This window comes from Mesorhizobium sp. M0678, from assembly GCF_040320505.1.
GTDB lineage: Bacteria > Pseudomonadota > Alphaproteobacteria > Rhizobiales > Rhizobiaceae > Mesorhizobium.
In genome coordinates, this window is record NZ_JAMYPT010000009.1 from 1 (window position 1) to 53,879 (window position 53,879).

At 63.0% G+C, this 53,879-nt stretch carries 59 protein-coding genes and 1 pseudogene (1 of these 60 running past the window's edge); 31 read left to right on the forward strand and 29 right to left on the reverse strand.

The window, feature by feature from the left end; genetic code table 11:
* Window positions 1-127 precede the first annotated feature (127 nt).
* The gene (locus NKI29_RS17480) at window positions 128-427 is read right to left on the reverse strand and encodes a hypothetical protein (protein WP_352569174.1); all 300 of its coding nucleotides are present in this window, start codon (window positions 425-427) and stop codon (window positions 128-130) included.
* 183 nt (window positions 428-610) lie between these two features.
* Here NKI29_RS17480 and NKI29_RS17485 point away from each other — a divergent pair, with 183 nt between their 5' ends.
* Entirely contained in the window at window positions 611-973 is a 363-nt protein-coding gene (locus NKI29_RS17485) for a hypothetical protein (RefSeq protein ID WP_352569173.1), read from the forward strand.
* 27 nt (window positions 974-1,000) lie between these two features.
* Here NKI29_RS17485 and NKI29_RS17490 read toward each other — a convergent pair whose 3' ends face one another.
* Both NKI29_RS17490 and NKI29_RS17495 read right to left on the reverse strand, forming a co-directional pair.
* Window positions 1,001-1,387, reverse strand: a complete 387-nt coding sequence (locus NKI29_RS17490) for a hypothetical protein (protein ID WP_051406100.1) — start codon at window positions 1,385-1,387, stop codon at window positions 1,001-1,003.
* Window positions 1,388-1,430: 43 nt separating this feature from the next.
* On the reverse strand, window positions 1,431-1,880 hold the full coding sequence (locus tag NKI29_RS17495; protein ID WP_023675649.1) for a hypothetical protein: 450 nt from the start codon (window positions 1,878-1,880) through the stop codon (window positions 1,431-1,433).
* A gap of 119 nt (window positions 1,881-1,999) precedes the next feature.
* Between NKI29_RS17495 and NKI29_RS17500 the strand changes: the two genes are divergently transcribed.
* From NKI29_RS17500 to NKI29_RS17515, 4 genes are all read left to right on the forward strand, one after another.
* Entirely contained in the window at window positions 2,000-2,458 is a 459-nt protein-coding gene (locus NKI29_RS17500) for a GNAT family N-acetyltransferase (RefSeq protein WP_352569172.1), read from the forward strand.
* 331 nt (window positions 2,459-2,789) lie between these two features.
* A complete protein-coding gene (gene dinB, locus NKI29_RS17505; RefSeq protein WP_352569171.1) occupies window positions 2,790-4,031 on the forward strand; it encodes a DNA polymerase IV in 1,242 nt (413 codons plus the stop codon).
* Window positions 4,032-4,201: 170 nt separating this feature from the next.
* Window positions 4,202-4,846 carry a hypothetical protein gene (locus NKI29_RS17510; protein ID WP_352569170.1) on the forward strand — a complete coding sequence of 215 codons (645 nt, stop codon included), beginning with the start codon at window positions 4,202-4,204 and terminating at the stop codon, window positions 4,844-4,846.
* A gap of 654 nt (window positions 4,847-5,500) precedes the next feature.
* Window positions 5,501-6,658, forward strand: coding sequence for a sulfite oxidase (locus NKI29_RS17515; RefSeq protein WP_352569169.1), 1,158 nt, complete (start codon window positions 5,501-5,503; stop codon window positions 6,656-6,658).
* 188 nt (window positions 6,659-6,846) lie between these two features.
* Here the strand turns inward: NKI29_RS17515 and NKI29_RS17520 are convergent, their stop codons facing one another.
* Together NKI29_RS17520 and NKI29_RS17525 are read right to left on the reverse strand one after the other, a co-directional pair.
* Window positions 6,847-7,722: a sigma-70 family RNA polymerase sigma factor gene (locus NKI29_RS17520; RefSeq protein ID WP_352699785.1), complete on the reverse strand. Its 876-nt coding sequence runs from the start codon at window positions 7,720-7,722 to the stop codon at window positions 6,847-6,849.
* Window positions 7,723-7,766: 44 nt separating this feature from the next.
* Window positions 7,767-8,078 (reverse strand): hypothetical protein, encoded by a 312-nt coding sequence (locus NKI29_RS17525; RefSeq protein WP_352569167.1) that lies wholly within the window; start codon window positions 8,076-8,078, stop codon window positions 7,767-7,769.
* Between the two features lie 144 nt (window positions 8,079-8,222).
* Here NKI29_RS17525 and NKI29_RS17530 point away from each other — a divergent pair, with 144 nt between their 5' ends.
* Window positions 8,223-8,588: a VOC family protein gene (locus NKI29_RS17530; protein ID WP_352569166.1), complete on the forward strand. Its 366-nt coding sequence runs from the start codon at window positions 8,223-8,225 to the stop codon at window positions 8,586-8,588.
* 228 nt (window positions 8,589-8,816) lie between these two features.
* Entirely contained in the window at window positions 8,817-9,041 is a 225-nt protein-coding gene (locus tag NKI29_RS17535; RefSeq protein ID WP_031213090.1) for a hypothetical protein, read from the forward strand.
* A gap of 24 nt (window positions 9,042-9,065) precedes the next feature.
* On the opposite strand, the gene NKI29_RS17540 is transcribed toward NKI29_RS17535, so the two are convergent.
* From NKI29_RS17540 to NKI29_RS17570, 7 genes are all read right to left on the reverse strand, one after another.
* Window positions 9,066-10,289 carry an MFS transporter gene (locus NKI29_RS17540; protein WP_352796795.1) on the reverse strand — a complete coding sequence of 408 codons (1,224 nt, stop codon included), beginning with the start codon at window positions 10,287-10,289 and terminating at the stop codon, window positions 9,066-9,068.
* The gene (locus NKI29_RS17545) at window positions 10,286-11,662 is read right to left on the reverse strand and encodes an NAD(P)-binding domain-containing protein (RefSeq protein WP_502896712.1); all 1,377 of its coding nucleotides are present in this window, start codon (window positions 11,660-11,662) and stop codon (window positions 10,286-10,288) included. Before NKI29_RS17545 ends, NKI29_RS17540 begins: the two co-directional genes overlap by 4 nt.
* 50 nt (window positions 11,663-11,712) lie before the next feature.
* On the reverse strand, window positions 11,713-12,045 hold the full coding sequence (locus tag NKI29_RS17550; protein ID WP_023680363.1) for an ArsR/SmtB family transcription factor: 333 nt from the start codon (window positions 12,043-12,045) through the stop codon (window positions 11,713-11,715).
* 69 nt (window positions 12,046-12,114) lie between these two features.
* Window positions 12,115-12,537, reverse strand: coding sequence for an arsenate reductase (glutaredoxin) (gene arsC / locus NKI29_RS17555; RefSeq protein ID WP_352457334.1), 423 nt, complete (start codon window positions 12,535-12,537; stop codon window positions 12,115-12,117).
* The gene (locus NKI29_RS17560; RefSeq protein ID WP_352569163.1) at window positions 12,534-13,220 is read right to left on the reverse strand and encodes an aquaporin; all 687 of its coding nucleotides are present in this window, start codon (window positions 13,218-13,220) and stop codon (window positions 12,534-12,536) included. Before NKI29_RS17560 ends, arsC begins: the two co-directional genes overlap by 4 nt.
* Before the next feature lie 12 nt (window positions 13,221-13,232).
* Window positions 13,233-13,565, reverse strand: a complete 333-nt coding sequence (locus NKI29_RS17565) for an ArsR/SmtB family transcription factor (protein ID WP_352457336.1) — start codon at window positions 13,563-13,565, stop codon at window positions 13,233-13,235.
* Between the two features lie 373 nt (window positions 13,566-13,938).
* Window positions 13,939-14,562, reverse strand: a complete 624-nt coding sequence (locus NKI29_RS17570) for an NAD(P)H-dependent oxidoreductase (protein ID WP_352569161.1) — start codon at window positions 14,560-14,562, stop codon at window positions 13,939-13,941.
* A 264-nt stretch (window positions 14,563-14,826) separates the two neighbouring features.
* On the opposite strand from NKI29_RS17570, the gene NKI29_RS17575 reads away from it, so the two are divergent.
* Complete coding sequence (locus NKI29_RS17575) at window positions 14,827-15,570, forward strand: SDR family oxidoreductase (protein ID WP_352569160.1); 744 nt, start codon at window positions 14,827-14,829, stop codon at window positions 15,568-15,570.
* A gap of 46 nt (window positions 15,571-15,616) precedes the next feature.
* On the opposite strand, the gene NKI29_RS17580 is transcribed toward NKI29_RS17575, so the two are convergent.
* Window positions 15,617-16,207 (reverse strand): DUF922 domain-containing Zn-dependent protease, encoded by a 591-nt coding sequence (locus tag NKI29_RS17580; RefSeq protein ID WP_352796797.1) that lies wholly within the window; start codon window positions 16,205-16,207, stop codon window positions 15,617-15,619.
* Between the two features lie 115 nt (window positions 16,208-16,322).
* Between NKI29_RS17580 and NKI29_RS17585 the strand changes: the two genes are divergently transcribed.
* A complete protein-coding gene (locus tag NKI29_RS17585; RefSeq protein WP_352569158.1) occupies window positions 16,323-17,087 on the forward strand; it encodes a pseudouridine synthase in 765 nt (254 codons plus the stop codon).
* A gap of 154 nt (window positions 17,088-17,241) precedes the next feature.
* On the opposite strand, the gene NKI29_RS17590 is transcribed toward NKI29_RS17585, so the two are convergent.
* Genes NKI29_RS17590 through NKI29_RS17600 form a run of 3 tightly spaced genes read right to left on the reverse strand, consistent with a single transcriptional unit; the run spans window position 17,242 to window position 19,799 of the window.
* On the reverse strand, window positions 17,242-17,961 hold the full coding sequence (locus NKI29_RS17590; protein WP_156937484.1) for a hypothetical protein: 720 nt from the start codon (window positions 17,959-17,961) through the stop codon (window positions 17,242-17,244).
* A 10-nt stretch (window positions 17,962-17,971) separates the two neighbouring features.
* Window positions 17,972-19,300, reverse strand: coding sequence for a tetratricopeptide repeat protein (locus NKI29_RS17595; RefSeq protein WP_023680353.1), 1,329 nt, complete (start codon window positions 19,298-19,300; stop codon window positions 17,972-17,974).
* Window positions 19,290-19,799 carry a hypothetical protein gene (locus NKI29_RS17600; RefSeq protein WP_245274855.1) on the reverse strand — a complete coding sequence of 170 codons (510 nt, stop codon included), beginning with the start codon at window positions 19,797-19,799 and terminating at the stop codon, window positions 19,290-19,292. Before NKI29_RS17600 ends, NKI29_RS17595 begins: the two co-directional genes overlap by 11 nt.
* Window positions 19,800-19,933: 134 nt before the next feature.
* Between NKI29_RS17600 and NKI29_RS17605 the strand changes: the two are divergent.
* The 6 genes and pseudogenes from NKI29_RS17605 to NKI29_RS17635 form a co-directional block, all read left to right on the forward strand.
* Window positions 19,934-20,131, forward strand: a pseudogene (locus tag NKI29_RS17605) (pseudouridine synthase); the annotation flags it as partial.
* Window positions 20,132-20,277: 146 nt separating this feature from the next.
* A complete protein-coding gene (locus NKI29_RS17610) occupies window positions 20,278-20,625 on the forward strand; it encodes an antitoxin Xre/MbcA/ParS toxin-binding domain-containing protein (protein WP_023680350.1) in 348 nt (115 codons plus the stop codon).
* The gene (locus NKI29_RS17615) at window positions 20,626-21,216 is read left to right on the forward strand and encodes an RES family NAD+ phosphorylase (protein WP_352699780.1); all 591 of its coding nucleotides are present in this window, start codon (window positions 20,626-20,628) and stop codon (window positions 21,214-21,216) included.
* Between the two features lie 75 nt (window positions 21,217-21,291).
* Window positions 21,292-21,573 carry a hypothetical protein gene (locus NKI29_RS17620; protein WP_352579469.1) on the forward strand — a complete coding sequence of 94 codons (282 nt, stop codon included), beginning with the start codon at window positions 21,292-21,294 and terminating at the stop codon, window positions 21,571-21,573.
* A gap of 279 nt (window positions 21,574-21,852) precedes the next feature.
* Complete coding sequence (locus NKI29_RS17630) at window positions 21,853-23,244, forward strand: NfeD family protein (RefSeq protein WP_352472176.1); 1,392 nt, start codon at window positions 21,853-21,855, stop codon at window positions 23,242-23,244.
* Window positions 23,241-24,011: a slipin family protein gene (locus tag NKI29_RS17635; protein WP_023680344.1), complete on the forward strand. Its 771-nt coding sequence runs from the start codon at window positions 23,241-23,243 to the stop codon at window positions 24,009-24,011. The genes NKI29_RS17630 and NKI29_RS17635 overlap by 4 nt, the downstream gene beginning before the upstream one ends.
* 171 nt (window positions 24,012-24,182) lie before the next feature.
* Here NKI29_RS17635 and NKI29_RS17640 read toward each other — a convergent pair whose 3' ends face one another.
* Window positions 24,183-25,112, reverse strand: a complete 930-nt coding sequence (locus tag NKI29_RS17640) for a LysR family transcriptional regulator (RefSeq protein WP_352685278.1) — start codon at window positions 25,110-25,112, stop codon at window positions 24,183-24,185.
* Between the two features lie 105 nt (window positions 25,113-25,217).
* Between NKI29_RS17640 and NKI29_RS17645 the strand changes: the two genes are divergently transcribed.
* Complete coding sequence (locus tag NKI29_RS17645; protein ID WP_352796800.1) at window positions 25,218-26,228, forward strand: zinc-dependent alcohol dehydrogenase family protein; 1,011 nt, start codon at window positions 25,218-25,220, stop codon at window positions 26,226-26,228.
* Between the two features lie 347 nt (window positions 26,229-26,575).
* Here NKI29_RS17645 and NKI29_RS17650 read toward each other — a convergent pair whose 3' ends face one another.
* The 3 genes from NKI29_RS17650 to NKI29_RS17660 are packed head-to-tail and all read right to left on the reverse strand — an operon-like array spanning window position 26,576 to window position 30,359.
* Window positions 26,576-28,897, reverse strand: coding sequence for a xanthine dehydrogenase family protein molybdopterin-binding subunit (locus tag NKI29_RS17650; RefSeq protein ID WP_352796802.1), 2,322 nt, complete (start codon window positions 28,895-28,897; stop codon window positions 26,576-26,578).
* A complete protein-coding gene (locus NKI29_RS17655) occupies window positions 28,894-29,877 on the reverse strand; it encodes an FAD binding domain-containing protein (protein WP_352796804.1) in 984 nt (327 codons plus the stop codon). Before NKI29_RS17655 ends, NKI29_RS17650 begins: the two co-directional genes overlap by 4 nt.
* The gene (locus tag NKI29_RS17660; RefSeq protein WP_031211962.1) at window positions 29,874-30,359 is read right to left on the reverse strand and encodes a (2Fe-2S)-binding protein; all 486 of its coding nucleotides are present in this window, start codon (window positions 30,357-30,359) and stop codon (window positions 29,874-29,876) included. Before NKI29_RS17660 ends, NKI29_RS17655 begins: the two co-directional genes overlap by 4 nt.
* Window positions 30,360-31,080: 721 nt before the next feature.
* On the opposite strand from NKI29_RS17660, the gene NKI29_RS17665 reads away from it, so the two are divergent.
* A complete protein-coding gene (locus NKI29_RS17665; protein WP_023677324.1) occupies window positions 31,081-31,713 on the forward strand; it encodes a TetR/AcrR family transcriptional regulator in 633 nt (210 codons plus the stop codon).
* Window positions 31,714-31,731: 18 nt separating this feature from the next.
* Here NKI29_RS17665 and NKI29_RS17670 read toward each other — a convergent pair whose 3' ends face one another.
* Window positions 31,732-32,172 (reverse strand): lipid-binding SYLF domain-containing protein, encoded by a 441-nt coding sequence (locus tag NKI29_RS17670; RefSeq protein ID WP_352451439.1) that lies wholly within the window; start codon window positions 32,170-32,172, stop codon window positions 31,732-31,734.
* Window positions 32,173-32,437: 265 nt separating this feature from the next.
* On the opposite strand from NKI29_RS17670, the gene NKI29_RS17675 reads away from it, so the two are divergent.
* The gene (locus NKI29_RS17675; protein ID WP_352569151.1) at window positions 32,438-33,379 is read left to right on the forward strand and encodes a hypothetical protein; all 942 of its coding nucleotides are present in this window, start codon (window positions 32,438-32,440) and stop codon (window positions 33,377-33,379) included.
* A gap of 46 nt (window positions 33,380-33,425) precedes the next feature.
* On the opposite strand, the gene NKI29_RS17680 is transcribed toward NKI29_RS17675, so the two are convergent.
* The 3 genes from NKI29_RS17680 to NKI29_RS17690 all read right to left on the reverse strand — a co-directional run bounded on the left by NKI29_RS17680 (window position 33,426) and on the right by NKI29_RS17690 (window position 37,130).
* Window positions 33,426-33,746 carry a hypothetical protein gene (locus NKI29_RS17680; protein ID WP_352569150.1) on the reverse strand — a complete coding sequence of 107 codons (321 nt, stop codon included), beginning with the start codon at window positions 33,744-33,746 and terminating at the stop codon, window positions 33,426-33,428.
* A 255-nt stretch (window positions 33,747-34,001) separates the two neighbouring features.
* On the reverse strand, window positions 34,002-35,564 hold the full coding sequence (locus tag NKI29_RS17685; protein WP_352796806.1) for a serine hydrolase: 1,563 nt from the start codon (window positions 35,562-35,564) through the stop codon (window positions 34,002-34,004).
* A gap of 132 nt (window positions 35,565-35,696) precedes the next feature.
* A complete protein-coding gene (locus tag NKI29_RS17690) occupies window positions 35,697-37,130 on the reverse strand; it encodes a coiled-coil domain-containing protein (protein ID WP_352724561.1) in 1,434 nt (477 codons plus the stop codon).
* A gap of 443 nt (window positions 37,131-37,573) precedes the next feature.
* On the opposite strand from NKI29_RS17690, the gene NKI29_RS17695 reads away from it, so the two are divergent.
* The 6 genes from NKI29_RS17695 to NKI29_RS17720 all read left to right on the forward strand — a co-directional run bounded on the left by NKI29_RS17695 (window position 37,574) and on the right by NKI29_RS17720 (window position 43,332).
* The gene (locus NKI29_RS17695; protein WP_023677318.1) at window positions 37,574-38,314 is read left to right on the forward strand and encodes an ATP-binding cassette domain-containing protein; all 741 of its coding nucleotides are present in this window, start codon (window positions 37,574-37,576) and stop codon (window positions 38,312-38,314) included.
* 55 nt (window positions 38,315-38,369) lie between these two features.
* On the forward strand, window positions 38,370-39,431 hold the full coding sequence (locus NKI29_RS17700) for an ABC transporter permease (RefSeq protein WP_023677317.1): 1,062 nt from the start codon (window positions 38,370-38,372) through the stop codon (window positions 39,429-39,431).
* A gap of 51 nt (window positions 39,432-39,482) precedes the next feature.
* A complete protein-coding gene (locus tag NKI29_RS17705) occupies window positions 39,483-40,487 on the forward strand; it encodes a sugar-binding protein (protein WP_023677316.1) in 1,005 nt (334 codons plus the stop codon).
* Window positions 40,488-40,534: 47 nt separating this feature from the next.
* Entirely contained in the window at window positions 40,535-41,284 is a 750-nt protein-coding gene (locus NKI29_RS17710) for a glucose 1-dehydrogenase (protein ID WP_352451446.1), read from the forward strand.
* A gap of 183 nt (window positions 41,285-41,467) precedes the next feature.
* Entirely contained in the window at window positions 41,468-42,379 is a 912-nt protein-coding gene (locus NKI29_RS17715) for a DUF930 domain-containing protein (RefSeq protein ID WP_352587114.1), read from the forward strand.
* A gap of 152 nt (window positions 42,380-42,531) precedes the next feature.
* A complete protein-coding gene (locus NKI29_RS17720) occupies window positions 42,532-43,332 on the forward strand; it encodes a class I SAM-dependent methyltransferase (RefSeq protein WP_023677312.1) in 801 nt (266 codons plus the stop codon).
* Window positions 43,333-43,396: 64 nt separating this feature from the next.
* Here NKI29_RS17720 and NKI29_RS17725 read toward each other — a convergent pair whose 3' ends face one another.
* From NKI29_RS17725 to NKI29_RS17740, 4 genes are all read right to left on the reverse strand, one after another.
* Window positions 43,397-43,972 carry a dihydrofolate reductase family protein gene (locus tag NKI29_RS17725; protein ID WP_352724559.1) on the reverse strand — a complete coding sequence of 192 codons (576 nt, stop codon included), beginning with the start codon at window positions 43,970-43,972 and terminating at the stop codon, window positions 43,397-43,399.
* A 101-nt stretch (window positions 43,973-44,073) separates the two neighbouring features.
* Complete coding sequence (locus NKI29_RS17730; RefSeq protein WP_352755600.1) at window positions 44,074-44,607, reverse strand: SRPBCC family protein; 534 nt, start codon at window positions 44,605-44,607, stop codon at window positions 44,074-44,076.
* Window positions 44,604-44,993, reverse strand: a complete 390-nt coding sequence (locus tag NKI29_RS17735) for an ArsR/SmtB family transcription factor (protein ID WP_352458214.1) — start codon at window positions 44,991-44,993, stop codon at window positions 44,604-44,606. The genes NKI29_RS17730 and NKI29_RS17735 overlap by 4 nt, the downstream gene beginning before the upstream one ends.
* A gap of 145 nt (window positions 44,994-45,138) precedes the next feature.
* Complete coding sequence (locus tag NKI29_RS17740; RefSeq protein ID WP_352569141.1) at window positions 45,139-45,774, reverse strand: ankyrin repeat domain-containing protein; 636 nt, start codon at window positions 45,772-45,774, stop codon at window positions 45,139-45,141.
* A gap of 229 nt (window positions 45,775-46,003) precedes the next feature.
* On the opposite strand from NKI29_RS17740, the gene NKI29_RS17745 reads away from it, so the two are divergent.
* The gene (locus NKI29_RS17745; RefSeq protein WP_352724557.1) at window positions 46,004-46,858 is read left to right on the forward strand and encodes an aldo/keto reductase; all 855 of its coding nucleotides are present in this window, start codon (window positions 46,004-46,006) and stop codon (window positions 46,856-46,858) included.
* Window positions 46,859-46,962: 104 nt separating this feature from the next.
* Here the strand turns inward: NKI29_RS17745 and NKI29_RS17750 are convergent, their stop codons facing one another.
* Window positions 46,963-47,268, reverse strand: a complete 306-nt coding sequence (locus tag NKI29_RS17750; protein WP_023677305.1) for a hypothetical protein — start codon at window positions 47,266-47,268, stop codon at window positions 46,963-46,965.
* A 236-nt stretch (window positions 47,269-47,504) separates the two neighbouring features.
* Here NKI29_RS17750 and NKI29_RS17755 point away from each other — a divergent pair, with 236 nt between their 5' ends.
* The 6 genes from NKI29_RS17755 to NKI29_RS17780 all read left to right on the forward strand — a co-directional run.
* Entirely contained in the window at window positions 47,505-48,797 is a 1,293-nt protein-coding gene (locus NKI29_RS17755) for an Nramp family divalent metal transporter (protein WP_352706331.1), read from the forward strand.
* A gap of 575 nt (window positions 48,798-49,372) precedes the next feature.
* Window positions 49,373-49,930 (forward strand): FMN reductase, encoded by a 558-nt coding sequence (gene msuE, locus NKI29_RS17760; protein ID WP_352569138.1) that lies wholly within the window; start codon window positions 49,373-49,375, stop codon window positions 49,928-49,930.
* Between the two features lie 52 nt (window positions 49,931-49,982).
* Complete coding sequence (locus NKI29_RS17765; RefSeq protein ID WP_352569137.1) at window positions 49,983-51,347, forward strand: LLM class flavin-dependent oxidoreductase; 1,365 nt, start codon at window positions 49,983-49,985, stop codon at window positions 51,345-51,347.
* 40 nt (window positions 51,348-51,387) lie between these two features.
* Complete coding sequence (locus NKI29_RS17770) at window positions 51,388-52,236, forward strand: ABC transporter permease (protein ID WP_352569136.1); 849 nt, start codon at window positions 51,388-51,390, stop codon at window positions 52,234-52,236.
* Window positions 52,237-52,294: 58 nt separating this feature from the next.
* Window positions 52,295-53,293 carry an ABC transporter substrate-binding protein gene (locus NKI29_RS17775; protein WP_352569135.1) on the forward strand — a complete coding sequence of 333 codons (999 nt, stop codon included), beginning with the start codon at window positions 52,295-52,297 and terminating at the stop codon, window positions 53,291-53,293.
* Window positions 53,294-53,334: 41 nt separating this feature from the next.
* Window positions 53,335-53,879 carry the 5' portion of an ABC transporter ATP-binding protein gene (locus NKI29_RS17780; RefSeq protein WP_352458208.1) on the forward strand. It continues 217 nt past the right edge of the window, so the window shows 545 of its 762 coding nt (coding positions 1-545); its start codon is at window positions 53,335-53,337; its stop codon lies off the right edge, out of view.

Below are 53,879 nucleotides of genomic sequence, written 5' to 3' on the forward strand. Positions count from 1 at the left end.
TCAACTGACCCAGAACACGATCCGCCATCCCGAATCTCCCTGCTTCGACCATCATCACAGAATCACCGATCGGCTTCTGTGCAAAGGTCTCACAAGGGGAGAAGGGAAGAGCAGCACGCCCGCCCCCTCAAGCCCGCCTCGACTGCAGCTCTCGACCGTTGAGCAGGCGCGCCTCGGCGCGGGTCCGTTGCCGGTCGTCGATGAAGGCGGCCTGGATCGAGACGGCGGCGCCCGGCAGGCCGTCGGCCCGGCAGGCCTTGCAAATCAGGCGCCCCGAAAGTGCTGATAGCGGCGTCTCCGGCCTCACCCCATGCCGCTTGAGCTCGGCCGGCTTCCACCACCTGTTACGGCCGCAGTCGATGCATTCGACGGCAATCGAGACAACATCGGCGATCGTCGCTTCCTTGCCTGCCAATGCCATGGTCATCCCCATCATCGTTCCTGCTTTGTTCGCAACATTATCGGTTTTTGGAGCGGAGTCGAGTCGGTTCCGCTTACATCAACGTGAAAGTTTCACTTGTTCGATTATTTGAGTTATGCTTATACATGGTGTGGACTGGAATCGGCGCGAGCAACAGAACCGCAGCCGGCCGGCAGCAAGGGAATGACGATGGACCCAGCCCAGTTCGCCCATGCTTGCGGCTATAGCGGCGACAGCCCGGCCATGTTTGCCGCTTTCGCGGCCATCCGCCAGGACGGCATCCGCAAGGCACGCCAGGGTCATCGCCAGCGCAAGGCGGCGATCGACCGGTTGAAGCCGAGCCGCGCTCTGTTCCTGGCGGCGATCCGCCCGGCGCAGTCAGCCGAGGAGGCACTCGAGGATGCCGCCCGCTTCCTGTCGATGTTCCGCAACATGCCGTACTGGCGACAGGAAAGGCGCGCCGCCGACCTCACCCGCGCCAGGCAGCAGCGCCTGTTCGCCCGCTTCTTCCGCCGCTACGGCCACCGCCTCTGGGCGCTCGAGGCGGCGTAAGCCCGAGCGGAGCGGCCAGCCAGCCGATCAAAGCTGCTGGCTGCGAGCGAAAATGCGGCCGTAGCTGGCATCGTCGATCTCTGCGAAGTGATGGGAGCGCAGGAAACGCTGCAGCCGGGGATTCGGTGTGGCGCAGGTGGCGGCATGGACATTCCAACGGATCAGCTTGAATTGCCGATCGATGGCATAGGCCCGGACAAGCCTCCACAAGACGAGCAGGACGCCTTCGCCACCGCCGTCGATATGGGCAAAATTGACCAGAAGCGTGCCGCCATTGCGATTGAATTCGGCCAGGACGGTGGCGCTGCCCATGGCGAAGGAGATCGGCCGGCCGAAGGCCAGCAACGCATCCTGGTCCGCGCGCGACAGCGCCCTCAACGTCTCCAGGGAGACACCCTCGATTTCGATCCGCATTGAAGGGTTGACCCTCGCTAAGTTGCTCGCCTCGCCCATTGCCCTAGTCTGCTTGCCAGAAAGACAGCTGATAATCCTCCAGGTCTCTGGAGTCTGAAGCGAAAAACTCGACGACAAACCTTCGGTTCGCAAACTGCCATTGCAGTTTTGCCTCATAAATCTCCTTGAGAACCGAGCCGAGAAACACGAGTTTGTCGCGAGAGATGTCGGCGGCGCCCAAGGCGTGAATGTCGGCAATGTGCAGGTGGTTCATAACCGCTTCCACGGACTGTCGTGTGGCGTTGGGGTCTCGTTCAAAGCTTCGCAGGCCTTCCTCGCTAAACCCTTCCATCAAAACGTAGCGTTCGAACGTCACGAATTTCGGCCAGAAAATGGTGCTGTATCCCACAGCAAGCGCAAATCGGCCCTCGCACCCGACCCAGCTTTGTAGATCGATGCCGGACCCATTGTTCCAGGCTGCCAATTCAGCCTTCATGCTGGCTGGAACATCCATATCGTAGCCTCCCGATCTCGCCTGTCATAGGTCTTTCAACGGCTGCTTTCCAGTAGACCGGCAAAGTTGCATCCCTTCACGCTTGTCGTCCCCAAATCCGCGCCGTATGTCTCCACGCGATGAGCGAGATCGAATTCCGTCGCGCGCAGGCGCCCGACCTGCCGGCGATCGTTGCAATGCTTGCCGACGATGTGCTCGGCGCAGACCGGGAAGACCCGTCCACGCCGCTTGCGCCGTCCTATCTCGATGCCTTCAGCGCAATCGATACCGATCCCAACCAGTTGCTGGCCGTCGCCGTCAACGCCGGGCAAGTGGTCGGAACGCTGCAGCTCAGCTTCCTTCCAGGCATTTCGAGAAAAGGCGCCTGGCGCGGCCAGATCGAAGGCGTTCGCGTCGCCCGGCAATGGCGCTCGCGCGGCCTCGGCAAGCTGATGATCGAATGGGCGATTGAAACATGCCGTTCGCGCAATTGCAGCTTCGTCCAGCTCACCACGGACAAAGGTCGACGGGAGGCGCACGCTTTTTACGAGCGCCTCGGCTTCACCGCCAGTCATCTCGGCTACAAGATGGCGCTGTAGCGCTCGGCTGATTGCCGAAGTCGGCGCTGCCCCTCATCCGCCTGCCGGCACCTTCTCCCCGTATAGCGACGGGGAGAAGGGGCTGTCCGCAAACTCGGCACTTTCCTGCAACGTTAGTGATTGGCGAAGCCATCGACGAAAGCGTCCTTCTCCCCGTCACTATACGGGGAGAAGTGCCCGGCAGGGCGATGAGGGGCGGCGCCAACCTGAAGCGATTGCCCCTTCACCTGTCGTCCGCGCTGCTTGACAATTCACCCACAATGTTCTCTTTATGTTCTCATCACAACTCGAGACAATGCGGCGTTCGAACCGCCGCGGGCGAACGGGCCGGATGGAAGCCAACATCCTCCACGCGGATCTGGATGCCTTCTATGCCTCGGTCGAACAGTTGCTCGACCCGGCCTTGCGCGGCAAGCCGATTGCCGTCGGCGGCGGGGTAGTGCTTGCCGCATCCTATGAAGCCAAGGCGTTCGGCGTGCGCGGCGGTATGCCGGGACGGCGCGCGCGGGAACTCTGCCCGCAACTCATCTTCGTCGGCGGCCATTTCAAGGACTATCAGCGGCTGGGCGATGCGGCAATCAAGGTGCTCGGCGATTTCACGCCGGTGGTCGAGCGGATTTCGATCGACGAGGCCTTTGCCGACGTCGCCGGCTGCACCCATTTGTTCGGCTCGCCGGCCGAGATCGCCGGCAAGATCCGCGGCCGCGTGCGGGCCGAGCTCGGCCTGCCGATCTCGGTCGGCGTAGCCCGCACCAAGCATCTGGCCAAGATCGCCTCACAGGTCGCAAAACCGGACGGGCTGGTGGTGGTCGATCCGCGCCACGAGCTGGAGTTCCTGCACCACCTGCCGGTCGAGTTGATGTGGGGCGTCGGCCCGGTCACCAGGCAGCGGCTGGCCGGCATCGGCGTCAACACCATCGGCGAGCTGGCGAAGACCAATGGTGGGGCGCTTGAGCGCCTGCTCGGGCCGGCGGCGGGAGAGAAACTCAACGCGCTGGCGTGGAACCGCGATCCGCGCAAGCTCGAGACGCAGCGCCGGGCGCGCTCGGCGGGTGCGCAGTCGGCGCTTGGCCGAAAACCGGCCGAGGAGCAGGTCTTCGTGCCCGCTTTGCTGCATCTGGCCGACAGGGTCGCCACAAGATTGCGGGCGAAATCCCGGCCCGGCCGCACGGTGACGGTTCGCGTCCGCTTTGCCGATTTGCGCTCGGTGACGCGCTCGATCACGCTCGACCAGCCGATTTCGGCAACCGCCATGCTGGCCGAGATCGCCGAGGCGCTGGTGCGCAAGGTGCTCATCGACCATCCGCACGAAAAGACAATCTCGCTGCTGGCGATCGCCGTATCGCATCTGGAGCAGCATGCCGGCCTGCAACTGGAACTGCCGCTCGGGCTCGACGACGACCGCCGCCGCCCCGGCACCAGCAAGGGCGCGGCGCGCTGGACCGCGGATCGCGCCGTCGACAAGATCCGCGACCGCTTCGGCTGGGAGGCGGTCGGCTACGCCTCGGTCGCGCTCGGACTGCGGCGATCGGTTCCCGACGCATTTCGGGAGCTGGCCGAGAAGGAATTGTGAGCCTCGATTACACTTTGGTTGCCAAGTCGCCGGAATGACGTTGAAGGCTGCGGACTTGTGAATTTATCTTCGGTCCAGTTGGTCGTGCACCGGTTTGGGTATCGGCCAGACAGGGTAGCACCCGCCCGCAAATCCTTCCGCACCTTCATTTCGAACGACAGGAGATCGGCATGGGACAGAACGCCGGATATTTCGCACTCATCGTTGCCGGACTGGTGACCAATGCAACGACGCTGGCCAAGCCGCTCAACCCGGACCGGGCGATTCCATCCCTGGGCGATATCAACTCGCCGCTGGCCAGCCCGCTATTCAAGCAGGTCAAGGCTGGGCCGCTGGAGATAAAGCTTGAGGAAACCACGCTTGCCGATGTCGAAAAAGCCTTCGGCGGAGCCATGCACGATGAAGGTGACGCCGGAGATTCACGCCACTGGCTTTGCTATGCCGGCCCCGACGCCGGCGGATCGCCGTCGATCTTCTGGTTCGTATCCGGCGAGATGGGCGGCTCCGACCACGGTGTCCTGTCCGTCGCCCTGCAGCCGAACCCGGAAGGTAAGGTGCCGGAAGGATGCGCCGGCGCGCCTGCCAGCCTGACAGCTGTTGAACTCGATACGCCCGGCGTCGGAGCGCCGCTGAGCGACGTGGCCGCGAAATTTGGCGCCGCCAAGCCCGATCGTTACGGCCATTTCGGCTTCGCCGCCTCTTATCCTCCTTCGTCTCCCGACCAGAAGGACGCCACGGTCACGCAGACGCTCACCTACACAGCCGGGAACGGCAGGATAACCGGCGTGGCGGTGACGCAAGTCACCACCAATTAGGGTGTCCCCGCTCGGTTGGCGAATGGTTCACGTGTGAATGATCTGCCGCGCCCAAGCCAGGCGGCCTGGTTGCTGGCCACCTCGTAATGCAGACTGGTTCTGATGTGCCGCCCGGGCCCGCCCTCCACCTGCAAATTCCTGATCTTGAAATATTAGACCGCCATCATACACCTGCGCCGGCCGCACCGCCATCCTGTCGCGCCCACAGACGGCAGGCCAACGCAGTTTCTCGTCGAAATGGGTGAACATCCGCCCTGGAGTTGGCAAGGCCGATATCGGAACGGCAGAAATTGGGTCGGAACGGCCCTTCCGATCGCACCCGCGAAGGTCCCGAAATGACCCAGAAGCGGGCGTTCGGCAGCGATCCGAGCAGCAACCATTTTGGCAGGACAGGAAATCGGCATGGAATGCTGCAATCATCATCATGTCCCGTCCAAGTTGTGGACAGTTCCTTCTCAAAGGCGCACTCTTAGCGTGCGAAACGCGAGCTGGCGTTTCGTGCAATGCTTCACATGCTTGACTTGCGTCGGTGATTATCTGACCTACCCGGATACTTCCGGGTGGGCAGACCTCACATTGTGTCGCCTATCCGTGATCAGGCTACGGCCTAAGGCACGTTGCAGCCCGTTCCGGATCAACTGGGAGGTAAACAACATGCCTGATTTTCAGCGCAGAGAACTTCTTGTTCAAGGAAGCGCGGCTCTTGCCGCAATTGCTGCTCTCTATACCTCGCGCCGGGCTTACGCTTTTCCAACACGGCCGAACGAGGAAGTTATTCCATGGCTGGATCAGCCGACCGAAAATCCCGATCCGGCGGGTATCCAGAAGCAGCTTGTTTGGGAGGATTTGGATAGCTGGATAACGCCAAACGACAAGTTCTTCAGCATCTCGCATTTCAACCGACCAACGATCGACGAGAAGACATGGTCGATGGAGATCGGAGGCCTGGTTAAGAAGCCCCTGGAGTTAACGCTCGCCGACATCAGGGCGCGACCGCGGCAGGAGGTCGTTTTCACAGTGGAATGCTCGGGCAACCATGGGTTTCCCTTTTTCACCGGCGGCATCGGCAATGCTCGCTGGGCAGGGACGCCGCTCGCCCCGATCCTCGAGGAAGCCGGCGTTCTGGAGAAGGGCATCGAGGTCGTCTTTTTCGGTACCGACACAGGCGAGATCCCGATACGCGACGTCAAGATGCGGCAGAACTTCGCTCGCAGCATGTCGCTCGCCGACGCGATGAACCCGGACAATCTCCTCTGCTATGAAATGAACGGGGCCGCCTTGCCGGCGCCCAATGGCTTCCCGGTACGGCTCATTGCGCCAGGCTGGTACGGGATCGCCAACGTCAAGTGGCTAAAGCGCATCGAGGTTCGCGATACGCGGTTCATGAGCCTTCTGATGGCCCGCGACTATGTCACCATCCGGGAGGAGGACCACAACGGCGAGACCGTATGGGCCGAGACGTCAGTCGGGCGAGCGCTGATAAAGTCCGCGCCTGCGAAGGTTACCCGGAAAGACTCGGATTACCGCATCGTTGGGGCAGCCTGGGGGGCGCCGATCGACCGGGTCGAAGTGCAAATCGATCAAGGGCCTTGGACACCAGCGACCATTGACCACAGTGAGGAGGCAGAACACGCTTGGAAAATCTGGTCCCTGGCTTGGGCAAATCCCTCTCCTGGAGAACACACGGTGACCTCGCGCGCGGTCAGCACCACAGGACAAATTCAACCGGCGATGGACGATCCCTTGATTGCCAAGAAGCACACATACTGGGAAAGCAATGGCCAGGTGACGCGCCGCGTGCGTATCGGCTAGAGCATTTTGCAGCCAAAAGGAAGCATTTGGCGTCCGCATAGATGCGGGAAAGCAGATAGTTAGAGCGAGTTACCGGTTCCAAGAGAACCGGAACCGCTCTAAGAACGTGCTGCCATGTGGCAATTGCGTTTGGGTCACCCAGGAGGAGGCTGCCTGATCGCCATCTCCGTACCATTCCAGCCTTCTACTCACCCGTCCACCGTTTCAATCTCCGCGTCGACCAGACACCAGGGCGCATAGCGGAAATCGCGGATCTGGATGACCTGATCGTCCCTCCATTCGACCAGCATGAAGCCGCGCACAGCGCCGTCGGCCGCCTGCGGGTCGCGGATGAGGATCGCCGGCCGGCCGTCGACCACGCCGAGCGACAATGTCCAGTCGCGCAAACGATCGTAATTGCCGAAATAGGTCGAAACCTCGGCCTTGCCGCGCAGGCGGACGCGGTTGACGACGTCGAGCCGGACGTCCTCGGCGATCAGTGCCCGCACGGCGTCGAAGTCGCGCGCGTTGAACAGGTCGACATAGCGCCGCAGCCGGCGCTCGTCATCGGCGTCGAGCCTCGGCGCGAGCGCCTGCTCGGGCTGCAGCGCCAGCAGCTTGAGCTGCGCCCGCCCGCGATGCAGCGCGGCCTTGGTGGCGGCGAGCGTCGCGCCGGTCACTTCGCAGGTCTCATGCAGGCTGAGGCCGAGCACGTCGACCAGGATCACAGCGCTGCGCTGCGGCACCGAAAGCTGCATGAAGGAGCGCAGGCTGGTCTGGGCGGCGAGCCGGCTGTCGGCGCTGCCGGAGGGATCCTCGATGACGCTCATGTCGGCCTCGGTCATGCGCGACCTTTCCCGATTGCGCCGCCGCAGATGATCCTGCGCGGCATTGTGGGCGATGCGAAACAGCCATTGCTCGGGACGTTCGACGATCGCACCGCCGTCGATCGCCTGCAGCGCCTTGATCAGCACCTCCTGGACGATGTCCTCGCCGTCGATCACCGAGCCGGCCATACGCGCGCAGTAGCGATGCAGCCTTGGCCGCAACCCGACGAGCATCACCTCCAAAGTCGCCCTGTTCATTTTCGGCGTAGCGTCCCATTTCTGCGCGAGCGGCATGGCAGGCGCTACCCGGCTTTCTGATCCGCCAGCATACGGTAATTGCCGATGACTTTGACAGGCGATCGCAATGCCGGGGTCGAACGGCGCTCGGCGTGGTTTTCCGTAAACGCCTTGAAGGCCGCAAGCCCGGTCAGCGCCGACGAATCGCCGTCCTGGCCGACGATGTGGACGAACGAGCCGTCGTCCAGCTCGAGCACGAGATAACACACCGTCGGCGGTGCCGCCTCGCCCAGCGCTTCAAATACTTTTTCGACCAGCACGCGGTTATCTTCCAGGTCGGCTTGCTTCACACCGTATCGAATGAGCGCGTAGTTCATCGTCGTCTCCTGACTGGTTGGTATGAACGAAGGACGACCGGCTGCGCTGAAAAGATTCTCCTTGCCGAAGAATCTTTTCGGTTGCCCGCATCGTCTTTCCCGCGTGGGCGGCTGCGCGGCAGCCGTCAAGCAGGAGAGACGATCATGCATATCCAGTTTGCCGAGCTTCCGGTGTTCGAGCAGGACCGCGCCAAGGCGTTCTACACCAGGCATCTCGCCTGCCAGGTCATGGCCGACCAGAAAATGGGTGATGGCGGCTGGCGCTGGATCGAGCTGGCATTTCCGCATGCCGTGACGAACCTGCATTTTGTCAGGCGCGCCGACGACGCACCCGGCGCGGAGCCGGTATTGGTGCTGGTCGACGAAAATGTCGGGGCAATGATCGCAGCCATGAAAGCGGGCGGCGTCGAGATCGTCACCGAAGCGCATGAGGCGCCGTGGCAGCCGGGGCGCACGGTGGCGGAGTTTCGCGACAGCGAAGGCAACCGCATGGTCCTCGCCAGCCGATAAGGCACCGGAGCCCTCTGTCCGGCGGGGCGTCGTACCTAAGTCCTACCTCCGGCCGGACCATCGGCCGTACTTCCTTCGTATTATTATTTCGTGACCTCTGCGCGCCGGAACCTTCCCTTGCATCGGGCGTTCGGGCGCTGTATCGCGATGCCTCATATTAGGCAGGCGGAGGAAATACGAATAGGGCGGGTGGCAAAACAAACATGGGCCGGGGAGGAGCATCTTACCATGTCGAACCGTAAAATCGGAATGTCCCACAGTTTGGGGCTGCGCGTCGCTGACCTCAAATCCAGAATGCAAAGTGCCCAGATTACCGAGCATGAGATCAAGACATTTCAAAAGGTTGCGGCCATTATGGGCGGCGCCAAAGGCTCACTGCGCCTCGATGCGGACGATCTGATCGCCGCGTCCTTCCTTGTCGATCCCTTGGAAGATCTCCCGCTCTCCAGTTGAAGGCGCTGAACGCAGGTCGAAATCCTATCGGGTTTGAACCTGCGATTGCCGCCGGCGGAGCATCCGCCAGCCCAAACCGCATGCGAGGATGACGTTGGCCAGCGCCAGACCGGAAAGCGCGGCCAACGTCCCGTGCGGGCCGAAGCGCTCCAGCAGCAATGCGCCGGCCGAGGGTGCCGCCGCCTGGGCGATCAGGCTCGGCATGGCGAGGCGGCCCATCAGCTTCGCATAGCCGTTCGAGCCGAACAGCGCGAGCGGCAGCGTTCCCCGGGCGATGGATTCGAGGCCGATGCCCGCGCCGTAGAAGCCGAGCGCCAGCGGGATGATCGGCATGCCGGCCCAGAGCGTCGAAACGCCGATCGCCACAAACGTAACCGAGGCAAACTTGGTGAAAATCGGATGGTGGTAGCGCGCGATCATCATCTCGATCGCGCGGGCCGCCACCTGGGACGGGCCAACCAGCACGCCGAGCCCGACGGCTGCGGCAAGCGCCATGCCGCTGCCTTGCAGGATGGTGAGCAGATGCACCGACAGCGTCGAGGAGATCACAGCCGCAAGTGTCAGGGTCGCGGCCAGAACGATCACGATCGACGGATCGGCTTGGTTGTCGAGAATGGGTGCCGCCTCCTTCAATCCTGGTTTGACTGCCGGTTGCGGCGGCTCCCGGGGCAGGATCACCAGATAGAGCGGAAGCGCAATTGCCAGCTGAAAGGCGGCGTAGACCAGGCAGGTGCCGCGCCAGCCGACCTCCCCCAGCAGCAAGGCTGAGATCGGCCAGCAGATGGTGCTCGCAAGGCCGCCGAACAGCGTCAGCATGGTGATGGCGGAGCGCGCGCCTTGGCCATAGTGGCGGCCAAGCGTTGCGAAAGCGGCATCGTAGAGCCCCGCCCCCATGCCCAGGCCGACGATCAGCCAGGCAGCGATATAGGCCACAAGGTTGGGGGCAACGGCCAGCCCAACCTGGCCGACCCCGATGCATCCAGCGCTGAACGCCAGGACATTGCGGCCGCCACGCCGCTCGATCGACGACCCGACGCGCGGAGAGATCAATCCGGCCACAAGCAAGCCAAGGGACAGGCCGCCGACAACCCATGCCAGCGGCCAGCCGGTATCGGAGGAGACTGCCGGCGCGATGACCGCGGGAAGATAGTAGGAAGAACCCCACGCCATGATCTGCGTCAGGCCAAGCGCGGTGATGATCGCGCCGCGGCTGCGCAGGATGGCCGGCGAAGGCGGCGAAAGACTCATGCCGCGACGCTGCAGCCACAGCCGCCTTTGCCGACCGCCTTCGCCTTGGCGTCGGCGACACAGCACGCATCCACCGCTGCCGGCGCCGGACCGCCGCAGCACCCCTTGTCGGCCACGCCGATCCGCGGCACGGTGCAGACGCCGGTCTCGGGCAGCACGAGCTGGACATTGTCGGCCGCCACCATGTCGCCGGCGATCGCCGCCGCGACCGAGCGGACCTGCTCATAACCGGTCAGCAGCAGGAAGGTCGGCGCGCGGCCATAACTCTTGATGCCGACTGTGTAGAACCCGTGCTCGGGATGGCTGAGCTCACGGTGGCCGTGCGGCGGCACGTCGCCGCAGGAGTGCTCGTTGGGATCGATCAACGGTCCCAGTGCCTTGACGCTTTCCAGCCATGGATCGAGCTCGAGCCGAAGCTCACGGGTCAGCGACAGATCCGGGCGTTGTCCGGTCGCGGCGATGATGCGGTCGACCGGGCCAAGCGCCTGCAAACCGTCCCTGGTCTGGCCTTCGACGACCAGCCGGCCGTTGGCATCGCGGATCGAAACAGCCGCAAAGCCCGTCACCAGCCTGACGCCGCCGCTCTCGGCGAGTTCGCGCACTTCGGCGCCGAGTTCGCCGCGTGCCGGCAATTGGTCGGCATCACCGCCACCATAGATGCGCACCAGGTCGGTGCCGCGCGTCGTCCAGATGAAAGCCGTGCCGGGCTCCACCTCCGCCAGCCTGGCGAGATCCAGCAAGGCATTGGCGGCCGAATGGCCGGAGCCGGCGACCAGCGTCGTCTTCCCCGCATAAAGGCTGCGGTCGCGGCCGAGAATATCGGGGATGCCGTAGGCTATGCGGTCGGCAAATTGCGCTTCGCCTACGGCATGAATTCCGCCGGCGCCGAGCGGGTTCGGCATCTGCCAGGTTCCCGACGCATCTATGACGGCGCGGGCGCTGTCGCGCCGCGTGCCGCTGGCGGTTTCGACCACCAGCATGAACGGCCGGGTTTCGCGTTCCTTGCTCGAGACCTTGTCGGCGCCCCAGCGCGAAATGCCAACGACGCGGGCGCCGGTTTCGATCGACGGCGACAATTGCGGAAGCTTTGCCAGCGGCTCGAGATAATCCGCGACGAGGTCGTTTGCGGTCGGGAATGCCTCGGGCTCCGGCATCCGCCAGCCATGCACCTCGAGCAGGTTTCTAGCCACCTGATCGACGCAATAGCGCCAGGGCGTGAACACCCGGACATGGCCCCAATCCCTGAGATTGGATGCAACCGCATTGCCGGCTTCGTAGACTTTGACAGGAATGCCCCGCGCGATGAGGTGGACCGCTGCCGCCAGGCCGACCGGCCCGGCGCCGATCACCGCAACGGGGAGCTTTTCGATCATCTCCATATCTTCTATCCTTCCGGTAGTTTCGAATTATACTGCCAAAAAAATCACGCCGCCGTCTTTGCCGTCGCTTCCGCCGATGCCGGCGCACAGGTGGCGTCGGCGCAGCATTCGTCTGCGAGGTATCCGATGAGCCCGTTCATGGCGGGATAGTTGGCCCGGCAGATCAGCGTCGTCGCCTGGCGCTCCTGTGTCACCAGGCCGGTGTCGACCAGCCGCTTTAGGTGATGCGACAGCGTCGAGGCGGCGATGCCGAGCCTGTCCTGGACGCGTCCGACCGGCAGCCCCTCATCGCCCGCCCGCACCAGCGTCCGATAGAGCTGCAACCGCGTCGGGCTGCCGAGGGCTTCAAGTTGCGAGGCTGCTTTTTCGAGTTTCATGGAAATAAGCTATTTCCAGAATCGCTGCACGTCAAGAGAATTTCGACAAAGATCGAAATAAGGCGATATCTAGACGACGCGCTTGCCGCTGGCGTCGATGACCACCTCGCCGTCCTCCTTGGTGAACGGGCCGATATCCGGATTGGGCAGGATATCGAGCACGGCTTCGGATGGTCGGGCGAGCATGGTGCCGAGCGGCGTCACCACGATCGGCCGGTTGATCAGGATCGGATGCGCCAGCATGAAATCGAGGATCTCGTCGTCGCTCCACTGCGGCTCGCCCAGGCCAGGTTCGGCATAGGGCGTGCCCTTTTCGCGCAGCAATTGGCGCGGCGTCATGCCCATCGCTGCGATCAGCTCGACGAGCTTTTCGCGCGACGGCGGATTTTTCAGATATTCGACCACCTCAGGCTCCTCGCCGGACTGCCTGATCATGGCCAGCGTGTTGCGCGAGGTGCCGCAATCGGGGTTGTGATAGATGGTGATGGTCATTGCGCAGCTTTCATCTGTCCGGCTGGTTTCGGTTGGGCGAGCAGCCACCCTGCCAATGTCATGGCGAGCAACGCGCCCAAAAGTTCGGCGCCGATGAAGCCCGGCAGATCGGCGGGGCGGATCCCGGCAAAAGTGTTGGAGAACGCACGGGCGATGGCGACGGCCGGATTGGCGAAGGATGTCGATGCGGTGAACCAGTAGGCGGCGGTGATATAGAGCCCGACCAGCCAGGGGATCGAATCCGGACGGGAACGCAGGCCGGCAAGGATGGTGAAGACCAGCCCGAATGCGGCGACCAGCTCCGCAATCCATTGCCCGCTTCCGGTCCGCACCGTCGCCGACACTTGCAGGATCGGCAGTTCGAACATCGCATGCGCGAGCAACGTTCCAGCGATGCCGCCGGCAATCTGGGCGGCGACGTAAGCCAGCGCTGCGTTCGTTTCGATCTCGCGTCGAAGCGCGAATACCAGCGTCACCGCCGGGTTGAAGTGCGCTCCGGATATCGGTCCGAATATGGTGATGAGCACGACCAGGATCGCCCCGGTCGGCAAGGTGTTGCCGAGCAAGGTGAGTGCGACCTCGTCGGTCAGCTTATCGGCCATGATACCGGAACCGACCACGGTGGCGACCAGAAGAGCCGTGCCGAGGGCTTCGGCAACAAGGCGGCGGGAGAGGTTGGCCAAGACGAACCTCCCCTAGCAGTTGCAGGTCACAGCCTGGATGACAGGCTGGCAAAGTTCCGGCGCGCCATTGCAGCAATCCTCCATGAGGTAGGCCAGCAGATCGCGAAACCTGGTCATGTCGGCGAAGTAGCGCACGCTGCGGCCCTCTCGTTCGGTCCGCACCAGGCCGGCATGCGACAGGATCTTGAGATGGGCCGACATCGTATTCGGGAACGCGGCGAGCCGTGAGGCGATCTCGCCCGCAGCCACGCCCTCGGCGCCGGCCCGCACCAAAAGGCGAAAAACGTCCAGCCGGGTCTCCTGGCCGAGCGCGGCAAGTGCCGAAAGGGCGAGCGTCTTATCCATGTTTCCAGATTTCCAGAAATGGGGAATAGAGTCAACGCGCGGTGTCGGTGGCGCAATGCAATCGCTCGAGGTTTGAAGTCGCCCTCTGCTCTGAGCGTTGGCGCTGCCCCTCACCTGCCTGCCGGCACCCTCTCCCCGTATAGTGACGGGGAGAGGGGTGCTCTCGTCGCTGCTTTCGCCAATCGCCAGCATTGCGAGAAGGGCGCCGAGGCCGCGGTCAGCCCCTTCTCCCCGTCCCTATACGGGGAGAAGTGCCCGGCAGGGCGATGAGGGGCGGCGCCGACTTCGATAATTGGCCGTCTCCAACACCAACCTGGCGCAATCGCCTGTCCAAAGCGATTGCCCCGCGCCGGCGACGGCCCACCCCGGCTGATCAGCCAGGCACTGTGGCGGCGACCGCATCAGCGCGACCAAGGCCGGCAACCGCTTTTCTGACCCGCTGCAAATGCGCCTGGCGTCCTGCGGCCGAGACGCTGTCCATCCGGTAGAGCGCCAGGAATTTGGTCCGGCACAGCGGATGGCAGACGGAGCGGAAGCCGCGCAGCAGGGTCCGCCGGCCGGGCTGTCCCATGATCCACGACATCAGCGGCGTGGCGCCACATGTGGTCATTGCGATCACCCGGCGTATGTGCCGCAATTTGGGCCGCGGGCCGCGTCGTTCCGTCGGCATCTCGAAAGCGAAGCCCGGCACCAGCACACGCTCCAGCCAGCCTTTCAGCATCGCCGGAAGGCCATACCACCAGGTCGGATAGATGAAGACGACCGCCTCCGCCCAGAGCAGCTCCTGCGCATGTTCGTGCACCGGTTGCAGGTTCGCCGCCTTGTCGTGGTAACCGCGCCATTCCCGCGTGCGCATGACTGGATCGAAGCCGGTCGCATAAAGGTCGAGCAGGTGGACCTGATGGCCGCTTTCGGCAAGCGTCTCCAGCACCGTGTCGCGCACGGCGCCGTTGAAGCTGTCGGTGCAGGGATGGCAATAAACGACGAGGACCTTCATCTTGCGCTCGGTCGCGAGAGTGCATGCAAGCGCGTCGCATGCAAACAAGCCACCCGCAGACGTAGTCGATCAGCTGTTTTCATGTGAAGCCCCGCAGCCCCGGTATCAAGACGCAACAGCTCCGGTCGCGTCAAGGCCCGTTCGTGCGCAGACGTGGGCTTGCTGGGGCCAAAACCTAACAGTGGATTCGGTTTTCGATCAGCATTGTTCCAGAAAGCCTGCGCCCTAGCTTCACGGCGTGTCCAAAGCGTCAGGAGAGAAAACATGCACGCAGGAAAACTGAGCGGCAAGATCGCCTTGGTGACGGGCGCCTCTTCCGGCATCGGCGAGGCCACCGCCTTGGCGCTGGCGGCCGAGGGCGCCACGCTGGTGATTGCCGCGCGGCGCGCCGAGCGCCTGGACGACCTGGCGAGGCGGATCCGTGAAACCGGCAGCGCGGCACTGCCGATTGCCGTCGACGTCACCGACGAAACGCAAGCCACGGCGATGGTCGAGCGGGTCCAGCAGGAGTACGGCCGGCTCGACATGCTGCTTGCGGTTGCCGGCGTCGGCGTCGCCGCGCCGTTCCGCAACACGACGCCGGAAGAATACCGCCGGATGGTCGACGTCAACATCCTGGGCCTGCTTTATCCGATCCATGCAGCACTGCCGTCGATGCAGCGGCAAGGCGCCGGCCACATCGTCGTGGTCTCGTCCGGCACCGGCCGTTACATCCACCCTTCGGTGGTCTATTCCGGCACCAAGCACGCGGTGAGCGCGATGGCGGAATCGCTGCGTCGCGAGATCGGCAAAGATGGCATCCGCGTCACCTGCATCGAGCCCGGCGCCGTCAAGACCGAGTTCACCCAGAATATGCGCGCCGATGTGCGCCAGGCGGTCGAGCAAAGGCTGGGCGACATGGAGCAGCTGGAAAGCGAGGACATCGCCGCCGCCATCCTTTATGCGGTGAGCCAGCCGCCACGGGTCAACGTCAACATCCTGACGCTCTATCCGACCGAGCAGGCGTGAGGGCCGCAAAGGTGGTACCCTGCGCCGCCCCCGCAGCCCTGCAGCATCATCCGCCGATCATCAGCGTGAACACAAGCTGCCGCAACTTGCCGCCCGGGCCGAATTCGACCCGGTCGAAATCGCGGCTCGCCTGCCGTTGTGCCTGCGAGATTCCGGCGAGCCGTCTCGTCACTTCGATCCTGATCTTGCTGCAGCCACGGTCATCGGCGACGGTCAGGCCAATGGTGGCCGCCTCGATCTTGTGCACCATGTCGACGATGCTGGCGCCGTGCACCTTCTCGTGGGCGGCGAGGCCAGCTGCGAAAACCTCCCAGTTCTTCTGGATTGCGCCCGGCAGCCGCGCGGCCGGCTTCGGCAAGGTGTAGGTGATGATCAGCTTCGGCTGCGCCGACACCAGCACGCAGGCGTCGCCTTGCGGCTGGTAGTCCCTCACCCAGGTCAGCTTGAAATTGGTATGCGCGATGACGCGGCATTCGCCGAGCAGCGGCCCGCGCCCGCCGATCGAGGCGTAGAGCTCCGGCCCGGATTGCCCTGAGATGGCATAGGTCTCGACCTTCTCGACCGCCTGCCAGCCGGCATGCGCCGGCGATGTCGGCAGGAAGGCGAGCAGCAGGCAAAGGCGAATGGCTGTTTTCATGCAAGTCCTCGCAGCCGCTGCGCACGACTCAAACGATATGCAGTTCCCTTCCGTGGACATAGCCGGCGGCCGGCTATAGTGGGATGCTCGTATACAAGAATCCACAGGCAACATCATGTCGCCGCGACCGAACATTGCCCGGCAACGCCCTGCCCCCCGGGCCCAGCCTCCCGGCGTCAGCCTCTGTCGCGCGCTGTCGAAGCTTGGCCTGTGCTCGCGCAAGCAGGCCGAGCTTCTGGTTGCCGAGGGGCGCGTGCGGGTTGCCGGCAAGATCGTGCGCAACGGCTCGATGCGCGTCGATCCCGGCCGCGACCGCATCGAGGTCGACGGCCGCCGCGTCGCCGCCGAGCGCAAGGTCTATCTGATGCTCAACAAGCCGCGCGGGCTGGTCACCACTCGCGACGACCCGCAGGACCGCGGCACCGTCTATGATTGCCTGGCAGGGCTCGACCTGCCTTTCGTCTCGCCGGTCGGCCGCCTCGACAAGGCCAGCGAAGGCCTGCTGTTGATCACTAACGACACGCGCTTCGCGCAGCGCCTGCTCGATCCCGCCTCGCATGTCGCCAAGACCTATCACGTGCAGATCGGCGCGCTGCCCGACGAGGCCATGCTGGCGCGGTTGCGCGCCGGCGCGACAGTCGACGGCGAATTGCTGACGGCCCGCTCGATCGAATTGCTGCGCGGCGGCACCAGCACCGCCTGGCTGGAGATCGTGCTCGACGAGGGCCGCAACCGCCATATCCGCCGGCTGCTCGCCGCCCACGATGTCGAGGTGCTGCGCCTGGTGCGGGTGGCGATCGGCCAATTGCAGCTCGGGGAGCTTGCCAAAGGCAAGGCACGCCATCTGAGCGCGGAAGAGCTGGCGATGCTTCAGGCCTAGCCGGCTGGCGGCGACTCGATAGTCAGGCAGCTGCCAGTCGAAGCCCACGTGACGCAGCAAGCAGCGCGGGCGGACAAGAGTCGCTTTCGACTCCTGGCGGATATTCCTGACCGACCGCTCACACGGGTTCGACCGATATCAATGTCTATCGGTATTACATTCCGTCAGCACACCACAGATCGCAGCCGGCGGCGTTGATTTCCTGCATAAAAATCTTGAGCGATTCTTGGGCAGGCATGGGAAGCTGGCCAACCAACGGGACAAACAAATCGATCAGGGCCTGGCGATGGTCTGGAGAGATGCTCTGCGCGAGATAGGGACCATCTGCTCTCAGCGATTCAACAAGAACTATCTTGTTTCCCTCCTTCAGAGCCGGGTCAGCCAGAAAAATCGAGGCGCCACGAAACATTTTCTCTATGCCTCCTCGAGCTTTGGCTCCGTTGGGGCGCAACATTTCGGCAGCGTTAGGTTGGTGCGCTAGGAAATCATTGAAAGCTATCTGCGAAGCGGCAGCAGCCCGAATCAAAAGCGCGAATGTCTGCGTAGCTTCATCCTGCAGAGGCAATGAGCTATTTTGGCTATAGAGCGCGAGTAGCGACCGACTTCTGTCCATTACGAAAGACAGTGCTACCAGGTCGCCCTCATCGTATGGCGGCGAACCTATCAAAGCCCCGCCGTCCCAAATCTTGTGCAGTAGATCCCGGTCCGTTGGATCTTCAAGATTTGGCAATTTGCCTTCAATCCGGCGCTGCTGCAAAAGTTCATCCAACTTGGCGAACAAATCCTTCGCATAAGCCGAGCCTGTTGGTGGAACATGGGCGTGAGCCCATGTCGAAAATAGGATGGCAAAAATCGACCACACCAAACGTTTCACGGCCGTTCCTTTACTTGACTACCTTCAGAGGGCGACGGCGTTGTGCAATCAAGGCCAAGCGATAATCGATATTGTCAATCGGAGCGCCACACTCCTTTGCTTCGAGCAGAAATTTGCGAGCCTCCTCGAACCGCAGCAAGCGCTTCTCATACAGAACCGCCAACGCCAACCGATGGCACCAGTCTGCTGGCTCCATTTCAATTGCGTGCAGCAAGGCCTTTTCTGACTCGTCGTACCGGTCTGTCAATTCGCGAAGAAAAATACCGTATTGATTATAGGTCCAAGCTGAAACACCCGAGAGTCCGAACACCTTGTCGAACGCCTTTTGAGCCTCTATGGGCGCGTCTGTTTCGAACGCCATCAGAGCGGCCAGATTCTCCCACACCTTAACATAGTCCGGCTTGAGTTTGATCGCGCGCTGATACGCCTTTTTGGCGTCGGCGAAACGGGCCAGATGATGATGATAAACAAAGCCGAGATTGAACCACGACCATGCGTGCTCCGGATCGATTTCAACGCACCGCAGCGCAAGTTTCTCAGCTTCATGGTAGCGGGCGAACCGGCGACGGAGCAGTCCCGACAACTTCCCTGTCGCCCAGCGGTAGCGTGGATCGATTTCTATTGCCCGGCGATAGGCCTTTTCAGCCGACAAATAGTTGCCGATTTCATCGAGCATTAGCCCAAACGATGCCCAGGCGACGCAGGCATCTTCTGTGGTTGCATCGAGGCGGCATTGCTTGAATGACTGATAGGTGGATTCCGCGATCTCCCACGCCGAGTTCCCAAGGCGGTGTGTGTCGGCAACGCAATCCCAGATGATCGCGTTGCGCGGGTGCGCGGCTATTCCCCGTTGCAAGGCGGCCAAAGCCAGCTGCGGCGTTTCCATTTTGTCGCGCAGGAACAAGGCAAGCAGGATATAGTCCCGCCCGGTGTGCACCTCGCCCTCTGCGCGCGTAACGTTCTCGGCACATAAGTCAGGGAGATTGAGCTTCTTGAACTGCTGAGCGAAGAAAAGGCTCGTCTGCGCGCTACGGTGCGTATCGATTTTCCACCGCTCGTAGAAGGCATGGACGCTCGCTTCGCTCAAAGCCATAGTCGGCCCTTCGGCAACTCCGCAAAACCAGACAAAATTGTCGACAAATCGCCAAAGCTGTTCCCTGTCGGATACAGCATCAATTGCCCGCAAGAGAACCGACACCGCGGTGTCCAGGCTGCTTTCCTCGGCCTCCAGTTCGACAAGCCCTGTCCAGGGATCGAGGTTAGCGGGATCACGCTCTATCTTCGCAACCAACGTCTCGCGCGATTCAAATTGAAATGTAAGGGGTTCATCAGTTGTCATTGTCGGAAGAAGCCTTGGCTTTGCCGCACTGGGCCAGCACCTTGCCGATGGCGGCGGATGAGCCGGCAAGCGGAAAGCTGTTCTCGCCATATTTGCCCGAGGCGACCGTGACCTCGCCCTTGGAGCGCAGCAGGGCCAACAGCGGGTCGGTGCTGCTCAATTCCACGGTGAAGGTGTTGTACATTTCTTCGAGTTGAAGCGTCTTGGTCACCGCTTTGCCGCCGGCCTTGAACGCGAACGAAGCGATGCCGGGTTCCAGTTGCGGACCGCTGTCGCCCAAATCATAGCTCAGCGTCGGCTTGCCGAAACAGGCCAGCGTCAGCTGGGCGCCGCCATTCGATCCGCCGCAAACCGACGCCATCAGCACTTTGCCGCCCTCCTCTTCCTCCAGTTTCGCCGTCCAGCCGCACGGCGCGGCAAACGCCGGCTGCGCCGCTTGCAGGACGACCTGAGCGGCGACGCAACCCGCCACGACGAATTTCGCCAATCCGCTTCGCATGATCTTCCCTTCCCAAGTCATCGAACCATCGTCGGCCACGTGGCATCAAGGACTATACAAAACAAATTGTCCCGTGGCATTACCGGCGACAGGGCGCTGTAGCAATTCAGGCGATTGATTTTCGATCGAGTGGAAGCGGCACCAGCACCGCCTGGCTGGAGATCGTGCTCGACGAGGGCCGCAACCGCCACATCCGCCGGCTGCTTGGCGCCTACGATATCGAGGTGCTGCGCCTGGTGCGGGTGGCGATCGGCCAATTGCAGCTCGGCGAGCTTGCCAAAGGCAAGGCACGCCATCTGAGCGCGGAAGAGCTGGCGCTACTTCAGGCCTGAAGTGCTGGCTCCAGGGGCCTTCGCACCGAACGGGTGATTGACATTAACATTCCTGTTTCATATTTTCCTTTTATGAAACCGAAATGCGACAGCGCAATTGAAGGGCTGGTCCGACGCGAAGTGGCTCGGCAGCCGGAGAGAAAAGCATGAGCACGGCGTTGCGGGCGGTCCCCAGATTCCTGGACGAATTGGGCACGTTTGGCGGTCTCAAGGGAACCGACATTGCAAACATCACCGACGTGTCCAAGGCCACGGTTTCGAGGTGGAAGGCCGGCGACATCAAGCCCCAGCCGCGCAGCGAGCTCATTCTGTCGGACCTGCACTATATCGTCGGCCGACTGCAGGAATTCTACGAGCCAAGCGATATCCGCACCTGGCTTTACGCTCGCCACCCGCAATTGAACGGCGAAAGAGCAATCGATCTCATTCACGACGACCGTGCTCTCGACGTGCTCAAAGTCATCGATCGGCTTGAGAACGAGGTCTTTCTCTAGTTGGCGATCGCCGGGCGGAAACGACGCGATAGCCGGCTCATCGACGCTATCGAGGCAATAGTTCCGGTCGAATACTCCGGAACGGTTTGGCGTGTGGTGCGCCAGGGCCGCAGCCCGATCCAGTGCTCGAACTCCGGCGGCCGTTGGGACGATGGGACGTTCGACGTGCTCTACACCTCGCAAGAGCGCGAAGGTGCCTTGAGCGAGATGAGATTCCACTTGACGCGGGGGCAGCCAGTGATCCCTTCGCGCGTCAGATACAATCTCTTCGAGATCGATCTTGCTTTGGACCGGACGCTCAGACTGCTCGACCTGGCAGCCTTGCAGACCCTTGGCCTCGACACCGCGCGCTACGGGCAGCTTTCGTATCAGGAAAGGCACGCCGAATATCCGAGGTCGCAAGACATCGGCGAGGCCGCGCATTTCCTCGATTATGACGGCCTGATCGTGCCCAGCGCGCGACATGACTGCCTGAACGTCGTCGCGTTTTGTGATCGGCTGCCGGCCGGAGCGATGACGAGCAGAACCGATCACGGGGAAATTGCCTGGGCTAGCGGCGGCCCCGCTGCCGTCCATCCCCCGCACGGGTGATGTGGCCAGCGGAAGTGGCGCGCTAACATTGCCTCCAAGTGCAGAGGTCTAACGCGCAAGGGAGGATCCATGCGTATGCTCCGACTGATACCGACGCTGCTGGCGCTGCTGGCCGTCTTGCCATTGAACGCTGAAGCGACCACGAAGAAGTACCCCAAGGGCCACGGCACGAATTGCGCCGAGAAGGACCAGGCGTGCCAGAAGAAATGCCAGGCTGTGCCGATCGACTACAACAGCGTCAAATCCATCCAGGGGCGCAACGAATGTCTGAATAATTGCACCATCGGCTACGATCAGTGTCTCGGGGCACCCGCCCGAATCCAGGAACAGACAATCCAGGAGGACGCCGCGCAATAGAAGCCCGCCAGAGATGGCTCCAATGCGCAAAACATTGGTGTGATCGAAATGACGGCGACAGCCCGCCGGTCGCCTTCATGTGCGGCCGCCGACTTCGTCGGCATGTCGTCGGAATCTTCATAGACGCGAAACGCGCCCGATTGGCGGAGCTCCTCGGTGCCGTAGCCGCCGCTGAGCCGGCCGACATCCAGCAGGACCGTGCGATGCGTCACCCGCCGCGCGCCGCGTCATGGATTTCGGCAAAATCCAGCCCATATTCCTAGATGTGGAGCTTTGAGCGTGAAACTCGCGCGTGCGGTCCTGCTTGCCGCGGCTTTCGTGGCTGTTGCGGCCGTTTGTCCCTCTTCAGCAACCGGAGAGGCGGACGGCCGGGAGAAAATTGTGCTGCGCGTCGAGATAGACGGCGCCATCGGTCCGGCGAGTGCCAGGCAGCTCGAGGAAGCACTGGCGGTGGCCGCGGACCGAAATGCCCAGGCTCTCATCCTGCAGATGGACACGCCCGGCGGGCTGGTCACCAGCATGCGTGAGATGATCGCCGGCATTCTCGCCTCGCCGGTTCCCGTCATCGGCTATGTCGCGCCCGCCGGCGGGCACGCGGCGAGCGCCGGAACCTACATCCTCTACGCCACCCATCTGGCGGCGATGGCGCCCGGCACCAATCTGGGCGCGGCAACGCCGATCGAGATGGGCGGGCCGCTGCCATCGTTTCCCGGCGGCAAGAACGATGGCCCGGAGGCGGACAAGGACAAGAAGAACGCACCCGCGGGCGATGCGATGATCGCCAAGGCGACGAACGATGCCGTTGCCCTGATCCGCAGCCTGGCTGAATTGCGCGGGCGCAATGCCGAATGGGGAGAAAAGGCCGTGCGCGAGGCGGCCAGCCTGTCGGCCGGCGCGGCGCTGCAGCAGCATGTCATCGACTTCGTCGCCCGCGACACCACCGAACTGCTTCAACTGGCCGACGGCCGGACCGTCGAGATCGCCGGCAAAAAAGAGGCATTGGCGACGAAGGGGCTGCCGGTCGAAACGCTCGAACCAGGCTGGCTCATCCGGCTTCTCGCCGTCATCACGGACCCGAACATCGCCGTCATCCTGATGCTGGTCGGCGTTTATGGCCTCGTCTTCGAATTCACGAGCCCGGGCGCGGTCGCACCCGGCGTGATCGGCACGATCTGCCTTCTGCTCGGGCTCTATGCGCTCAATCTCTTGCCGATCAGCTATGCCGGCCTTGCCTTGATGCTGCTTGGCATCATCTTCCTGGTCGTCGAAGCCTTGAACCCGACTGTGGTCCTTGGGCTGGGAGGCGTGGCTGCGTTTCTGCTGGGCGCAGCCATGCTGCTCAGAATCGAGGGGCCCGGCTTCGAGATGTCGTGGGCCGTTATCGGCACCGCCGCCGTCCTGACGCTCGGCCTGGCGCTGCTGACCGGCAGCTATCTGTGGGCGGCCCGCAAGAACGTTCCGCGTGTTGGCGCACAGGCCATGCATGGGCTGCCGGCGAAGGTTCTCGACTGGCAGGGCAGCGAGGGCCACGTGCTCGCCCGGGGCGAGCGCTGGCGGGCAAAAGCCGACGAACCGCTTGCAGTGGGCGACAGCGTCGAGGTGGCCGATGTCAGGGATCTTGTGCTGACGATACGGCGCCGCAATGTGAGAAGCGATGGAGCAAGGCAATGATCATCGGTTATGTGGCCTATCTGGCAGCAGCGCTCGTCGTGGTCATGTTCCTATCCGCGGCCATTCGCATCCTGCGGGAATATGAGCGCGGCGTGGTCTTCACGCTCGGCCGCTTCACCGGGGTCAAGGGCCCCGGCCTTATCATCCTCATCCCCTTCGTGCAGCAGATGGTGAAGGTCGATCTGCGAGTGGTGGTCCAGGACGTCCCGCCGCAGGACGTGATCTCGCGCGACAACGTCTCGGTGAAGGTCAACGCAGTGCTGTATTTTCGTATCGTCGACGCCGAGCGGGCGGTGATCCAGGTTGAAGACTTCATGACCGCCACCAACCAGCTGGCACAGACCACGTTGCGCTCGGTGCTCGGCAAGCATGAGCTCGATGAAATGCTGGCCGAACGTGACAAGCTCAACAGCGATATCCAGGAGATTCTCGACCAGCGCACCGATGCCTGGGGCATCAAGGTCTCCGATGTCGAGATCAAGCATGTCGACCTCAACGAGAACATGGTCCGCGCCATCGCCAAGCAGGCCGAGGCGGAACGGCTGCGGCGTGCGAAAGTGATCAATGCCGACGGCGAACAGCAGGCGGCGGCAAAGCTCGTCGAGGCCGGCAAGATGCTGGCCGAAGCACCGCAGGCCATGCAGCTACGCTATTTCGAGGCTCTCCATGACATCGCCGGTGAACGCTCGTCGACGGTCGTGTTTCCGGTGCCGATGGATCTGCTCGGTCATTTCATCAAGCAGGGTGGTGGAGGCGGAGGCGGCTGAGCGCGCAATCCCCCCTCGAGGGGGAGATGGCCGCGAAGCGGCCAGAGGGGGTCGTCTCACATAGATCGCCGACGCCTTCTTCTACGAGAGACGGCGCTGACGCTCCACGCGCCGCGACCCCCTCTGTCGCCTGCGGCGACATCTCCCCCTCAAGGGGGGAGATCAGCACCCTCACCTCCGCCACGGCGGGACCGGCGCAAAGCGTTTGCCGATCCAGTCGGCGAAGGCACGTGTCTTGGCGGCTTGCCCCTTGGCCGAAGGCATGACGACATAGACAGCGCCCTCGTCGGCAAGCGTCCAGTCCTCCAGCACTGGTACCAGACGGCCGTCGGCGAGCTCGCGTCCGACCAGCCAATCCGTGCTCATCATCAGTCCGACGCCTTGCACGGCGGCTTCGACCAGCACCTCGGCGTCGTCGGTGACCAGCGGCCCGGAGACCTCGATACTGATGCGGCGACCCGAACTGTCGGTCATCTCCCAGGCCGGAAAGGTCTGGAAACCCGAGAAGCCCAGGCAGCTGTGTTCCAGCAGCGCCTCCGGCGCAGTCGGCGTGCCCCGGCGGGCGAGGTAGGACGGCGCGGCGCACAGCAGCCGCCGCCGTGTAGCGACCTTGCGCGCCACCAGCCGCGAATCCTCCAGCGCGCCGAGACGCACGGCGACATCGAAATTCTCGGCGACGAGATCGACGAAGCGGTTGGAGAACTCGGCCTCGATACGAACGTCGGGAAATTCGGCGAGAAACTGGGGCAGCAGCGGGCCGATCCACATGCGCCCGAACGAGCCGGGCAGCGCCAGCCGCAGCACGCCGCGCGGCCCGCCGCCGGCATGCGCCGACGCGACAGCCTCGGCCTCGTCGACCGCAGCCAGGATGGCGCGGACCCGGATGAGAAATTCCGAACCCGCCTCGGTCAGCGACACACTTCGTGTCGTCCGGTGCAGCAGGCGCACGCCCAACCGCTCTTCCAGCGAGGCAAGGCGCCGCGACAGGATCGTCGCGTCGCGGCCGATGCGAGCGGCCGCCCTGGTGAAGGAGCGTGCTTCGGCGATGGCCGCGAAGGCGGCCATTTCGACCAATGCTGCCGGTTCGTGCGATTGCTGCATCAGGCGCAGAGCTCAAATGTAAAACACAAGGATTATATACCAATAGCGCAGCAGCTAGTTTCACTCAATCCCGGCCCGTCAATCGGCCATCAACCGGAGTGAGACATGAAAGCGATCGAACTGACTGCCCCGAGACTGGACGCGTTTCGCGCGGCCACCGTTCCCACGCCTGAACCGCAGCGCGGCGAAGTGCTGATCCGCCTGCGCGCCGCAAGCCTCAATTTTGTCGATGTCGCGATAGCGAGCGGCAACTATCCAGGTCCGAGCTTTCCGCTCATTCCCGTCGTCGACGGCGCCGGCGAGATCGTCGGCATCGGCGAGGGCGTGTCGAGGCTCGCCATCAACGACCGCGTCATCGCCCATGCAAAACCGCGCTGGATCGGCGGCCGTCCGCGGCCTTACGAGACCAGAGAGATGCGCGGGCTGACACTGCCCGGCTCGCTCGCCGAATACGTCGCGCTGCCGGCCGATGCCGTCGTGCCGATGCCGGCGCATCTGTCCTTCGAAGCGGCAGCGACGCTGCCGATCGTCGGCACCACCGCGTGGAATGCGCTTCGCGCCGCCGATGCCGGGCCGGGGTCGGTCGTCGTCCTGCTCGGTACCGGCGGTGTCTCGATCCTGACCCTGCAGCTGGCCAAGGCAGCCGGCGCCACGGTCATCATCACCTCGTCGTCTGACGAAAAGCTGGCCCGCGCCAAGGCCTTGGGTGCGGATCATCTCATTAATTATCGTGAGACGCCGGACTGGGACGCCAAGGTGCTCGAGTTGACCGACGGGCTCGGCGCCGATCTGATCGTCGAAACCGGCGGCGCGGCGACCTTCGCCCGCTCCATCAATGCCGCGGCGCCCGGCGGCACGGTGTTCGCCATCGGCTTCGTCACCGGCGCCGAGGCCACCACGAACCTGCTGCCGATCATCATCAAGGCACTCAAGGTGGTGGGCAACAACACCGGTTCGGTATCCGACCTGCGCGACGCGGCGCGGGCCATCGGCGCCGCCCGTATCGATCCGGTCATCGACACGGTCTACAGCCAGCATCAGGCGACCGAGGCCTACGCCCATATGGCGGCCGGCGGCCGGCATTTCGGCAAGCTTGCATTCAGTCTGTCGTGGTGAGCCTGAAAAAGGCAAAGCGTTGAAGCTGCCGATCTCCCCTCTGGCGGCAGGGCTATCGCAGATGGAAAGCCGAGGCTTTCGCTCTACGATGGACCCCCACCCCTAACCCCTCCCCACAAGGGGGAGGGAGACTTCCGTTGGCGCTGACCTCGGCAAATTGCCTGCCTTTCGGCGCCAAAGGGGAAGTTAAAGGCGCGCGGCAGCATTCCCTCCCCCTTGTGGGGAGGGTTAGGGTGGGGGTCCATCTTCGTAAGAATCCAAATGCGATTGCCCTGCCTCTGGCGGGGAGATCGGTCGTCACCTCGGCTTTCGCCAATCGCCAACGCGCCGACAGTCCCAACCTCCGCCTAAATCAGCTTCTCCAGCGTGATCGGCAGGTCCCGCACCCTTTTCCCGGTGGCGTGGAATACCGCGTTGGCGATCGCCGGCGCCACGCCGACAATGCCCAGCTCGCCGACCCCCTTGCCGCCAAGCGCCGAGGAATGCGGATCGGGAATACCGACCGAGATCACCTCGATGTCGGGAATGTCGGCATTGGTGGCGATGAGATAGTCGGCGAGATTGTTGTTGACGATGCGCCCATGCCGGCGGTCGACGATGCCCTCCTCGAGCAGCGCCTGGCCAATGCCCATGATGATGCCGCCCTTCCATTGGCTTTCGGCGAGCTTGGGATTGTAGAGCCGGCCCGAATCCAGCGCCGACACCACGCGGGAGACGCGAACCGTTCCAAAGTCCTCGTCGACACGCACTTCGATGAAATGCGCGCACCAGCTGTGGCGGGAACAGTCGCCCTCGGTGTGCGGCAGCGCCATGGCTATGGTGGTGTAGTTCTTGTAGCGGTCCTCGACCGTCGAATTGGCCGGCATGGTGTCGCCCTTCGCCTCGATATGCTCGCGCCCGACGCTTCTGAGCAGTTCGGCGATGGAAACTTCAGGGCCGTTGCCGCGCGGCGAGGCGATGCGGCCATTGGCGACGACGAGCGTGTTGGCCTGCAGCGCATGGAACGGCGAAGCCGGATCGCTGATGGCGAGCCCGATCAGTTGGTCGAGCGCGGCACTCGCCGCCTTGTGGACGGCGCCGGTCATCACCCCGGCCAGCCGCGAGCCGCCGGTGACGCCGGCACGGGCATAGCGGGAATCGCCAAGCTTGACGACGACGTTTTCCGCCGGCACGCCCACCACCTCGGCGGCGGTCTGCGCCAGGATCGTGTAGGTGCCCTGCCCCATGTCGATCGATGAGCTTTCGACCTCGACCGAGCCGTCGGCGAGAATGCGCACGACCGCCTCGCCATAGGCGCGCCGCACCGGATAGGTACCTGCCGCGACACCCCAGCCGATCAGCTGGTTGCCGTCGCGCATCGAACGCGGCCGGGGGTTCCGCTTCGACCAGCCAAAGGCTTCGGCGCCGGCCGCAAAGGCCTCACGCAGCTGCCGTGTCGACCACGGCTTCTTCGCATGCGGGTCCTGCTCGGCATAGTTCCTGAGCCGGATTTCCAGCGGATCGATACCGACCTCGTAGGCGAGCTCGTCGATGGCGCTTTCGATGCCGAAGGCGCTCGGGTTCTCGCCCGGCGCGCGCAATGCCCCCGGCACCACCGTGTTGACCCGCACGACGTTCTGCCGCGACGAGAAATTCGGCGTCGCGTACATGACCGAGGTGACCGAGCCGAGCGGCTCGACCCACATGCCGTCGACCGAGGTCTCGTTGACGCCGCGATGCACGATCGACTGGATCTGGCCCTCCGCGTTGGCGCCGAGCGCCACGGTCTGGCGCGTCGCCGCCCGTCCGCCATAGGCGGTGAAGGTCTGCGGCCTGGTGACCGCCAGCTTCACCGGCCGTCCCAGCATTTTCGCGGCGACTGCCGCTACAGCGCCGTAGCCATAGGCAAACGCCTTGGAGCCGAAGCCGCCGCCAATATAGGGCGAGACCAGTCGTACATTCTCGAACGGCACGCCGAACCATTCGGCATAGGTCCGCGCCATGCCGTCGAGCCATTGGCTCGGCTCCCAGACCGTCAGCTGGTCGCCCTGCCACTTTGCGATCAGGCCATGCGGCTCCATCGGCGCCTGGTATTCGCGCGGCGTGTTGTAGGCGTTGCAGATCCTGACCGGAGCCGAGGCGAACGCTGTCTCCGCCTCGCCCCATTCCTTGGTCATCGCATCGACCGGGATGCCGTCGCCGGCCTTTGGATCGCTGAGGTCGACGATCGCCGGCGCCTCGTCATAGGCGATCTTGACCAGCGTCGCGGCGGCGACCGCCTGCTCGAAACTCTCTGCCACCACCGCCGCGACATGCTGGCCGCTGAAGGTGATGTCGCGCGCCAGCGGGCAATAGGCGACGTCCGGCGGCGGCGTGCCCAGCCAGTCCGTTGCGGTTCTCAGCGGCAGGATGTTGTCGGGCGTCAGCACCAGCAGCACGCCGGGCGACGCCTTGGCCGCGGTCGTGTCGATCGAACGCACCCGGCCGGCGGCAATGGTGCTCTCGACCAGCACCGCATGGGTAAGCCCCTCGAGCTGCTGCTCGACGGCGTATTTGGCGGCACCGGTGATCTTGGCCGGGCCGTCGACGCGCGACAGCCGGCCGCCGACCTGATCGGCGAGGACGGCACCGTCCGAAGCGTCGCCGCGTTTGGCATCGCCGGGTCTTGTTCTCAACTCGTGAACGGTCATGCCGTTTCTCCCATTTTGAGGATGGCGCGGGCGACGACGCGTGGCGCCAGTTCGATCTTGTAGTGGTTGGCGCCATGGTCGACGGCGCCCTCGACGGCGAGCAGGCTGGCTTGCCTGACGACCTCCGGCTCGAGCACTTTGCCTTTCAGCGCCTCTTCGACGGCAAGGGCGCGCCATGGCTTGGTGGCAACGCCGCCAAGCGCGACGCGCAGATCGCGAATTGTCCTTCCGTCGGCCTCGAATTCAATGCCGACCGCAGCACTTGCCGCGGCGAATTCATAGGACTGGCGGTCGCGGACCTTGAGATAGGTCGAGCCGCGGGCGGCGGCCGAAACGGGAATGCTGATCGCGGTGATCATCTCGCCGGGCTCGATCGCATGTTCCCTTTCGGGCGTGCTGCCAGGCAACAGGAAAAAATCATCGACGGCGACCTGACGGTCGCCGAGATGGACGATCGCGTCGAAGGCGACGAGTGCAACCGCCAGGTCGCCGGGATAGGTGGCGATACAGGCCTCGCTGGTGCCGAGCACGGCATGGCCGCGGGTGACGCCGCCGATCGCCGAGCAGCCGCTGCCGGGCGAGCGCTTGTTGCAAGCGGGGAAATTCGCCGGATCGCGGAAATAGGGGCAGCGCGTACGCTGCATCAGATTGCCGCCGATCGTCGCCATGTTGCGCAGCTGAGCCGACGCCGCCTGCCACAATGCTTCCGAGACTGCGGGGAACCGACTCTTGATATCGGCATTGTCGGCGACGCGGCTCATCCTGGCCAGCGCGCCGATCGTGGCGCCCCGGTCATCAACGGCAATCGTGTCCAGTCCCTTGAGATGGGTGATGTCGACCACGGTCTCGGGTTCGGCAACGCCGCATTTCGCGAGATCGACAAGCGTCGTGCCGCCGGCCAGAAGCATGGCGCCGGGAAGTGCTGCTGCCTCACGGGCTGCATCGACGGAGCCGGCGCGGAGATACGAAAAGTCCCTCATGACGCGGCCTCCACGGCCGCCTGGCGCACGGCGGCGACGATATGCGGATAGGCGCCGCAGCGGCAGAGATTGCCGGCCATGTATTCGCGGATCTCCTCATCCGAGCCGGCATGGCCTTCGCGAATGCAGGCGACCGCCGACATGATCTGGCCCGGCGTGCAATAGCCGCACTGGAAGGCATCCTGTTCGAGGAAGGCGGCCTGCACCGCATGCAGCGTGCCATCCTCCCCGGCAAGCCCTTCGATGGTGGTGATGTCCCTGCTTTCAGCCTGAGTGGCAAGCGTCAGGCAGGCCAGCACGCGTTGGCCGTCGATATGAACGGTGCAGGCGCCGCACTGGCCCTGGTCGCAGCCCTTCTTGGTGCCGGTCAGGCCGAGATGGTCGCGCAAGGCGTCGAGCAGGGTAACGCGCGGTTCGACCTCCAGCTCATGTCGATGTCCGTTGATTCGAAGTTGGATTGGAGTTCGGGTTTTGCTTGTCATGGGGCGTCTGGCTCCAGTTGCTTGACGCGGGAGGGGATAATCTGGTGCCCGGCCAGCGAGCGGCAAGATCAGCTTATGGCTAGGTGAGCTAATCTCCCCCCTTGCGGGGGAGATGCCCGGCAGGGCAGAGGGGGGTCGGTTCGACTTGGCGCGAGCTCCGGGAAGGCTGCGGCTTGCGAGGTCGAAAGACGTGACATACCCGATCCCGTGATTACATGAGAAAGGCGCTCCACAATCGGAGGCGCCTCCGCTTATTACCTAAGGGCCTGCTCCGCCCTGTTCAAGCCCAGGATCGAAAATGATCAAAATTGGAGGAAATTGGCAGGGCAGCCGGCCGTCATGCCTGGAGACAAAAAAGCACCACCGGCCCAAGCCGGTGGTGCTCTCTGAACTGTCTGTAGGGGCAGGACAGTCCAATGATCCTGAGGGGATCGTGCTCAACGTGGGCTCATTTTTGCCCCACGGCATCGGCCGAACAGATGACGAGTGCCGGCCGCGAGGAAATATCCTCCGTCGTCATCCACCGGACGTCATCCACCGGCCGTGCACCGGAGGCGGGCAAGATGCCTCCGCCTGCCGGAACGCCGGCCCAGACTCGATCCTGTGATTATATTTACTTGCGATTATATTTGTCGGAGACGTAACGAAGGTGGAAGCGTCTGCGTTCTTGAGACGGGGCCTGCCTGTCCGGTTATGCTTCGGATCAACACTGGAGAAAAAATTGGCCGCGGAGCCGCCCGTCATTTCTGGAGACAAAACCGAAGCCGCCGTTGCAAAACCGCTGCGCGCCGACGCGCAGCGCAACCGCGATGCGCTGGTCGAGGTCGCGGCAAAAGCCTTTGCCGCGCAAGGTGTCGATGCCTCGCTGGAGGAGATTGCGCGCCAGGCCGGCGTCGGCATCGGCACGCTCTACCGGCATTTCCCAACCCGCGAGCACCTGGTCGAGGTGGTTTATCGGCGCGAAGTGGAAGGACTGTGCCAGGCGGCCGACGAACTCGCCCGCGATCATGCGCCCGACATGGCGCTCGAACAATGGATGCAGCGCTTCGTCGACTACATCGCCACCAAGCGCGGGCTGTCGACAAGCCTGCGCATCCTGCTCACGACCAACTCAACCCTGTTCTCCGACGTTTCCGGCAGGGTGACGCTCGCCTTGCGGCGGCTGATCGATGCCGCGGTCGCCGACGGCTCGATCCGCGGCGATGTCGATGCCTCCGACGTGCTGCATGCGCTGGGCGGCATCTATTCGGCCCCGGACACCAAGGACTGGCGCGACCGCTCGCGCCGATTGGTGTCGCTGCTGATGGATGGGCTGCGGTTTGGAGCGGCCAAATCCGGCCCATCCAAGGAATAACGAATGCAGTGACTGTCCTTATTTCAGCGAGATGCTCATACCGCTGAGATCGGCATTGACTTGCAGGCCTACCTGCCTGCCCGTGAGTTCGAGTTGGGCACCCTTGTCATTGGTCATGACGATCACCTGGGCTCCTTTGCCGAGCGCGCCGCCACCGCCCGCTGCACCGTACACCCCCGTCACATCCCGGGCGCGGCGTATGTGGCGCACGGTACCTTTGAAATAGGTCTTGGAGGCGCCGAAGGCGAGGCCGCCCGAGATGCCGCCGACCGAGATGGGATATCGGCGACCATGGAAGGTCAGTGTGCCCTCGCCTCCGGAGCCGCCGATGAAAAAGGCCGCCTTGTAGACGGCGAAGCGGATCGTACCGCTGTCGGCATGCGCGACGCTGGCAAAGCTAACTGCCGCCGCAGCGATGACGGCAACTGCGACTGAACGAAATCTGGACGAAATCTTCATGATGAGAACTCCTCAAGATCGCCGCATGCCCAGCCGGCCGGGCACGTCGGCGTCGTATCAAAGTCATAGCTGAACAGTCTCGCCCGTCATTGGTTCCAAGCACGCGGCCTGAATCCGGCTGCGAGAAGACCGCCACGAAACGAGGCGGATGGCGAGCATAGTCCTGGCTGTAAGAACAGTGGCCGAATGGTGGGGATGATCGTAGGTGTTGAGGCGGAATGGTATTAGTCTGCGCTGTCTGGGGTTTCGGGAGCGCGGCAAAGGAATGGACTTCAACTCACGACATGGCTACCTGCTGATCGGTGGCCTGATCCTGGTCGGTGCCGGGCTCCTGGTCGTTTCGCTGATCGTCAATCTTCGCGTGGCGCACAGTGTGCGTGACGACGTACGCCATCGTGAAAAGCTGCTGGAATATTATCGCAATATCTTTTCGCAGCTGGGCGTGATCCTGATCGGGATTGGCGTGTCCCTGTTCATCTTCTTTTTTCAGCAGAATTATCAGGACCAGCGCAAACGCGAAACGGAGCTCCAGCAGGTTCTCGCCAAACTGGCGGCGCGTGTTGCCCGCGGCAGCGCTGTCGTGGAGGCCCTCGGCGAATTCGACGCGCTGCTGGATGATGGCGGCGCCTATGTCAGTCCGGAACACGGCGGAAACAATGCCGCCGTCAGCGCCCACGGAACGGCGCTCGCCAAGCAGGTTTCGCAGATCCTTCTGGTCGAGCGCGACGTCGATGTTCAGGGGTTCGATATTCTCAATCTGTCACGCGATTTCGAAGCATCGTTCGTCGTCAACGAGCTCAACCCAATGCTATGGTTCAACATCGTCCGGGACGAGAGCGACATCAAATATGCCACTACCCAGATCGCCCTGGATTACAAGGACCTGCAGGATGCGATCGGCGGCGAGCCGATCGAGGTTGCGATCGCCAATCCCGAAAAGGAGCGGAAGATCAAGCGGGAGGTGCTCGACGTCTTTTATGATGCCGATCTGCTGCGCCAGCGCAGCAGGCGGTTTCTCGGCCGCGCGTGCTGGCTTTTCAGCAACGGGCGCGGCTTCGTCAAGCTTGCACCGGCCAATGAAATCGAAGCCGATGCCAGATCGCACCAGGAATGGCTCGACCGGTCGAAACCCTTCCTGACGAAGGCGACATCGGGCAGCGGCGATTGCTTCAAATTGCTTCAGTACGGCCCGGCGTCTTTGAGTTGAGAACGAGCCAAACACTCAACGACCAGGTTCGACCCATTGCGGACGATCAGTCAGGCGCCACAAACGCGTATGACTTCATCAGATCAAGTGTTGTCTCGGCGCGTACAGAAAGGTTGTCTGGCACCTCGATCCGAACGAGTAAAATGTCTGTTCCTTGATCAATTCCGAACAAAGCGGCAATCGGTCGGGGACCATCGAAATGGCACGATGCCCATCGCTGTGGAGATGCATCTGTATCGGTTTCTTTGAGCTCGTCTTCGAGAATCCTACGCAATCCGACATCAAGGGCCTCGCCAGCCATGTGACCGAGTTCATCGATCAGCGGGTTCCAATTAACTAGCCAGACCCAATTCTGCACCCAGGCCACCTGCTGGTCTCCAATTTGGGACGAAAGCCGACTGGTCTCGTTAGTCGGTCTTTGCATGATTTGTCGAATCCGCTATCGGCGATTCCTACCATAATAAGCTTGACTGCTTTTTGACCATCTCGGCTGTTGGCGGCAGCCAGCTGATTGAATTTTGACCTAAAGCGGTTCAGCTTTTGATAGTCGCTGACCCGCTCCAAATATCTGTTTTTACGCAATTATGGACGGAAAGCCGCTCCGCACTTTCCTGGAATTGCTCTAATCTCCCACGCGCCGCAGCGTGCCGAGATGATTGTCGTCGAGAAATTCGACGGTCATGGCCGACGCCTTGCCGTCGGGGCCGACCGCAAAGCTGACGGCCGAGGGCCTGTCCGGCATCTCGGCATCAGGGAAGGTCACGAAGAGCTCGCGGTCGAAATGCTTCAGGGAATAGGACCGCGCACCGGCAGGCCCGACCTTGAGGACAAGAGTGTCTCCTTCGCCCGATACAATAGCTTCGCCGAAGAAGTCGTTGAAGTAACGGCCTGCATAGGCCCTGGCCGGCTCGACGGGACTTGCTGGAGAGGGCGGCGCGGCATAGGTGGCCTTGGCCGCCGCAATCACCGGGCCGAACATGCTCGCATAGATATTATTCCATGCCTTTACCTTATCCTTCCCCAGCGTTCCGTCGAAAACGAGATCGGCGAAGCTGTCGGACAGCCCCTCCGGCACGCCTGTCGGAAAGGCGTTGGCGACGACGACGATGCCAAGCTTCTCCTCGGGGAAGAGCATCACCAGGCTGCGTGCGCCGGCGCTGAAGGCGCCCGCGTGACCCCAGATCGGCCCGTGCCGGCCGAATTCGATATTCCAGCCGAGGCCGTAGAAGGCCTCGCCTCCGGAGACGGGATTCTTGCCGCGAGCCGTCAAGGGAATATGTGTCTGGTCCAGCGCATCGGCGGCAATGAGTCTCTTGCCGGCATAGACCCCGTTGCCGAGCACAAGGCGCATCCATTGCGAGAGGTCGCGTGCGGTGGAACTGACGCCGCCTGCTGGCGCCTGCGCATCCGGATAGCGCTGGACTTTCGCGGTCCAGGCGCCATCGATTTTGGCGTGAAGCTCGGCGCGGTTGGCGTGCTTGATGAAGTCCGAATGACGGGAGCTGGTCGAGGCCATTCCAAGCGGACGGTAGAGCTTCTCTTCGGCGACCTCTTCCCATGATTTGCCCGTCGGCTTCGCGGCCGCGACGGCACCCTCGGTCAGTCCGAAATTGCTGTAGGAATAGCCGGCACGAAAGCTCGATGACGGCAACACGAACCGCAGCCGGCGCAGGATCTCCGCGCGGTCATAGCCGATGTCCTCGAGGTCGTCGCCGGCGGTGCCGGGAAGCCCGCTGCGGTGCGCAAACAGGTCGCGGACCGTGAGTTCGCTGGTCGGATAGGGCTGGGCGAGCCGGAAAGCCGGATCGAGGTCGGCGATCTTGGAATCCCACGAAGCGATCCCGTCGCTGACCAGCGCCGCCACGACGGTGGCGGAGACCGGCTTGGAGAGCGAGGCAATCTGGAAGACTGTGTCAGCGTCGACGATCTCCGGTTTTCCGGCTTCGCGATGCCCGAATCCCTTGAGGAAGATCACCTCGTCGCCGTGCACGACGCCGATGGCCAGACCGGGCACGCTACCATCCGCGACGACGCCTTCGGCAAGCAATTCGAGCTTCGCAAGGGCCGCGGCGATCCTGTCGGGTGGAATGGTATCGGCCGACGCCGCCTTCGGCAAAAGCACCATGATTGCGATGAAGGCCAACATCCTCCACCGGAGGTGATTCCGGTTTGCGAACAGCCGCATGCTCAGCCCCTCCGCTTCACCGGCGTGCACTATCGCAGGCCGACGCAGGGAAGGCCAGCCTCACGCTCGACCCGCCATCCATTGACGGATGTCCGCTTCACACCAGTCGAAATTCAGACAGCCGCGCCTGAGCTAGGATGCGGCACGCATGCGGAGGCGCCGTCTGCTGGCGCGGGCCTTCTCCGCCACCGCGGCGGTGATCTCGACCACGCCGTCTTCACGCGGTCTGGCGTTGGTGACCTTGTGGAGCCGCTCGTAGGGCAACAGTTCCTTGACCCGGGCTTGAAGCGACGCGACTTCGGCTCGCAGATCCTCGCATTCCTGCCTCTGGACGTCGAACTGTATCTGTTCGGAAGCCTGCTGCAGGGAAAGCTGCGAAAAATTCGCGCTGACCGCGGAAAGGGTCATCTTGTCGTTTTCGCTCTCCTTCGTGAGAGCGGACAATTTTTGCTCGACAATTTGCTTTTCGGCCACCGCGTCGCTCGCTTGGGCCTTGAGCCTGGCGATCTCGCTGGCGGCTTCGCTGTTCTGGTTGGAGGCGGCCTCCAGCCGCGATCGAAGGTCCTCGATTTCAGAACGCAAGCCGGTCATCTCCGCGACACCGCGTGCAAGTTCGGCTTCCCTGTCACCGTCCCTGATGCGGGCCGCTTCCGTCATTTCCGACAGCTTCGTCTGCGCCATATCGAGCGATTTCTGCAGCCGCATTTCCTCTTTCTCGCTCTTGCCAAGCGCGGCCAGCAGTTCCGAAACCTGCGCGGCGTCATTGGCATGGATAGTCGAGAGTTCGTCCAGCCTGTGCCGCGCCTCGGCCTCCCGTTTCAGCGCCTTGTCGAGATCGATCGACAGACTGACATGCTTCTCCCGCAGCATCTCGTTCTCGCGCGAGCGTCTGTTGGCCTCGACCGCTCTGGCCGAGAGCGTTTTGACAAGCTCGCCGAACTCGGCTTCGCGTTTTGCGCTCGCATTGCCTGCCACGACGAGTTCCAGCCTTGCTGCAGCCAGCGCGCCGCGAAGTGCTTCCTTGTCCTCGACCAGGCTCGCCTCGTGCTGCTGCAGGGCCTCGATAGCGCTGTCGCGCTCGCGCTGCTTTCTGGTCGCTTCGTGGAGCTGTTCGGACAGCACTCTTTGCTGCGCGGTCAGGCCGGTATTTGCCAGCTCCAATTCGTTGGCGCGAAGAATGTCGCCGTGGAGCAGTTTCAGGAATTCGCCCGTCAGATGATGCGAGGTCGCGATCTCCGACAGTTTCGCATTGATCTCCCCCAGATACTCCTGCGCGTCGTGAAAGAGCCCATCGACCGCACTTAAGGCAGCCAGCCGGGTTTGCGTATGGGGGGACAGCCGTCGTGCGGTCTCGAAGGCGTCCGCATTGGCCTCGAGCTGCGAGCTGTCATCCGTTGCCGCGAGATTCTCATCCGACACAGTCTCATCCGGCACAGTGACGTCGTTCAACGGCGAATGATCGTCCACGTTGAGACATTCGCTAAACGCATCCGCCAAATCGGTTTCGAGCTCCTTGAACGCTCTCTCCACAGTCTCGGCACGCTTGATCAAACCTTTGAAATTCATGACCGAATATCCCTCTCGTGCAGCGCCGTTAAGGAGCGGACTTTCAACACTTGACCCTCGCCTCCCCCGAATGCGGGTTCATCTCCTGACGTGCGCTCTGGCCGACGCACGCTAGGGACAGGCTTGGCCACTGTCCTCGTGTGTTTGAATGACATGTTCTGCCGCGCTCCATACCCGAGGCGTTGGCACCGCTCGCAAAATGCCCACTCATTTCACCCGAAACGGATATGAAGCGGCGCAAGCCTGAGGATCGCCTGGTGACTGTTGTAAGGATCGGCCGAGCGCCTCGGTGCTCTGCAGCAGCTACAAGTCACACTCGGACGAGGCGCGTTACGGCCGGGAGGCCTGACCTAATAAATGATTGTGTTGAATACGTTTCGCTGATTAGCTGCTGTGCATTGACCAGGGACAAGACCGATAAATGTTGTCCCGGGAGGACCGCGATGCCGGTGCTTGAGGTTCGCCACGTCTCCAAGAATTTCGGGGCTATCCAGGCCCTGACTGACGTCAGCTTCCAGGTGGAGCGAGGCGAAGTCGTTGGTCTGATGGGGGATAACGGGGCCGGCAAGTCGACGATAGTCAAGGCTGTGGCCGGGAATTTTCCTCCGAGCGACGGCGAAATTGTAGTCGAGGGCGAGGTGTGCCACTTCCACCAGCCCGTGCAGGCCCGCGCCAAGGGGATCGAAGTTGTTTATCAGGACCTGGCGCTCGCCGATAATCTGACGGCCGCGCAGAACGTCTTTCTGGGGCGCGAGATCAAGAAAGGCTTCTGGCCGATCAGGATTCTTGACAAGCAGGCGATGATCGATCGCTCGGCAGCGCTGTTCAAGGAACTCAAATCGGAAACCCGGCCGCGCGACCTCGTCAGGAAGATGTCGGGTGGGCAGCGCCAGGCGGTCGCCATCGCGCGGACCCGGCTTTCAAATGCTAAGCTGGTGCTGATGGACGAACCAACGGCCGCCATCTCCGTGCGCCAGGTGGCGGAAGTACTCGAACTGATCCGACGCCTCAAAGCACAAGGAGTCGGCGTCATGCTGATCAGTCACCGAATGCCTGACGTGTTCGCCGTGGCAGATCGCATTATCGTCCTCAGGCGGGGCTCGAAAGTTGCCGACAAGCCAGCTGACAAAACATCGCCCGAGGAAATCACTGGACTGATAACGGGGGCCATCCGTGGCGAATAGTGTTCAGGAGTCAGTTGGCGTTCAGGGCTCAGTCGAAGAACATGGCCGGCCGGCCATGTCGGATTTCGTCCCGACCAAGGAAAAAACAGTTCTCCAACGTGTGATTTCAAGTCAGCCCTTCTGGGTGACGATCGCGCTCATCGCGCTCGTCATGTTGATGACTGCGATGGAGCCGAGCTTCGGCACCTCTGAAAACGTCGCCAATGTGACGCGCAATTTCGCACCTTTCGGCATCATGGCCCTCGGCATGACGATCGTCATCATCACCGGCGGTATCGATCTGTCGGTCGGCTCCGTCATGGGTCTCGTGGTCATCGTCGCCGGCCTGTTCCTCACCTGGCATTATCCCTGGTACGTCGCCTTCGCCATGGGCCTTTTCTCCGGTCTGGCCTGTGGCGCGGTCAACGGATTCTTTGTCGCCTATGTCGGGATGCCGTCCTTTGTGGTCACCCTCGGTATGCTGTCCGTCGCGCGCTCGCTGGCGGTCGTATTCTCGGCCAACCAGATGCTCTACCAGTTCGGGCCCGATGCTCCGATCGTGAAGGCAATCGGTCAGTGGAAATGGCCGCGGCATGGTCCGAACGACTGGGCACCGCATTGGATACCAGAACTGTCGTCACAATTCTGGACCATGGTGATCTTGGCCCTGATTGTCGGCTTCGTATTCAACTTCACAGCCTGGGCCCGGCATCTCTTCGCCATCGGCGGCAATGAGGAGGCGGCACGGCTCACCGGCGTTCCGGTCAACTGGATTAAATTCCAGGCCTATGTCTTCTCGGCTTTCACCGCCGCGCTCGCCTCGCTCCTGCTCCTCGGCTATAACGGCTCGGCCATCAATGCCATGGGCCAAGGCTACGAGCTGCGCGTTATCGCCGCGACAGTCATTGGCGGCGCCAGCCTCATGGGCGGCGCCGGCACGGCCTTCGGTGCGATCATCGGTTCGGCCTTCCTCGAGGTGATCAGGAATGCGCTGCTGATGGCCGGCATCGATTCAAACTGGCAGGGTGCCTTCGTCGGCGCCTTCATCGTTCTTGCGGTTCTTTTGGGCATGCAAACCGGCGGCAAATCGATTCTCGCCGCGTCGCTGGCAGTCTTGATGCCCAAAAAACGCCGCTAGAAACCCGCCGGCGGGAGGCTTGCGGGATCACACCCAGGAGGAGAACGTCACATGAAAAAACATCTGCTGACGGCCGCCGTGGCGCTTGGCGCAATGGTGCTCGCCGTTTCCGGCGCCCAGGCGAAATACACCTTCGCCCTGGTGCCGAAGAACATGAACAATCCTTTCTTCGACCAGGCACGCGACGGCTGCAAGAAGGCCGAAGCCGAATCCAATGGCGCCGTGGAGTGCATGTATATTGGCCCCGGCGAGCATGGCGGCGGCGACGAGCAGGTACAGATCGTACAGGATCTCGTGGCCAAGAAGGTGGACGGCATCGCCGTGTCGCCATCGAACGCCGCGGCGATGGCGGTTGCGCTGCAGGCCGCCAAGGAAGCCGGCATCCCGGTCCTCACCTGGGATTCCGACCTCCTGCCCGAAAACAAGGATCTGCGCGTCGCCTATATCGGCACGCACAATTATGAGATCGGCGAGAACCTCGCCAAGCTTGTCATGCAGATCAAGCCCAAAGGCGGCACGATCTGCATCCAGTCCGGCGGCGCCGCGGCGGCCAACCACAACGAGCGCATGCAGGGCATTCGCGATACACTTTCGGGCACCAAATCGGCGGCCTCGCCCGGGGATCGGCTGACGGGCCAGAACGGCTGGACCGAAATCGAAGGCTGTCCGCTCTACACCAACGATGATTTCCCGCTTTCGGTGCAACAGTTCGAGGATATCATGGCGAAAAACCCGAACCTCGACGCATTCGTCCCAACCGGTGGCTTCCCGCAGTTCATTCCCGATGCCAACCGCGCCGCGGTCGCACCGTACAAGGACAAGATCGCCTCGAAAGCCCTGGCCCTTGTCGTTGCCGACACGCTTCCGGTACAGATCGACCAGATGAAGGAAGGTTTCTCCCTTGGCCAGGTCGGCCAGCGGCCGTTCGAGATGGGCTACAAGACGATGATGGCGCTGAAGGAAATGAAGGAGGGCAAGGCTCCGCCGGCCGACCCGACCTACACGGGCCTCGATGTCTGCACTCCGGAGACAGCCGACACTTGCGTCGCCAAATAGTGCTTTTGGGCGGGAGGAAACTCCCGCCCTTTTCATAGGGGATCTCAATGCCGGAATTGTTCTCGCTCAAGGGCCGTGTCGCATTGGTCACGGGTGCCTCGCGTGGTCTTGGTTTTGCCATGGCCAAGGCACTTGCGGAAAACGGCGCGACGGTGATCGTCAATGCGCGCGACATGGCCGCCCTTTCCGCGGCCGCCGAAAGGATCGGTGCAGAAGCCCTGCCGTTCGATGTCACCGACGCGGCGATCTCAAGGGCGTCGCTCGAAGGAATCGTCGAACGCCACGGCCGCCTCGATATTCTGGTCAACAACGCCGGCATCCAGCATCGGAAACCGCTGGTCGAATGGCAGGACGAGGATTTCAACCATGTGGTTGCCGTCAATCTGTCGGCTTGCTTCCGCATGATGCGCGACGCGGTGCGCCTGATGCTGCCAAACAAGTTCGGGCGCATAATAAACACCGGATCGGTCGCAGCGATCCTTGGCCGTCCCACCATTCACGCCTATGTGGCGGCAAAGGCGGGCCTGCACGGGCTGACACGCTCCACTGCCGCTGAGCTGGGCCGTCACGGCATCACCGTCAACGCGATCGCCCCCGGCTATTTCGCCACCGAGCTCAACACCGCACTTATGCGCGACGAGGCCTTCACCAAATGGGTCGAGGCACGAACCCCCGCGGGCCGCTGGGCCCAGCCTGAGGAGCTCGGCGGAGCCGTGGTGTTTCTCGCCTCCGACGCTGCCGCTTACGTCAACGGGCACGTGCTGGCGGTTGACGGCGGGCTATCGGTTTCCCTGTGATTTCAACCGGCGACACCGTGCCGGCAGGGCGTGCCTGCTAGCCGCCTGAAATGACGACTTGCTGCATGCGCTGCTGGCCCGGTCCCCTGCACGGACGCCGACGCCACACGATTGGATGGCGCGCCGTATTGCAGCCGCCGACTTTCGATTCGCAACGGGTTATTTCGACGTCCGGCGGCATCGATGCTTGATGCCGCCAATATTTCATTCCACACACCGGTCACAATGAGAGACGACATAAGGGATCAGCGCCGGGTATTCGGGTGGGCCTTGCCTGCCTCCGCGGTCGTGCATTTGCTCGCCGCCGCGCTTCTTTTGTCCGCACTGCCGCTGTCGCCCCCGCAGCCGCAGAAGGAGCAGCCCATCGCAGTGGATATTGTGCCGCCCCCTAAACCGCCGGAAAAAACCAAACCTCCGTCCCCCGCTGAACCGCCCAAGCCGGAAAAGCAGCCGGAAGCCAAGGTCGAGACGCCGACGAGCCGTGAGGTCGCCGCGCAGAGAGCTGTCTTCGAATTCGGTGAGAAGGACGCCGGTCCTCGCAAGTCTCTGGACGGCAACAGTGCGGAGGATGGTTCGGAACAACCGCCAGCGCCGCAAGATCCCAATAAACAGGACCTTGCACAGGCGCCGGACGTGACCGCGGTCGGCGGCAAAGTCTCGGCTCCGCCGCCTGGCGTATCCGCGCCGCCTAAGCCCAAGCCAGCGAACGTCGCCAAGGAGCAAAAACCCTTGAAGCTTCAGCAAGCCAAGACGTTGTTCTCGGAAGCAGCAACCGGTGATCCGATAGCGACAAGCGCAATGGGTAATATACCCCGCCCCGTGCGGATCGGTCAGCTCTGCCTCACGGAATTGCGCGAACAGTTGCGCCGCGCCTCGCCCCCCTATTTTCCCGACCTCTTGCGTTCATTCAGGCTGAAGGAAGGCACTATCATGCAAGTTCCCAGGACCGCCTTCCGTGCCAACGGGCAGTGGTACGATTTGAGCTATCGTTGCGAGGTCGATCCGGACGCGACGAAAGTCATTTCCTTCGCCTTCCGTGTCGGAGATCCGGTGCCGCGCAGCGAATGGAAGCGCCGCGGGTTGCCCGCCGAATAGGTGGTCGAGGCCACGGAGGCTGGCTGGCCGGCGCCATCAAATCCGGCCGGCGATGTCTTCGCGCGCTCCGGGCTGCCGAACCAACACGCGCCAAAAGTGGCTTTCGTCAGCGGCTGCCGAAGTCTAGCATACGGCTTTGGGAGGAGGCTTCGATGACTTCAAGTTTCAACGTTCACCATGCTGCCGGCTATGAGCAGCTCATGGGCCGCTGGAGCCAAAAGCTCGCGCCGCTGTTCATCGGCTTCGCGGGCCTCAAGGACGGCGAAAAGATCCTCGACGTCGGATGCGGCACCGGCAGTCTGACCTTCGCGCTCGTCAAGGCCGCTGACCTCGGTGAGGTCGCGGCGATCGACTTTTCGGCCGTTTTCGTCGAGGAGGCAATCCGGCGCAACACCGATCCGCGGATAAAAATCCGTCAGGCGGATGCCTGCGCCCTGCCCTTTGAGGATGGCGCGTTCGACCGTGCCCTAGCCCTGCTCGTGCTCCATTTCGTGCCGGAAGCCGGCAAGGCAGTCGCCGAGATGCGCCGCGTCGTGCGGCCGGGCGGCGTCGTCGCGGCGACGGTATGGGACCATCTCGGCGGCATGCCGGGGATGCGCATGATGATCGACACGGTGGCGGTGCTCAGTGAAGGCGGACGCCAGCTGCGTGCCCGCTATTGCACGCAGCCGATGATGCAGCCGGGTGAAATGAAACGGACCTTTGTCGAACAGGGTCTCCGCGACGTTACGGAAACCCAGTTGATGATCCGCATGGACTACCAAAATTTCGATGATTACTGGGCGCCGATTGCCGCCGGCGAAGGGCCGCTCGGTAAGTATGTGGCCACGCTCGACCCGGAAGAGCGGGCGCGCACCGACGCCGCCATGCGCGACGCCTATGAGGCCGGCCGGCCCGACGGCCCGAGGTCCTTTGCCAATGTCGCCTGGGCCTGCCGCGGCGTCGTTGCCTGACCTTGGCGCTAATGCATGCCGCGCAAAAAGCGCGTCGCATGAGGCCGATCGAACGCGACGCGCTTTAGCCGATCCCGTAGACCAGCCCGACGCGGCCGTCCGAAAGCTGTTCGACCTTGCGCAGTTCGAGCCCACGACGATTTCTCGCCGTCCCAAACAGCGCCTTTCCTTCACCGGCGAGCAGCGGATAGACGATCAGCCTGAGCTCATCGACCAGCCCGGCATCGATAAGGCTCGCGGTAATTCGGGCGCCGCCCATAAGGTAGATGTCCTTGCCGGGCTGCTGTTTCAGTGCAGCGATATCCTCGAAATTCCGCACGAAGCGCGTCTTTGGCCAGGCCGCCGAAGTCATTGTGTTCGACAGCACATAATGCGGCGTCTGCGCGGCGAAGCGGGCCCATTCGAGCTCGGCCGGCTTAGGTAACTTGCCGGTCATCGGCAGCGGCTTGTCGGGCTCGTTCTGGATGGCGCTCCAGTAGCGCTCGTAGCCGGCATACATGACGCTGCCAAGCAGGCAAGCGTCGATTTGCGGCGTCAGGCCGTATTCGTCCGACCACGCGTCGACCCAATCGGCATAACCCTCGGGCCCCTCCATCTTGCCGTCGACGGAAATTTTCATTCCAGCGATCAATTTGCGCATGACTTCCTCCATCAGGCTTGCGGGATGCAAGCACGTTTCATCGTTTCAGCGTTGCTTCGTGTTGCTGGCGGCGACCTCAGGGATGGCCGCCGCGAGTTACATCAGGCCGGCAGGCGGCGGTCGTATTCTTCCCGCAGGCGGCTCCAGCCGTCCCAGAACGAGGTCGGCGTCTTGCCCGCCAGGCGGGCGGCCAGCAGGTCGAGGTGTATGTGCCAGCCGGCCGTGATGTTGAGCTGGATTGCACGTTCCGGCAGGCGGCGATGAACGACGGTGAGCAGCACATCGTTACCCTTCGCCTCCAGCAAGAAGGAGACGCCGCCGGTGTTTCCCCAGGTGATGGAAAGCTTGCGCGGCGGATCGAGTTCGGTGATCCGGCCCTCCATCCGATGCTCTTCGGGAAAGCCCGCGGGGCGCTGCCCAGGCGGGTCCGTCAGCTCGTCGTTACGCCAGACCAATTCGAACGAGCTGCCGGCCTTCATTTCCATCTGGCCCGCGGCCATCCATTGCCGGCGCAAGTCACTCTCGGTGAGATAGGCCCAGACGCGTTCGATGGGTCCGGGCAAGAGGCGCTGGATGGTGAACGTGGCGGCCTCGCTCAGCGCGCCATAGGCGTCGATGCTTCTCATCTGGTTCATTGCTCGTCTCCTTCTTTCGGGTTGGGCGATTTCCTGGACTCATCCTGGGCTTTGCGTGCGTCCTCTTCGCGAAGAAGGCGTTCGAGAACATCGAGACGACCGGTCCAGAAGCGCTCGTAGAAGCTGAGCCACTGATGGGCGCTGGCCAGCGGTCCAGGGGCTAGTCGGCACAGATGCGTGCGGCCCCTCACCTCTCGACGAATAAGCCCTGCGTTCTCCAGCGCCTTGATGTGCTTGGAGGCCGCCGCGAGCGACATCGCGAAGGGTTCCGCCAGCTGGCTTACCGTTTTCTCGCCATCAGCGAGATCGCGAAGCATGTGCCGCCGGGTGGCGTCGCCAAGGGCGTGAAAAACCGCATCCATCTTGGGTGTCTCTAATTCAACCATGTAGTTGAATATAGACGCACGCTTTGAGATAGTAAACCGTTTGGTTGAATAATTTATGTGAAGCGCCGCGGGGCCGTTTGCGCCATCGAGCGTGTCGACGTGACGGGAGATACGGACGCGCCCCGCGACAGTAAGGGCGAGGCCCTTATTTGCCGTTGAAGAAACTGTGGATCGCGGCTTCCAGCTTTTCGATAAGCTGAGGGTTGTGGCAGCTGCCAGCCCAGATCAGGGCGTTTAGCCTCATCTCTTTGTTGATAAAGCTCACTTTCCCAGAATCCAGCAGGTATTCCGCGATCTCGTAGTGCCGCCCCTTGATAGCCTCGATGAGCGCGTTGTTTCTCCCCGTCTTGTCGGTCAGATTTACTTCCGCGCCATTCTCCACGAGCAACTTGACGACTTCGAGATGCCCGTTCTTCGCCGCCTCGATAAGAGCCGTTCTGCCGTAGTAGTCAGCTCGCGCGTTGATCTCTATTTGGGGGTGTCTCACGAGGACTGAGATACACGCGTAATGTCCCTTGGCCGACGCAAGGCTCAAGGGCGTGCTCTTCCACTTGTTTCTGGAATTCACGTCGATTTCCGGGTCTTCGATCAGCGCCTCCACCACAGCTGTGCGGTCATTGAGGGCTGAAAGGTGAAGTGCAGACCAGCCGCCGTCGTCCGACTGATTGATGTCGGCGCCAGCCGCCAACTCCGATCGAACCGCCTCCGCATCGCCTTGTTCTGCCGCGACCAGCAGGGGCGACCAGTCTCTTGCCCCTTCGGCTTCCAAGCTGTTGGTCAACGCAGTCGCCTCCTCGGATAGCTCACAGAATACCACAGAATCCGCGATAGTGGGGTCGTCCTGCATAGAGTTCCCTGGAGCTCGTGGGTCACAGAGAGCTGTCGGCCCGAAGCGGAGGATCAGCGCTTCACGTCCGTCTCCTCACATTCTCCTGATATCGACTGGCTTTGGCGGCCATTCAGACTAGATAGAGCCTGCGCCGGGCGGAACGATGCAGAAGGACCTGAACATGCCTGAACAGATTACCCTGAATAGACCTGAACAAATCAGATTGAACGACGGCTCCGCCATTCCGCAAATCGGCCTCGGCGTGTGGCAGGTCGATCCAGCCATCACCGCCAAGGTGGTGCGCTGGGGAATCGAGGCCGGCTACAGGCTGATCGACACCGCCGAAGGCTATCAGAACGAGGAAGGTGTCGGGCAGGCGATCCGCTCGGCCGGCGTCCCGAGAAGCGAGTTGTTCATCACCTCGAAACTGCGCAACGGCGCGCATCAGCGCGACGCCGCCTTGCGCGCCTTCGACGAAACGATGAGCAAGCTCGGCATCGAACAGATCGACCTGTTCCTGATCCATTGGCCGGTGCCCAGCCAGGACAGATATGTCGAGGCCTGGAAGACGCTGATCGAACTCAGGCAATCAGGCCGAATCAAGTCGATCGGCGTTTCGAACTTCAACCAGGACCACCTCGAAGGGATCATCGGCGAGACCGGCGTCACGCCGACCGTCAACCAGATCGAGCTCCACCCCCGCTTCCAGCAGCGTGACAAACGTGAATTCCACGACAGGCACAACATCCGCATCGAGAGCTGGAGCCCGCTGGGCAGCGGCCGGCTGTTGAGCGATCCGACGCTTGAAAGCATCGCCAGGAAACACGGCAAGTCGGTGGCGCAGACGATCGTCAGGTGGCACCTTCAGGAAGGGCTGATCGTCATTCCAAAGTCGATCCACCAGGACCGCATCGCCGCCAATTTCGATGTCTTCGATTTCGAGCTGGAAGCGAAGGACCTCGAGCTTATCCGGGGCATGGATTCGCCCGACGGCCGCACCGGCCCGAACCCCGCTACAGCTGCATTCCTGTTCTGAGGGCCGACAGTGAAGCTGCCTATCTCCCCCCTTGTGGGGGAGATGTCCGGCAGGACAGAGGGAGGCGCTGTCCAGCCAGCGATCAAAACTACCTTCCCGCTAGCTCATATCCCGGAGCCATCCACCAGCGGCACATCTTCGCCCTCCCAGGGGCTCGGCATCGATCCCTTGCTGAGATTGGCCGACGGCAGCGGCATCCAGCATTTCAGTTCGGGTTCGGCATATTCGACGATGCGTCCTGGAGACGAGTCGGAGGCGCGCCAGCCTTCGCTGCCGAACTGATCGGCGCGGGCCCAGTAAGCCATGTCGACCTCGGCCGGACCCTGTTCGGACGGCCGAACCGTGACAAGGATTCTGCTGCCGTCCCTTGGCGCGCTCGACATGTGGCGCCACTGACCGGGCTCGTCCATTGCATTTCCTCCTGCGATCTTCGCCTCGAACGGATAGTCGCTTCGCGTTCGGAAGCGGTCAACCCGAACTTTTTTGCCTGAGACAAAACCCCTGTCCGGTCGTCGCGGAACAAGTCATGGCACGCCGGGTTTGGGCAAGTTGTGGAAGGAAGCAAAATGAGACCAGCGCCGCGACCGATCCTTACCATTATTGCATGGCAGGCCGCGTCTTTCGTTCGCAACCCGGTCCGGTCGCAATGAGGCAGGCCGGTTCCGATCATTCCATCCCACCGAAGGAGGGCAAAGGCGGCATAGGACGAGCGCTCGGCCTCGGCCTGATAACAGGGGCGGCCGACGACGATTGTTCCGCGATAGGCACCTATGCCAGTGCCGGCGCCCGTTTCGGACCCGACCTGCTCTGGACGGCTCCGGTGACGTTGCCGATGATGTACGCGGTCGTCTATCTGTCGTCGAAGCTCGGCCAGGTGTCGGGGCGCGGATTGTTCCACGTCATCAAGGACTTCTACCCGCGGTGGCTGCTCTGGTCGGTGCTGTTGGGTGTGCTCGTCGGCAACACCATCGAGGCAGCGGCCGATCTTGGTGGAATGGCGGCGGCGATCAACATATTCGTGCCGCTTCCCATTCCGCTGATCGTGCTGTTCGTCGCCGCCCTCATCTTCGCCCTCCAGGTTTTCGGCTCCTACACTTTGATCCGCAACATCTTTCGCTGGCTGGCGCTGGCGCTGCTCGCCTATGTCGGTGCCGCCATTCTGGCCAAGCCGGACGCCGCGGCGGTGCTGCGCGGGACGCTGCTTCCGAGGATCGAATTCAATCGCGAGTTCCTGTCGATCCTGGTCGCTATCATCGGCACGACGCTGTCCGCCTATCTCTACACGTGGCAGTCCAATGAGGAGGTCGAGGAGGAGATTGCCCAAGGGCGAACGACGCTCAGGCAAAGGAAGGGCGCCACCGCCGGCGAACTCCGCCGCTCGCGCCGGGACATCCTCATCGGCATGATGTTTTCAAATCTCATCATGTATTTCATCATCCTGTCGACGGGTGCTACGCTCTACAAGGCGGGCCACCACGATATCGACACGGCCGCGCAAGCCGCGGAGGCGCTGCGCCCACTCGCCGGCCAGGCCGCAAGCGTTCTGTTCGCCGCAGGCGTGATCGGCGTCGGTTTCCTAGCGGTTCCTATCATGACCACCGGCGCTGCCTATGATGTGGCACAAGCCATCGGCTGGAAAAACAGCCTGCACGCCCGGGCTCAAGAGGCGCCCAAATTTTATCTCGCCATCGGATTTTTTACGGCGATCGCCGCCGGCCTCAACTTCCTCGGCTTCAATCCGATGAAGGCGCTGGTCTGGTCCGGCATCGTTCAGGGTTTCTCGACGCCGCCCTTGCTGCTGCTCATCATGCTGATGACGAACAGCCGCAGGATCATGGGGGAGCAGGTGAACAGCCGCAGCACCAACATACTCGGTTGGGCAACGACCGCCGCTATCTTCTCGGCGACGATCGGCCTGGTGGCCACCTGGTTCATGTAAATCCGGCAGGACAAGGGACGCCGCTAGTTGGATTACCCGTTCCCGCTTGCGGATTGCCCCAGCTTTGCCGGCCTTGGAAACTCCACAACATCTCCCACCGGCCGCTTGTATTGCGCTGCGACAATTGCATCGATCAGGAGATCCAGAGCCGCACGAGCCGTGCGGCTCGTCTCGTCCTCGCCGCTCAAATAGTGGCAGGCTCGTTCAAGGTGCAGGTGTGCGGCGGCAAAGTCGCTTGTCATAGGCATCTCCCTGTTGCCCGCCCGCCGGCAAGATGACCGCCTCGATTTAGCTAAAAGCAAATATCCACAGCCGGATTTGAATCAAATTGGCCTGACTCACCGTAGCCCGAGGGACAAGGTGCTGGCAGGCCTTTGCATCGCTGGTCGATGCACTGCGCCGGCGCGGTACGCCGCGTTGAATGAACCAATAACGGGCGGTGTTCCGCAAACTCAGTTCGCTCACCGCGCTGCTTTTGAAATTTTCTCGCTCTTTTAATTCTACAAACTCTCTAGACTTAAAATAGATCGCTAGAACCAAGATCTTAAAATAGAGCGCTTGAGAGGGAGCCAGGAATGTCGAAAAAGCTCGTAGTGGGGCTGTCGGGCAATTTGACCCGGCCATCGAAGACCAAGGCGTTCGTCAGCCACATTGTCGGGCAGGCCGCCGAAAGCATCGGCGCGGCCTCGGCCGTCTTCGACATCGAGGATCTCGGCGCGTCTCTGCCGCAGGCAAGGCGCCTCGGCGACCTCGACCCGGCGGCGCGCAACATCGTCGAACGGCTGCTGGGCGCCGACATCCTGGTGGCCGGCTCGCCGACTTTCAAAGGCAGCTATACCGGGCTTTTCAAGCACTTCTTCGACCTGCTCGATCCGTCATCGCTGAGGGGCAAGCCCGTCATTCTCGCCGCGACCGGCGGCGGCGAGCGCCATTCGCTGATCGTCGAGCACCAGTTGCGGCCGCTGTTCGGCTTCTTCGAGGCGCTGACCGTACCGACCGCGATCTACGCCTCCGACAAGGACTTTGCCAATGGTGTTCTGGTGTCGGAACCGATCCACGCCCGCGCCCGGCAGGCGGTCGCCGAGGCATGCCGTGTAACCGGAGTGCCCTACGGCGTCGGCCTTGCCGCCTGAACGCACCACTGACCCGAGATCCCCTTTCCGATCCGTCCAGGAGCACGCCGCGATGACCAGATCCACCAAATCCAGGCAAATCAAACTGGGCGCTTTCCTGCCCGGCGGCGGACAACATATCGCCGCCTGGCGCCACCCCGAGGCGCCGGCCGACGGCGCCACCAATTTCGAGTTCCACAAGCAGCTCGCCCTGACCGCCGAGCGCGGCCTGTTCGATGCCTATTTCCTCGCCGACAATCTGACGGTCGGGCTCGGCGCCCGCGAAGGCGGCAATGCCAAGATCGCCGGCTTCGAGCCAGTGACGCTGTTTGCAGCGCTGGCGCCGCTCACCACGCATCTCGGCTTCATCGCTACCGCCTCGACCACCTACGAGGAGCCCTACACGCTCGCCCGCAAATTCGCCTCGCTCGATCATCTGTCGAATGGCCGCGCCGGCTGGAACGTCGTCACCTCGGCCGGCGACGAAACCGCGCGCAACTTCAATCGCGAGACGCAGCCTGCCCACGCCGAGCGCTATGCCCGCGCGCATGAGCACGTCGAGACGGTCAAGGCGCTGTGGGACAGCTGGGAGGACGATGCCTTCATCCGCGACAAGAAATCGGGGCGCTTCTACGACAAGGACAAGCTCCACGACATCGACCACAAGGGCGCGCATTTCAGCGTGAAAGGGCCGCTCAACGTGCCGCGCCCGGTGCAGGGGCATCCGGTCGTGGTGCAGGCGGGGCAATCGGAAGACGGTCGCAAGCTCGCCGCCCACTCGGCGGAAGTCATCTTCACCGCCCATCAGAACCTGGCGTCGGCGCAGGAATTCTATCGCGATATCAAGGCGCGCGTGACGGCCGTCGGCCGCGATCGCGAGCAGGTGCTGATCATGCCGGGCGTGGCACCCTTCGTCGGCCGCACCGAAGAAGAAGCGCGCGCCAAGTACCAGCAGCTGAACGATCTCATCCTGCCCGAAGACGGCGTCGCCCTGCTCAACGGGCTGGCCGGCCAGACGCTCGACATCACCGGCTATCCGCTCGATGGACCGCTGCCGCCGAGCAAGGAGACCGAAGGCATGAAGAGCCGCCAAGCGCTGATCCGCCAGATTGCCGACGAGCACAACTTCACCATCCGACAGCTCTACCAATGGGTGGCAACGGCCCGCGGCCATTATACCGTCATCGGCAGCGCCACGCAGGTCGCCGATCGGCTGGAGGAATGGTTCGGCGACGAAGCCGCCGACGGCTTCAACATCCTGCCGCCCTGGCTGCCCGGCGGGCTCGACGACTTCGTCGAGCTGGTGATCCCCGAACTGCAGCGCCGAGGCCTGTTCCGCACCGCCTATGAAGGCAGGACCCTGCGCGAGAACCTCGGCCTCAGGCGGCCGGAAAACCCCTGGACCGCCGCCCGCTCGGCGGTGCTGGCCGCCGAATAATCCCGAGAAGCCCACTACCCTCGAAGCGAGAGGCAAGACGATGACCTTGCAGCACATCGAACAGGCCGCCAGCCTCGGCACGCGTGACAGCACGACGAGCCTCGGCACCGACTTCCTGCGCCTCGGTGGCCGGGCGGGCATCCGCTTCCTGTCACGCTACGGCGTCCTCATCGCTTTCCTCGCAATCTGGCAAGTGTCGAGCAGCGCCGGCTGGGTCAACGCGGCCGTGCTGCCGCCGATCGACATGATTGTCGCAGCACTTTGGAAGGGGCTGGCCGGCGGCACTCTGCTCGGCGACATCGCCATCAGCCTGCAGCGCGCCGGTCTCGCTTTCGCGGCCGCCGTGCTGGTCGCCATCCCGCTTGGCCTGTTCATGGGCCAGGTGCGCGCCGTCGAGACCGCTCTCGATCCCATCCTGCAGGTCTTCCGCCAGACCTCGGCGCTGGCGCTCTATCCGGTGTTCATCCTGCTGCTTGGGCTCGGCGAAGCCTCCAAGGTGTTCGTCATCTTCTGGGCGACGCTGTTCCCGCTGCTGCTCAACACCATCGGCGGCGTCAAGCAGGTCGATCCGAAACTGCTGGAGATGGCCCGCGTCTATGGCGCCAGGCAGCTCACCGTCTTCCGCCGCGTCGTGCTGCCCGGCGCTGTGCCCTCGATCTTCGTCGGACTGAGGCTCAGCGCCACCACGGCGCTACTGCTGTTGATCGCCTCCGAAATGATCGGCGCCAACAAGGGCATCGGCTTTCAGGTGATGAACGCGCAGTACAACTTCCAGATCCCGCTGATGTTTGCGGCAATCGTCATCCTCGCCGGTCTCGGCCTGATCGCCAACCAGGCGCTGGTCAGCCTGCAGCGCCGGCTCTGCCGCTGGAGCAATGCCGTCGACTGACCACCCGCCCTTACCAATCTCAACCAGGCCAGAACTCAAATCAGGAAAGACCCGGACCATGAAAATCACCCGCCGTTCCCTGCTTGCCGGCGCGCCCTTCGCCGCCGGCCTTCTCACCGCCGGCCTGCCGCGCTTCGCCTTTGCCGAAGCGGCACCAGTGAAGTTCCGCTCCCTCGCCAGCCGTGGCAGCATCTCTCCGCATGAGTTGGCCGGCGAGCTCGGCTATTTCAAAGGCCTCGGTATCGAGGTCGAGAATGTCGGCTATTCCGGCGGCGGCCCGGAATCATTGTTTGCGCTGGCCTCCGGCAGCGTCGATATCGGCTCGGCTGCAACCGCAGCCGTGATCAATTCGATCTCCGGCGGCAACGACTTCGTCGCCGTCTATCCGAGCAACGGCATCAACAGCAAGGTGCGCAGCGTCTTCTACGTGCTCGACGACAGCCCGATCAAATCGATCGCCGACATTGCCGGCAAGACCATCGCCGTCAACACGCTCGGCGCCCATCTCGACTACACCGTGCGCGAGGCGCTGCACAGCGTCGGCCTGTCGCCGGACGCCGCCAATCTCGTCGTCGTGCCCGGACCGCAGCTCGAGCAGACCTTGCGCTCCCGCCAGGTCGACATCGCGGCGCTGGGCTACTGGCAGGCGACGTTTGCCGGCGCCCTCGTCGACAATGGCGGTGTGCGTGGCGTGTTCAACGACACCGACGTGCTGGGCGAGCTGGCCGGCGGCTTCGTCGTGCTCAGGCGCGACTTCATCGCCGCGCATCCCGATGCCGCCCGCAATTTCGTCGAGCAATCGGCGCGCGCCTCTGACTGGTCGCTGCAGAACCCCGACGAAGCGCGCAAGGTGCTGGCAAACATCCTCGACAAGCGCGGCGAAAACGGCGAGCTGGCGCGCTACTGGACCGGCTTCGGGCTGCGCCAAGGGGCCAAGGCGACGGATCGCGACATCGACTTCTGGGTCAGCGTGCTCGAGCGCGACGGCCGCCTGCCAAAGGGTAAGCTGAAGGCAGCGGACATCCTCTACCGGCCCGGCGAAACCAAGACCAACTGACAAAGCCAACCGGCAAGACAATCAGGTGGGAGGCTAGCGCGATGAGCGGCACAAGCGGCGGTGAGGTCAGCATACGCGGCCTGTCCAAATCCTTCAGCATCGGCGGGCGCTCGCTTGCCGTGCTGAGGACCCTCAACCTCGACATCCGCTCGGGCGAATGCCTTGTCATCGTCGGCGCCAGCGGATCGGGCAAGACCACGCTGCTGCGCATACTTGCGGGGCTGGAGGCTGCCGACAGCGGCGGCGTCGCCATCGACGGCAAGCCAGTGCACGGCGTCGGTGCCGAGCGTGCGGTGATTTTCCAGGAACCGCGCCTGCTGCCCTGGCTGACGGTGCTCGGCAATGTCGCCTTCGGCCTCGAAGTGCGCGGCGTGCCCAAGGCCGAGGCCGAGGAACGGGCGCGCTTCTATATCGCGCTCGTCGGCCTCGCCGAATTCAGCGATGCGTTTCCAAGGCAGCTGTCGGGCGGCATGGCGCAGCGCGTCGGCATTGCCCGCGCGCTGACCGTGCAGCCGGAAATCCTGCTGCTTGACGAGCCGCTGGGCGCGCTCGACGCCATGACCAAGATCGGCATGCAGGAGGAACT

Bases quoted from the DNA above. Each gene is read 5' to 3' on its own strand.
- NKI29_RS17685 (WP_352796806.1), bottom strand. From the start codon at position 35,564: ATGCGGCTGTTCGCAAACCGGAATCACCTCCGGTGGAGGATGTTGGCC.
- NKI29_RS17775 (WP_352569135.1), top strand. From the start codon at position 52,295: ATGAAAATCACCCGCCGTTCCCTGCTTGCCGGCGCGCCCTTCGCCGCC.
- msuE (WP_352569138.1), top strand. From the start codon at position 49,373: ATGTCGAAAAAGCTCGTAGTGGGGCTGTCGGGCAATTTGACCCGGCCA.
- NKI29_RS17520 (WP_352699785.1), bottom strand. From the start codon at position 7,722: ATGAACAGGGCGACTTTGGAGGTGATGCTCGTCGGGTTGCGGCCAAGG.
- NKI29_RS17480 (WP_352569174.1), bottom strand. From the start codon at position 427: ATGACCATGGCATTGGCAGGCAAGGAAGCGACGATCGCCGATGTTGTC.
- NKI29_RS17720 (WP_023677312.1), top strand. From the start codon at position 42,532: ATGACTTCAAGTTTCAACGTTCACCATGCTGCCGGCTATGAGCAGCTC.
- arsC (WP_352457334.1), bottom strand. From the start codon at position 12,537: ATGACCATCACCATCTATCACAACCCCGATTGCGGCACCTCGCGCAAC.
- NKI29_RS17525 (WP_352569167.1), bottom strand. From the start codon at position 8,078: ATGAACTACGCGCTCATTCGATACGGTGTGAAGCAAGCCGACCTGGAA.
- NKI29_RS17500 (WP_352569172.1), top strand. From the start codon at position 2,000: ATGAGCGAGATCGAATTCCGTCGCGCGCAGGCGCCCGACCTGCCGGCG.
- NKI29_RS17600 (WP_245274855.1), bottom strand. From the start codon at position 19,799: ATGCGAAGCGGATTGGCGAAATTCGTCGTGGCGGGTTGCGTCGCCGCT.
- NKI29_RS17765 (WP_352569137.1), top strand. From the start codon at position 49,983: ATGACCAGATCCACCAAATCCAGGCAAATCAAACTGGGCGCTTTCCTG.
- NKI29_RS17645 (WP_352796800.1), top strand. From the start codon at position 25,218: ATGAAAGCGATCGAACTGACTGCCCCGAGACTGGACGCGTTTCGCGCG.
- NKI29_RS17610 (WP_023680350.1), top strand. From the start codon at position 20,278: ATGAGCACGGCGTTGCGGGCGGTCCCCAGATTCCTGGACGAATTGGGC.
- NKI29_RS17495 (WP_023675649.1), bottom strand. From the start codon at position 1,880: ATGGATGTTCCAGCCAGCATGAAGGCTGAATTGGCAGCCTGGAACAAT.
- NKI29_RS17710 (WP_352451446.1), top strand. From the start codon at position 40,535: ATGCCGGAATTGTTCTCGCTCAAGGGCCGTGTCGCATTGGTCACGGGT.
- NKI29_RS17550 (WP_023680363.1), bottom strand. From the start codon at position 12,045: ATGAAACTCGAAAAAGCAGCCTCGCAACTTGAAGCCCTCGGCAGCCCG.
- NKI29_RS17695 (WP_023677318.1), top strand. From the start codon at position 37,574: ATGCCGGTGCTTGAGGTTCGCCACGTCTCCAAGAATTTCGGGGCTATC.
- NKI29_RS17735 (WP_352458214.1), bottom strand. From the start codon at position 44,993: ATGGTTGAATTAGAGACACCCAAGATGGATGCGGTTTTTCACGCCCTT.
- NKI29_RS17725 (WP_352724559.1), bottom strand. From the start codon at position 43,972: ATGCGCAAATTGATCGCTGGAATGAAAATTTCCGTCGACGGCAAGATG.
- NKI29_RS17745 (WP_352724557.1), top strand. From the start codon at position 46,004: ATGCCTGAACAGATTACCCTGAATAGACCTGAACAAATCAGATTGAAC.
- NKI29_RS17535 (WP_031213090.1), top strand. From the start codon at position 8,817: ATGTCGAACCGTAAAATCGGAATGTCCCACAGTTTGGGGCTGCGCGTC.
- NKI29_RS17515 (WP_352569169.1), top strand. From the start codon at position 5,501: ATGCCTGATTTTCAGCGCAGAGAACTTCTTGTTCAAGGAAGCGCGGCT.
- NKI29_RS17530 (WP_352569166.1), top strand. From the start codon at position 8,223: ATGCATATCCAGTTTGCCGAGCTTCCGGTGTTCGAGCAGGACCGCGCC.
- NKI29_RS17690 (WP_352724561.1), bottom strand. From the start codon at position 37,130: ATGAATTTCAAAGGTTTGATCAAGCGTGCCGAGACTGTGGAGAGAGCG.
- NKI29_RS17730 (WP_352755600.1), bottom strand. From the start codon at position 44,607: ATGAACCAGATGAGAAGCATCGACGCCTATGGCGCGCTGAGCGAGGCC.
- NKI29_RS17715 (WP_352587114.1), top strand. From the start codon at position 41,468: ATGCTTGATGCCGCCAATATTTCATTCCACACACCGGTCACAATGAGA.
- NKI29_RS17485 (WP_352569173.1), top strand. From the start codon at position 611: ATGGACCCAGCCCAGTTCGCCCATGCTTGCGGCTATAGCGGCGACAGC.
- NKI29_RS17565 (WP_352457336.1), bottom strand. From the start codon at position 13,565: ATGGATAAGACGCTCGCCCTTTCGGCACTTGCCGCGCTCGGCCAGGAG.
- NKI29_RS17660 (WP_031211962.1), bottom strand. From the start codon at position 30,359: ATGACAAGCAAAACCCGAACTCCAATCCAACTTCGAATCAACGGACAT.
- NKI29_RS17540 (WP_352796795.1), bottom strand. From the start codon at position 10,289: ATGAGTCTTTCGCCGCCTTCGCCGGCCATCCTGCGCAGCCGCGGCGCG.
- NKI29_RS17595 (WP_023680353.1), bottom strand. From the start codon at position 19,300: ATGACAACTGATGAACCCCTTACATTTCAATTTGAATCGCGCGAGACG.
- NKI29_RS17770 (WP_352569136.1), top strand. From the start codon at position 51,388: ATGACCTTGCAGCACATCGAACAGGCCGCCAGCCTCGGCACGCGTGAC.
- NKI29_RS17620 (WP_352579469.1), top strand. From the start codon at position 21,292: ATGCTCCGACTGATACCGACGCTGCTGGCGCTGCTGGCCGTCTTGCCA.
- NKI29_RS17675 (WP_352569151.1), top strand. From the start codon at position 32,438: ATGGACTTCAACTCACGACATGGCTACCTGCTGATCGGTGGCCTGATC.
- NKI29_RS17650 (WP_352796802.1), bottom strand. From the start codon at position 28,897: ATGACCGTTCACGAGTTGAGAACAAGACCCGGCGATGCCAAACGCGGC.
- NKI29_RS17490 (WP_051406100.1), bottom strand. From the start codon at position 1,387: ATGCGGATCGAAATCGAGGGTGTCTCCCTGGAGACGTTGAGGGCGCTG.
- NKI29_RS17705 (WP_023677316.1), top strand. From the start codon at position 39,483: ATGAAAAAACATCTGCTGACGGCCGCCGTGGCGCTTGGCGCAATGGTG.
- NKI29_RS17655 (WP_352796804.1), bottom strand. From the start codon at position 29,877: ATGAGGGACTTTTCGTATCTCCGCGCCGGCTCCGTCGATGCAGCCCGT.
- NKI29_RS17755 (WP_352706331.1), top strand. From the start codon at position 47,505: ATGAGGCAGGCCGGTTCCGATCATTCCATCCCACCGAAGGAGGGCAAA.
- dinB (WP_352569171.1), top strand. From the start codon at position 2,790: ATGGAAGCCAACATCCTCCACGCGGATCTGGATGCCTTCTATGCCTCG.
- NKI29_RS17640 (WP_352685278.1), bottom strand. From the start codon at position 25,112: ATGCAGCAATCGCACGAACCGGCAGCATTGGTCGAAATGGCCGCCTTC.
- NKI29_RS17510 (WP_352569170.1), top strand. From the start codon at position 4,202: ATGGGACAGAACGCCGGATATTTCGCACTCATCGTTGCCGGACTGGTG.
- NKI29_RS17585 (WP_352569158.1), top strand. From the start codon at position 16,323: ATGTCGCCGCGACCGAACATTGCCCGGCAACGCCCTGCCCCCCGGGCC.
- NKI29_RS17635 (WP_023680344.1), top strand. From the start codon at position 23,241: ATGATCATCGGTTATGTGGCCTATCTGGCAGCAGCGCTCGTCGTGGTC.
- NKI29_RS17575 (WP_352569160.1), top strand. From the start codon at position 14,827: ATGCACGCAGGAAAACTGAGCGGCAAGATCGCCTTGGTGACGGGCGCC.
- NKI29_RS17545 (WP_502896712.1), bottom strand. From the start codon at position 11,662: ATGATCGAAAAGCTCCCCGTTGCGGTGATCGGCGCCGGGCCGGTCGGC.
- NKI29_RS17700 (WP_023677317.1), top strand. From the start codon at position 38,370: ATGTCGGATTTCGTCCCGACCAAGGAAAAAACAGTTCTCCAACGTGTG.
- NKI29_RS17570 (WP_352569161.1), bottom strand. From the start codon at position 14,562: ATGAAGGTCCTCGTCGTTTATTGCCATCCCTGCACCGACAGCTTCAAC.
- NKI29_RS17580 (WP_352796797.1), bottom strand. From the start codon at position 16,207: ATGAAAACAGCCATTCGCCTTTGCCTGCTGCTCGCCTTCCTGCCGACA.
- NKI29_RS17750 (WP_023677305.1), bottom strand. From the start codon at position 47,268: ATGGACGAGCCCGGTCAGTGGCGCCACATGTCGAGCGCGCCAAGGGAC.
- NKI29_RS17670 (WP_352451439.1), bottom strand. From the start codon at position 32,172: ATGAAGATTTCGTCCAGATTTCGTTCAGTCGCAGTTGCCGTCATCGCT.